At 72.5% G+C, this 56,877-nt stretch carries 49 protein-coding genes and 2 tRNA genes (1 of these 51 running past the window's edge); 36 read left to right on the forward strand and 15 right to left on the reverse strand.

Annotation, left to right across the window (positions count from 1 at the left end; genetic code table 11):
* The 8 genes from ACIBQZ_RS09755 to ACIBQZ_RS09790 all read left to right on the forward strand — a co-directional run.
* A protein-coding gene (locus ACIBQZ_RS09755; RefSeq protein ID WP_396088111.1) for a S8 family serine peptidase crosses the window boundary here: on the forward strand, positions 1–337 show its 3' portion. 2,141 nt of this gene lie to the left of the window's left edge; the window shows 337 of its 2,478 coding nt (coding positions 2,142–2,478); its start codon lies off the left edge, out of view; its stop codon occupies positions 335–337.
* 219 nt (positions 338–556) lie between these two features.
* A complete protein-coding gene (locus tag ACIBQZ_RS09760) occupies positions 557–1,993 on the forward strand; it encodes a gamma-aminobutyraldehyde dehydrogenase (RefSeq protein WP_396088112.1) in 1,437 nt (478 codons plus the stop codon).
* Positions 1,994–2,031: 38 nt separating this feature from the next.
* The gene (locus tag ACIBQZ_RS09765; protein ID WP_396088113.1) at positions 2,032–3,156 is read left to right on the forward strand and encodes an ABC transporter ATP-binding protein; all 1,125 of its coding nucleotides are present in this window, start codon (positions 2,032–2,034) and stop codon (positions 3,154–3,156) included.
* A 2-nt stretch (positions 3,157–3,158) separates the two neighbouring features.
* Positions 3,159–4,409, forward strand: a complete 1,251-nt coding sequence (locus ACIBQZ_RS09770; protein ID WP_396088115.1) for a spermidine/putrescine ABC transporter substrate-binding protein — start codon at positions 3,159–3,161, stop codon at positions 4,407–4,409.
* A 4-nt stretch (positions 4,410–4,413) separates the two neighbouring features.
* Positions 4,414–5,277, forward strand: coding sequence for an ABC transporter permease (locus tag ACIBQZ_RS09775; RefSeq protein WP_396088116.1), 864 nt, complete (start codon positions 4,414–4,416; stop codon positions 5,275–5,277).
* Positions 5,274–6,053 (forward strand): ABC transporter permease, encoded by a 780-nt coding sequence (locus tag ACIBQZ_RS09780; RefSeq protein ID WP_396088117.1) that lies wholly within the window; start codon positions 5,274–5,276, stop codon positions 6,051–6,053. The genes ACIBQZ_RS09775 and ACIBQZ_RS09780 overlap by 4 nt, the downstream gene beginning before the upstream one ends.
* 2 nt (positions 6,054–6,055) lie before the next feature.
* Positions 6,056–7,447 (forward strand): NAD(P)/FAD-dependent oxidoreductase, encoded by a 1,392-nt coding sequence (locus tag ACIBQZ_RS09785; RefSeq protein WP_396088118.1) that lies wholly within the window; start codon positions 6,056–6,058, stop codon positions 7,445–7,447.
* A 231-nt stretch (positions 7,448–7,678) separates the two neighbouring features.
* A complete protein-coding gene (locus tag ACIBQZ_RS09790; RefSeq protein ID WP_396088119.1) occupies positions 7,679–9,772 on the forward strand; it encodes an NACHT domain-containing protein in 2,094 nt (697 codons plus the stop codon).
* Here ACIBQZ_RS09790 and ACIBQZ_RS09795 read toward each other — a convergent pair.
* Complete coding sequence (locus ACIBQZ_RS09795) at positions 9,741–10,607, reverse strand: alpha/beta fold hydrolase (RefSeq protein WP_396088120.1); 867 nt, start codon at positions 10,605–10,607, stop codon at positions 9,741–9,743. The genes ACIBQZ_RS09790 and ACIBQZ_RS09795 overlap by 32 nt on opposite strands.
* A 72-nt stretch (positions 10,608–10,679) precedes the next feature.
* Between ACIBQZ_RS09795 and ACIBQZ_RS09800 the strand changes: the two genes are divergently transcribed.
* Positions 10,680–13,976, forward strand: a complete 3,297-nt coding sequence (locus ACIBQZ_RS09800) for a BTAD domain-containing putative transcriptional regulator (RefSeq protein ID WP_396088121.1) — start codon at positions 10,680–10,682, stop codon at positions 13,974–13,976.
* Positions 13,977–14,133: 157 nt separating this feature from the next.
* Positions 14,134–15,012 (forward strand): MHYT domain-containing protein, encoded by an 879-nt coding sequence (locus ACIBQZ_RS09805; RefSeq protein WP_396088122.1) that lies wholly within the window; start codon positions 14,134–14,136, stop codon positions 15,010–15,012.
* Positions 15,013–15,252: 240 nt separating this feature from the next.
* On the opposite strand, the gene ACIBQZ_RS09810 is transcribed toward ACIBQZ_RS09805, so the two are convergent.
* From ACIBQZ_RS09810 to ACIBQZ_RS09825, 4 genes are all read right to left on the reverse strand, one after another.
* Positions 15,253–15,328 (reverse strand) — tRNA-His (locus ACIBQZ_RS09810).
* 110 nt (positions 15,329–15,438) lie between these two features.
* The gene (orn, locus tag ACIBQZ_RS09815; RefSeq protein ID WP_396088123.1) at positions 15,439–16,029 is read right to left on the reverse strand and encodes an oligoribonuclease; all 591 of its coding nucleotides are present in this window, start codon (positions 16,027–16,029) and stop codon (positions 15,439–15,441) included.
* Between the two features lie 320 nt (positions 16,030–16,349).
* On the reverse strand, positions 16,350–20,243 hold the full coding sequence (locus ACIBQZ_RS09820) for a hypothetical protein (protein WP_396088124.1): 3,894 nt from the start codon (positions 20,241–20,243) through the stop codon (positions 16,350–16,352).
* A gap of 141 nt (positions 20,244–20,384) precedes the next feature.
* Positions 20,385–22,127, reverse strand: a complete 1,743-nt coding sequence (locus ACIBQZ_RS09825; protein WP_396088125.1) for a copper resistance CopC/CopD family protein — start codon at positions 22,125–22,127, stop codon at positions 20,385–20,387.
* Between the two features lie 158 nt (positions 22,128–22,285).
* Here ACIBQZ_RS09825 and ACIBQZ_RS09830 point away from each other — a divergent pair, with 158 nt between their 5' ends.
* The 10 genes from ACIBQZ_RS09830 (at position 22,286) to ACIBQZ_RS09875 (ending at position 29,150) form a co-directional block, all read left to right on the forward strand.
* A complete protein-coding gene (locus tag ACIBQZ_RS09830) occupies positions 22,286–22,825 on the forward strand; it encodes a sigma-70 family RNA polymerase sigma factor (protein WP_396088127.1) in 540 nt (179 codons plus the stop codon).
* A gap of 92 nt (positions 22,826–22,917) precedes the next feature.
* Positions 22,918–23,409 carry a MauE/DoxX family redox-associated membrane protein gene (locus ACIBQZ_RS09835; protein WP_396088128.1) on the forward strand — a complete coding sequence of 164 codons (492 nt, stop codon included), beginning with the start codon at positions 22,918–22,920 and terminating at the stop codon, positions 23,407–23,409.
* On the forward strand, positions 23,406–24,137 hold the full coding sequence (locus tag ACIBQZ_RS09840; protein WP_396088129.1) for a DsbA family protein: 732 nt from the start codon (positions 23,406–23,408) through the stop codon (positions 24,135–24,137). Before ACIBQZ_RS09835 ends, ACIBQZ_RS09840 begins: the two co-directional genes overlap by 4 nt.
* Positions 24,134–25,120, forward strand: coding sequence for a hypothetical protein (locus tag ACIBQZ_RS09845; RefSeq protein WP_396088130.1), 987 nt, complete (start codon positions 24,134–24,136; stop codon positions 25,118–25,120). Before ACIBQZ_RS09840 ends, ACIBQZ_RS09845 begins: the two co-directional genes overlap by 4 nt.
* Positions 25,113–25,583, forward strand: a complete 471-nt coding sequence (gene bcp / locus ACIBQZ_RS09850; protein ID WP_396088131.1) for a thioredoxin-dependent thiol peroxidase — start codon at positions 25,113–25,115, stop codon at positions 25,581–25,583. The genes ACIBQZ_RS09845 and bcp overlap by 8 nt, the downstream gene beginning before the upstream one ends.
* A gap of 152 nt (positions 25,584–25,735) precedes the next feature.
* On the forward strand, positions 25,736–27,316 hold the full coding sequence (locus tag ACIBQZ_RS09855; protein ID WP_396088132.1) for a methyl-accepting chemotaxis protein: 1,581 nt from the start codon (positions 25,736–25,738) through the stop codon (positions 27,314–27,316).
* A 142-nt stretch (positions 27,317–27,458) separates the two neighbouring features.
* Positions 27,459–27,533: transfer RNA gene (locus tag ACIBQZ_RS09860), tRNA-Leu, on the forward strand.
* Positions 27,534–27,640: 107 nt separating this feature from the next.
* Positions 27,641–28,111, forward strand: a complete 471-nt coding sequence (locus tag ACIBQZ_RS09865) for a helix-turn-helix domain-containing protein (protein ID WP_396088133.1) — start codon at positions 27,641–27,643, stop codon at positions 28,109–28,111.
* Between the two features lie 12 nt (positions 28,112–28,123).
* Positions 28,124–28,672 (forward strand): PIN domain-containing protein, encoded by a 549-nt coding sequence (locus ACIBQZ_RS09870; RefSeq protein WP_396088134.1) that lies wholly within the window; start codon positions 28,124–28,126, stop codon positions 28,670–28,672.
* A 223-nt stretch (positions 28,673–28,895) separates the two neighbouring features.
* On the forward strand, positions 28,896–29,150 hold the full coding sequence (locus ACIBQZ_RS09875; protein WP_396088135.1) for a DNA-binding protein: 255 nt from the start codon (positions 28,896–28,898) through the stop codon (positions 29,148–29,150).
* Between the two features lie 78 nt (positions 29,151–29,228).
* On the opposite strand, the gene ACIBQZ_RS09880 is transcribed toward ACIBQZ_RS09875, so the two are convergent.
* The gene (locus ACIBQZ_RS09880) at positions 29,229–29,633 is read right to left on the reverse strand and encodes a hypothetical protein (protein WP_396088136.1); all 405 of its coding nucleotides are present in this window, start codon (positions 29,631–29,633) and stop codon (positions 29,229–29,231) included.
* 176 nt (positions 29,634–29,809) lie between these two features.
* Here ACIBQZ_RS09880 and ACIBQZ_RS09885 point away from each other — a divergent pair, with 176 nt between their 5' ends.
* The 5 genes from ACIBQZ_RS09885 (at position 29,810) to ACIBQZ_RS09905 (ending at position 36,024) form a co-directional block, all read left to right on the forward strand.
* Positions 29,810–32,011 (forward strand): GH92 family glycosyl hydrolase, encoded by a 2,202-nt coding sequence (locus tag ACIBQZ_RS09885; RefSeq protein WP_396088392.1) that lies wholly within the window; start codon positions 29,810–29,812, stop codon positions 32,009–32,011.
* A gap of 8 nt (positions 32,012–32,019) precedes the next feature.
* Positions 32,020–33,294: a glycosyltransferase gene (locus tag ACIBQZ_RS09890; protein WP_396088137.1), complete on the forward strand. Its 1,275-nt coding sequence runs from the start codon at positions 32,020–32,022 to the stop codon at positions 33,292–33,294.
* A 171-nt stretch (positions 33,295–33,465) separates the two neighbouring features.
* A complete protein-coding gene (locus ACIBQZ_RS09895; RefSeq protein ID WP_396088138.1) occupies positions 33,466–34,392 on the forward strand; it encodes a hypothetical protein in 927 nt (308 codons plus the stop codon).
* Positions 34,393–34,542: 150 nt separating this feature from the next.
* Entirely contained in the window at positions 34,543–34,794 is a 252-nt protein-coding gene (locus ACIBQZ_RS09900; RefSeq protein ID WP_396088139.1) for a hypothetical protein, read from the forward strand.
* A 1,038-nt stretch (positions 34,795–35,832) separates the two neighbouring features.
* Complete coding sequence (locus ACIBQZ_RS09905; protein WP_396088140.1) at positions 35,833–36,024, forward strand: hypothetical protein; 192 nt, start codon at positions 35,833–35,835, stop codon at positions 36,022–36,024.
* Between the two features lie 276 nt (positions 36,025–36,300).
* Here the strand turns inward: ACIBQZ_RS09905 and ACIBQZ_RS09910 are convergent, their stop codons facing one another.
* The gene (locus ACIBQZ_RS09910; protein WP_396088141.1) at positions 36,301–37,635 is read right to left on the reverse strand and encodes a jacalin-like lectin; all 1,335 of its coding nucleotides are present in this window, start codon (positions 37,633–37,635) and stop codon (positions 36,301–36,303) included.
* Between the two features lie 125 nt (positions 37,636–37,760).
* Between ACIBQZ_RS09910 and ACIBQZ_RS09915 the strand changes: the two genes are divergently transcribed.
* Positions 37,761–38,336, forward strand: a complete 576-nt coding sequence (locus ACIBQZ_RS09915; RefSeq protein ID WP_396088142.1) for a GNAT family N-acetyltransferase — start codon at positions 37,761–37,763, stop codon at positions 38,334–38,336.
* On the opposite strand, the gene ACIBQZ_RS09920 is transcribed toward ACIBQZ_RS09915, so the two are convergent.
* The 3 genes from ACIBQZ_RS09920 to ACIBQZ_RS09930 are packed head-to-tail and all read right to left on the reverse strand — an operon-like array spanning position 38,276 to position 41,006.
* Entirely contained in the window at positions 38,276–39,202 is a 927-nt protein-coding gene (locus ACIBQZ_RS09920) for an expansin EXLX1 family cellulose-binding protein (protein ID WP_396088144.1), read from the reverse strand. The genes ACIBQZ_RS09915 and ACIBQZ_RS09920 overlap by 61 nt on opposite strands.
* A 43-nt stretch (positions 39,203–39,245) precedes the next feature.
* A complete protein-coding gene (locus ACIBQZ_RS09925) occupies positions 39,246–40,049 on the reverse strand; it encodes an MOSC domain-containing protein (protein ID WP_396088145.1) in 804 nt (267 codons plus the stop codon).
* A gap of 27 nt (positions 40,050–40,076) precedes the next feature.
* The gene (locus ACIBQZ_RS09930; RefSeq protein ID WP_396088146.1) at positions 40,077–41,006 is read right to left on the reverse strand and encodes a DMT family transporter; all 930 of its coding nucleotides are present in this window, start codon (positions 41,004–41,006) and stop codon (positions 40,077–40,079) included.
* Here ACIBQZ_RS09930 and ACIBQZ_RS09935 point away from each other — a divergent pair.
* The 9 genes from ACIBQZ_RS09935 (at position 41,005) to ACIBQZ_RS09975 (ending at position 51,333) form a co-directional block, all read left to right on the forward strand.
* Entirely contained in the window at positions 41,005–42,414 is a 1,410-nt protein-coding gene (locus ACIBQZ_RS09935; RefSeq protein ID WP_396088147.1) for a PLP-dependent aminotransferase family protein, read from the forward strand. The two genes, ACIBQZ_RS09930 and ACIBQZ_RS09935, sit on opposite strands and share 2 nt — an antisense overlap.
* 125 nt (positions 42,415–42,539) lie before the next feature.
* Entirely contained in the window at positions 42,540–43,388 is an 849-nt protein-coding gene (locus tag ACIBQZ_RS09940) for a MurR/RpiR family transcriptional regulator (RefSeq protein ID WP_396088148.1), read from the forward strand.
* An 11-nt stretch (positions 43,389–43,399) separates the two neighbouring features.
* Positions 43,400–45,034 carry a urocanate hydratase gene (hutU, locus tag ACIBQZ_RS09945; protein WP_396088149.1) on the forward strand — a complete coding sequence of 545 codons (1,635 nt, stop codon included), beginning with the start codon at positions 43,400–43,402 and terminating at the stop codon, positions 45,032–45,034.
* Positions 45,031–46,209 (forward strand): allantoate amidohydrolase, encoded by a 1,179-nt coding sequence (locus tag ACIBQZ_RS09950; protein ID WP_396088150.1) that lies wholly within the window; start codon positions 45,031–45,033, stop codon positions 46,207–46,209. The genes hutU and ACIBQZ_RS09950 overlap by 4 nt, the downstream gene beginning before the upstream one ends.
* On the forward strand, positions 46,206–47,480 hold the full coding sequence (locus ACIBQZ_RS09955; protein ID WP_396088151.1) for a formimidoylglutamate deiminase: 1,275 nt from the start codon (positions 46,206–46,208) through the stop codon (positions 47,478–47,480). The genes ACIBQZ_RS09950 and ACIBQZ_RS09955 overlap by 4 nt, the downstream gene beginning before the upstream one ends.
* Positions 47,477–48,625 carry an imidazolonepropionase gene (gene hutI / locus ACIBQZ_RS09960; protein ID WP_396088152.1) on the forward strand — a complete coding sequence of 383 codons (1,149 nt, stop codon included), beginning with the start codon at positions 47,477–47,479 and terminating at the stop codon, positions 48,623–48,625. Before ACIBQZ_RS09955 ends, hutI begins: the two co-directional genes overlap by 4 nt.
* Positions 48,622–50,157 carry a histidine ammonia-lyase gene (gene hutH / locus ACIBQZ_RS09965; RefSeq protein ID WP_396088153.1) on the forward strand — a complete coding sequence of 512 codons (1,536 nt, stop codon included), beginning with the start codon at positions 48,622–48,624 and terminating at the stop codon, positions 50,155–50,157. Before hutI ends, hutH begins: the two co-directional genes overlap by 4 nt.
* Before the next feature lie 10 nt (positions 50,158–50,167).
* Positions 50,168–50,830 (forward strand): FAD-dependent oxidoreductase, encoded by a 663-nt coding sequence (locus tag ACIBQZ_RS09970; RefSeq protein WP_396088154.1) that lies wholly within the window; start codon positions 50,168–50,170, stop codon positions 50,828–50,830.
* Complete coding sequence (locus ACIBQZ_RS09975) at positions 50,761–51,333, forward strand: hypothetical protein (protein WP_396088155.1); 573 nt, start codon at positions 50,761–50,763, stop codon at positions 51,331–51,333. The genes ACIBQZ_RS09970 and ACIBQZ_RS09975 overlap by 70 nt, the downstream gene beginning before the upstream one ends.
* Here the strand turns inward: ACIBQZ_RS09975 and ACIBQZ_RS09980 are convergent, their stop codons facing one another.
* Genes ACIBQZ_RS09980 through ACIBQZ_RS10000 form a run of 5 tightly spaced genes read right to left on the reverse strand, consistent with a single transcriptional unit; the run spans position 51,334 to position 56,049 of the window.
* Positions 51,334–52,593, reverse strand: coding sequence for a hypothetical protein (locus tag ACIBQZ_RS09980; protein WP_396088156.1), 1,260 nt, complete (start codon positions 52,591–52,593; stop codon positions 51,334–51,336). It lies immediately after the preceding gene.
* 29 nt (positions 52,594–52,622) lie between these two features.
* Positions 52,623–53,237, reverse strand: a complete 615-nt coding sequence (gene rdgB / locus ACIBQZ_RS09985) for an RdgB/HAM1 family non-canonical purine NTP pyrophosphatase (protein WP_396088158.1) — start codon at positions 53,235–53,237, stop codon at positions 52,623–52,625.
* The gene (rph, locus tag ACIBQZ_RS09990) at positions 53,234–53,962 is read right to left on the reverse strand and encodes a ribonuclease PH (RefSeq protein WP_396088160.1); all 729 of its coding nucleotides are present in this window, start codon (positions 53,960–53,962) and stop codon (positions 53,234–53,236) included. The genes rdgB and rph overlap by 4 nt, the downstream gene beginning before the upstream one ends.
* A gap of 24 nt (positions 53,963–53,986) precedes the next feature.
* Complete coding sequence (locus ACIBQZ_RS09995) at positions 53,987–55,243, reverse strand: glycosyltransferase (protein WP_396088161.1); 1,257 nt, start codon at positions 55,241–55,243, stop codon at positions 53,987–53,989.
* Positions 55,244–55,302: 59 nt separating this feature from the next.
* On the reverse strand, positions 55,303–56,049 hold the full coding sequence (locus ACIBQZ_RS10000) for an MBL fold metallo-hydrolase (RefSeq protein ID WP_396088162.1): 747 nt from the start codon (positions 56,047–56,049) through the stop codon (positions 55,303–55,305).
* A 360-nt stretch (positions 56,050–56,409) separates the two neighbouring features.
* On the opposite strand from ACIBQZ_RS10000, the gene ACIBQZ_RS10005 reads away from it, so the two are divergent.
* Positions 56,410–56,775, forward strand: a complete 366-nt coding sequence (locus ACIBQZ_RS10005) for a hypothetical protein (RefSeq protein WP_396088163.1) — start codon at positions 56,410–56,412, stop codon at positions 56,773–56,775.
* Positions 56,776–56,877 lie beyond the last annotated feature (102 nt).

A 56,877-nucleotide genomic window follows, 5' to 3' on the forward strand; every position in this document is an offset into this window, starting at 1 on the left:
CGAGGGCACCGGGGTGACGTTCCGGCCGCCGGCCGGCGGGATCGTGCGGGCGGTCTTCCACGTCACCGCGCCGACCACCTGGGGGCAGCAGGTGCTGGTCGTCGGCGACGCGCCGGCGCTCGGCGGCTGGGACCCGGCACGCGGGCTGGCGCTGGACGCCGCGGGTTATCCGGTGTGGTCGGGCACGACCGGCCTGCCGCCGAACACCGCGGTCGCCTACAAGTACGTACTGCGCAATTCGGACGGTTCGGTGACCTGGGAAGGTGGCGCGAACCGGACCACCGTCACCCCGCCCACCGGGCGCTACGAAACCCACGACACCTTCGGCGAGCACTGAGCCGCGGCCGATCGACACAACTGGATCACCCTGCGGAAACCCGGCGATCACGCGGCGTCTGCGGCGGATTGCGTAGTTGGGCACGGGGGCCCGCTCCTGATTCCGTTTCGGTCCTGCAAAATCCTTCGGATTCCCTTGTCTTTAGGTCTTCGGCTATGTCAAGGTCCACCTCTTCGTGTGGGGGCTGTCACAAGCCCCGAGGCGGGAGGTCCGAATTCCATGAGCACCGACCTACCGGTCCTCCGCAACTTCGTCGGCGGGTCCGCCGCCGACCCCGTCGACGGCGCGACGTCGGCGGTGATCGACCCGTGCACCGGGGAGGCGTACGCCTACGCCCCGGTCTCCTCGGCCACGGACGTCGCCGCCGCGTTCTCCGCCGCCGAGGCGGGCTTCGAGGTGTGGCGGGACAGCACGCCGGCCGACCGGCAGCGTGCCCTGCTGCGCATCGCCGACGCCGTCGAGGCCCGGGCGGACGAGATCATCGCCGCGGAATGCCGCAACACCGGCAAACCGGTCGAGGCCACCCGCGCCGAGGAGATGGCTCCGCTCCTGGACGAGCTGCGCTTCTTCGCCGGGGCCGCCCGGGTGCTGGAGGGCAAGTCCGCCGGTGAGTACCTGCGGGACCACACCTCCTGGGTCCGGCGCGAGCCGATCGGCGTGTGCGCCCAGGTGACCCCGTGGAACTATCCGATGGTCATGGCGGTGTGGAAGTTCGCACCCGCCATCGCGGCCGGCAACGCCGTGGTGCTCAAGCCCTCGGACACCACGCCGGTCAGCACCCTGCTGCTCGCCGAGATCGCCGCCGAGTTCCTGCCGCCCGGCGTGCTCAACGTGGTCTGCGGTGACCGGGACACCGGCCGGGCCCTGGTCGTCCACCCCACCCCGCAGCTCGTCTCGATCACCGGCTCCACCCGGGCCGGGATGGAGGTCGCCGCCGCGGCCGCCGCGGACCTCAAGAAGGTCCACCTCGAGCTGGGCGGCAAGGCGCCGGTGATCGTGTTCGACGACGTCGACCTCGAGGCGACCGCCGCCGCCGTCGCCGTCGCCGGCTACTTCAACGCCGGCCAGGACTGCACCGCCGCGACCCGGGTGCTCGTGCACGCCCGGGTGGCGGCGGACTTCACCGACGCGCTGGCCGCCGCGGCCAAGAACACCCGGGTCGGCGGCCCGGCCGATCCGGACGCGTACTTCGGACCGGTCAACAACGTCGCCCAGCTGGACCGGGTGCGCGGCTTCCTGGACCGGACGCCCGAGCACGCCCGGGTGGTGACCGGCGGCCGGCGGATCGGCGACCGCGGCTACTTCCTCGAGCCCACGGTGGTCGCCGGCCTGCGCCAGCCCGACGAGATGATCCAGGACGAGATCTTCGGCCCGGTGATCACCGTGCAGGAGTTCGACGACGAGGACGGCGCGGTGCGCCGGGCCAACGACGTACGGTTCGGCCTGAGCGCGAGCGTCTGGACCCGCGACCACGGCCGGGCGATGCGGGTGTCCCGCCGGCTGAACTTCGGCGCGGTGTGGATCAACACCCATCTGCCCTTCGTGTCGGAGATGCCGCACGGCGGTTTCGGCCACTCGGGCTACGGCAAGGACCTCTCGATGTACGGGTTCGAGGAGTACACCCGGATCAAACACGTGATGAGTCATCTGGGCTGACCCGGCCCGCCCGTCCCCCCGCGCGCGAAGAGGAAAGCATGACCACTGGTGCAGACGACGACCCCGGCCAACCGGCCATCAAGCTGGTCGGGGTCCACAAGGACTACCTGTCGCACGGGGACACCGTGCAGGCCGTACGCCGGCTGGACCTGACCATCGCGCAGGGCGAGTTCTTCTCGCTGCTGGGCCCGTCGGGCTGCGGCAAGACCACGACGATGCGGATGATCGCCGGCTTCGAGGAACCCACCGGCGGCACGGTGTACCTCGACGGCAAGGACGTCACCCGGGTCTCGCCGAACAAGCGCGACGTCAACATGGTCTTCCAGTCGTACGCGCTGTTCCCGCACCTGACCGCGTACCAGAACGTGGCCTTCGGGCTGGAGCGCAAGAAGGTCGCCAAGGACGAGATCCGCCGCCGGGCCGGCGAGATCATGGAGATCGTCTCGCTGACCGGCATGGAGAAGCGGGCGCCGCGGGAGATGTCCGGCGGCCAGCAGCAGCGGGTGGCGCTGGCCCGGGCGCTGGTCAACCGGCCCCGGGCGCTGCTGCTCGACGAGCCGCTGGGCGCGCTGGACCTCAAGCTGCGCCAGCAGATGCAGGTGGAGCTCAAGCGCATCCAGCGCGAGGTGGGCATCACCTTCGTCTACGTGACGCACGACCAGGGTGAGGCGCTGACCATGTCGGACCGGATCGCCGTCATGGAGGCCGGCCGGATCGACCAGCTCGGCTCGCCGCGGGAGATCTACGAGCGCCCGGCCACCCGCTTCGTGGCCGGCTTCATCGGCACCTCGAACCTGGTCGACGGCACGGTCGAGAGCGTGTCCGGCGACGTGGCCGTGCTCAGCTTCGGCGCAGGCGAGCGGGTGCTCGTGCCGGTGAGCGGGGCCATGGCGGTCGGCGACGAGCTGGAGGTCTCGGTCCGGCCGGAGAAGATCGACCTCTCCCAGCAGCCGCCGGACGGCGCCGGGACCAGCGTGCTCACCGGGCTGGTGACCGAGGTCGTCTACCACGGCACCTCGACCAACTACACGGTCAAGACCTCGGCCGGCCCCGACTTCGTGGTCTTCGACCAGAACGCCTACTCCGCCGAGGACCTGGCCGGTCCCGGCGACCGCGTGTACCTCAGCTGGAGCCCGCAGCACTCATACCCGATCGGAGTCTGATCGTGCCTTCGAACCTCCCCGACCCCTCCTTGATCCGCGGCATGACCCAGCGCCGGCTCGGCCGGCGCGACGCCCTGCGGGTGTCCGGCCTGTCGGCGTTCGCCATGGCGCTGGCCGCCTGCGGCGTCAAGGGCACCGGCACGACCACCCCCTCCGCCCCCGCGCCGGACGCGGTGGCCAAGTACTGGGCCGGCAAGACCAGCAACGGCAAGGTCGACTTCGCCAACTGGCCGCTCTACATGGACCCCGAGCAGCCCGAGCTGAAGAAGTTCACCAAGGCCACCGGGGTCACGGTGAAGTACCAGGAGGTCATCCAGGAGATGGGCCCCTGGTTCGCCAAGGTGCAGCCGCAGCTCGCGGCCGGCCAGTCGATCGGCTTCGACCTCATGGTGATCACCAACGGCATCCAGTTCAAGCAGTTCGTGGACTCCGGCTTCCTGGCCCCGCTGGACCACAGCAAGCTGCCCAACTACCTGGCCAACGCCGACCCGTCGTACGCCAACTCCGCCTATGACAAGGGCAACGTCTACTCCGTGCCGTGGACCTCCGGGATCACCGGGATCGCGTACGACCCGAAGAAGATCACCCGGCCGATCACCAAGCTGGCCGACCTCTGGGACCCGGCGTTCAAGGGCAAGGTCGGCATGTACTCCGACACCCAGGAGCTGGCCAACTTCGGCCTGATGGCGCTCGGCATCGACCCGGCGAAGTCCACCCCGGAGGACTGGAAGAAGGCGGCCGAGAAGCTCAAGGAGCAGAAGAGCGCCGGCCAGGTGCGCAACTACTACGACCAGAGCTACGTGGACGCGCTGGGCAAGGGCGAGGTGTGGATCACCCAGGCCTGGTCCGGCGACATCTTCCAGAAGAACGTCTCCGACGGCACGGACTTCAAGTTCGTGATCCCGGAGGAGGGCGGCACGATCTGGACGGACAACTTCGCCATCCCGATCACCGCGCAGAACCCGCTCGACGCGATCAAGCTGATCGACTTCTTCTACGAGGTGGAGAACGCCGCGACGCTGGCCGAGTACATCAACTACGTCTGCCCGGTGCCGGCCGCGCAGGCCAAGATCAAGGAGCACGCGGCCAAGCTGACCGGCGACGACAAGGCCGCCATGGAGGCGGTGGCCGGCAGCCCGCTGGTCTTCCCCGCGCAGAGCGACTACGCCAAGCTGCACTACTACGTCGACTTCAAGACGGTTGCCGAGAAGCAGGAGTTCCAGGGCATCTTCGAACCGATCGTGCTGGCCTGAGCCCGTGTCGCGCTCTCGGCGTGTGCTCGCGCCCTACCTGTTGATCCTGCCGGGCGGCCTGTGGCTGCTGCTGTTCTTCGTGATCCCGATGGTGACGATGCTGTCGCTCTCGCTCCAGGAGGGCGACGTGGTGTCCGGGTACGTCTTCACCGGGCACTGGCAGACCTACGTGGACGCGATCGGCAACTACCGGACCCAGCTGGTCCGCTCGCTGATCTACGGGGCGATCACCACGGTCGTGCTGATCGTGCTGGCGTTCCCGGTCGCGTACTGGATCGCCTTCTACGGTGGGCGGCGCAAGCCGGCCTTCCTGTTCCTGCTGTTGCTGCCGTTCTTCGTCTCGTTCGTGCTGCGCACGATCTCGTGGCGCTACATCCTCACCGACGAGGGGCTGCTGCTCGGCCCGCTCAAGGACATCGGCCTGCTCCCGGACGGTTTCAACATCCTGGGTACGCCGGTCGCGGTGATCCTCGGCCTGGTCTACAACTTCCTGCCGTTCATGGTGCTGCCGATCTACGTGGCGCTGGAACGCATCGACCCGCGGGTGGTCGAGGCCGCCCGCGACCTGTACGCCGACCCGCCCACCGCGTTCCGCAAGGTGATCCTGCCGCTGGCGCTGCCCGGGGTGTTCGCCGGCGTGCTGATGACGTTCGTGCCGGCCAGCTCCGACTACGTCAACTCGGCGGTGCTCGGCAGCTCGTCCACCACGATGATCGGCCAGGTCATCCAGTCGCAGTACCTGACCAGCTCGAACTACCCGACTGCCTCGGCGCTGTCCTTCACGCTGATGGCGGTGCTGCTGGTCGGGGTCTTCGTCTACGCCCGGGCGCTCGGCACCGAGGACGTCATGAAGGTGGCCGCGCGATGAGATCCGGGCGGGCCCTGCGCCTCTACACCTGGGCCGTCATCGCGTGGCTGACCCTGCCGGTGCTGGTCATGATCCTGTTCGGCTTCAACGACACCCCGGGCCGCTACAACCAGACCTGGGAGGGCTTCACCCTCAAGTGGTACGGCCGGGTCTTCGCGCTCGACGAGCTGACCAAGGCGCTGATCGTCTCGCTGCTGGTCGCGGTGGTGACCGCGGTCGCCGCGGGCGCCCTGGGCACCGGCATCGGCTACGCGCTGGGCCGCTACCGGTTCCGCGGCTCGGGCACGGTCAACCTGATCATGTTCGCCGTCATCTCCTCACCCGAGCTGGTGATGGGCGCCTCGCTGCTGACCCTGTTCGTGTCGCTGGGCGTGGGGCTCGGCGCGGTGACCATCACGATCGCGCACATCATGTTCTCGATCTCGTTCGTCGCGGTGGTCGTGCGGGCCCGGGTGCTCACCCTGGACCGCTCGGTCGAGGAGGCGGCGGCCGACCTGGGCGCCAACGCGTGGACCACGTTCTGGCGGATCACCTTCCCGATCATCCTGCCCGCGGTGATGTCCGGGATGCTGCTGGCGTTCGCGCTGAGCATCGACGACTTCGTGGTCACCAACTTCACCGCGGGCACCACCACCACGTTCCCGCTGTGGATCTGGGGCGCCACCCGGGTCGGGCTGCCGCCGCAGGTCAACGTGATGGGCACGCTGATCTTCCTGGGCGGGGTGCTGATCGCGGTGGCGAGCAGCATCCGGGCCCGGCCGCGGAAGAGCTCCTGAGCATGGCGGCGCGCGCCCTCGCCGACGCGGTGCCCGAGCCGTACTGGCTCGGGCAGGCGGGTGCGCCGCCGGCCGCGGACCCGCTGGACGGCGTCGACGCGGCGGACCTGGCCGTGGTCGGCGCCGGCTACAGCGGGCTGTGGACGGCGCTGCTGGCCAAGGAACGCGACCCGGGCCGCGACGTGGTGGTCATCGAGGCGGGCACGGCGGGCTGGGCAGCCTCCGGGCGCAACGGCGGGTTCTGCTCGGCCAGCCTGACCCACGGCTTCGACAACGGGCTGAGCCGCTTCCCCGACGAGATGGACACCCTGGAACGGCTCGGCCGGGCCAACCTGGACGACATCGAGCGGGCCGTGCAGCGGTACGGGATGGCGTGCGACTTCGCCCGTACCGGTGAGCTCAACGTGGCAACCGCCGACTGGCAGCTGCGGGAGCTGACCGCGTACCACCGCGAGGCGACCGACCGCGGCCTGGACGTCCGGCTGCTGGACCGCGACCAGGTCCGCGCCGAGGTCAACTCGCCCACCTACCTGGGCGGGGTCTGGGACCGCACCGGCTGCGCGATCATCGACCCGGCCCGGCTGGTCTGGGGCCTGCGCCGGGCCTGCCGGGAGCTGGGCGTCCGGATCTACGAGAACTCCCCGGTCGAGCGGATCACCACGGCCGGCGCCGGGTTACGCCTGCACACCTGGCGCGGGCGGCTGGACGCGGCAAAGGTCGCGCTGGCCACCGGGGCACACGGCAATCTGCTGCGGCGGCTGCACCACTACGTCGTCCCGATCTACGACTACGCGCTGATGACCGAGCCGCTGACCGCCGCGCAGCTGGCGTCGATCGGCTGGCGGCAACGGCAGGGGATCGGCGACGCGGCCAACCAGTTCCACTACTACCGGCTCACCGCGGACAACCGCATCCTGTGGGGCGGCTACGACGCGATCTACTACCGGGGCGGGCGGATCAGCCCGGAACGCGACCAGCGCGAGGCCACCTTCGAGGTGCTGGCCGAGCACTTCGCGCAGACCTTCCCGCAGCTCGAGGACGTGCGTTTCACGCACAAGTGGGGCGGTGTGATCGACACGTGCAGCCGGTTCAGCGGATTTTTCGGTACGGCGCACAGCGGCCGGCTGGCCTACGCGGTGGGCTACACCGGGCTGGGCGTGGGCGCCACCCGGTTCGGCGCGAACGTGATGCTGGACCTGCTCGGCGGCGAACAGACCGAGCTGACCCGGCTCAAGATGGTGCGCCGCAAGCCGATGCCGTTCCCGCCGGAGCCGGTGCGCGCCGGGGTGATCAACCTGACCCGCTGGTCGATCGCCCGGGCGGACGCGCACGAGGGCCGCCGCAACGTCTGGCTGCGCACCCTGGACAAGGTCGGCCTGGGCTTCGACTCCTGAGTGCCCGCACCCCGGTGCCGGGACTTCCCCCGGCTGGAGGCCCCGCAGGAGTCGGCAGCGATCACCCACCCGGCCGCCGACAACACGACCGCCGTGTGTGCCGCGTTCCGCAGGCCTGGGTGGCCCTGGAGAGCCGCTGCGGCAAGGCGATCATCCCGGCCCCGTGATCCACAGTGATGATTGGCCGTACGGACAGTACGACCGCGAGGGCCGGACGGCCATCATGTCCGGGTGCCGAAGTGGTGGAAAAGTCCCCGGGTGTGGTTCTTCGTCCTGTTGATCTTCGGGGTCGGCGCCGCCGCGACACTGTGCTGGTTCCTCGCCGTCGAGGGCCGCGACAACGCGGACAAGTGGGCCAGCATCATCTTCGGGGCGACCGCCGCCACGGCGGTGCTGGCCGGCGGCCTGCGCTGGTTGTGGCAGCAGGAGCCGGGCCAGGCCGCCGGGACGGTCACCCCGGAACGGCTGACGGCCGCACGGGAGAGCCTGGCCCGCGCGCAGGTCGAGCAGTGGACCGCCGAAGAGGTCGCGCGGCAGATCCAGGATCCGTGGCCGTTGCGGGTGCGCTGGCAGGTGAGCCGGCGGGCGCGGCTGGTCATGGTCAGCTGGGCATCGGTGCGCGGGGTGCCGGACGCCGGTGAGATCCCGCTGGAGGGCACCTACGACCGGGTGGCCGAGGTCTTCGACCATCCCGACTCCCCGCGCCGGCTGGTGGTGCTCGGCGAGCCCGGCGCCGGCAAGTCCATGCTGGTGCTGCGGCTGACCCTGGAGCTGCTGCAGCGCCGCGGCGAGCAGGATCCCGTGCCGGTGCTGCTGCCGGTGGCGGGCTGGGACCCGGCGCAGCCGCTGGACGAGTGGATCGCCACGCGGCTGGCCACGGACCACCGTTTCGTGGCCGGCAAGGTCGAGACCTCCGGCGGCGGACGCCGGACGCTGGCCCGCGAGCTGGTGGCCCGCGGCATGATCCTGCCGGTCCTGGACGGCCTGGACGAGATCGGCCCGGCCCGGCACAGCCCGGCCCTGGTGGCGATCGCCTCGGCGGCCGGCACCGGCGGAAGTTTCGTGCTGACCAGCCGGACCCGGGCGTACGAGCGGGCGGTGCACGACTCCTCGCCGCTGGCCCGGACCCCCGTGGTCGAGCTGCAACCGCTGACCGCCGACGACGCGGCGCGCTACCTGGTCGACGGCACGGACCAGCCGCGGCCGCGGTGGGACCCGGTGCTCGCCCAGCTGGCGGCGAACGCGGACACCCCGCTGGTGCAGACCCTGTCCACGCCGTTGATGATCTGGCTCGCCCGGGTCGTGTACCAGCACCGCGGCAGCGATCCGGGTGAGCTGCTCACCGCCGCATGGGCGCAGAGCCGGGACGGCATCGAGAAGCACCTGCTGCACCGGCTCGTCCCGGCCGCGTACGCGGCAGCGATCGGCGGCCATCCCGGCCGCACGCCGGCGGAGGCGCGCAAGGCCCAGCGCTGGCTGACCACCTTGGCCCGGCATCTGAAGGCCGACCGGACATACGACCTCGCCTGGTGGCGGCTCAACGAGATCGCCCCCGGCCCGGCCGCCCAGGCGGTGACCGTGGTGTGGACCGGCACCGCCACGCTCGTCGCCGTGACGATGGCGATGTTCGGGGTCTTCGTGGCACAGTACGCGGCAGAAATCGCCCCGCAACCGGCGTGGCTGTGGAGCGGGCTGGGCGCCGGGCTGGCGGTCGGCATCGCCTCCGGCCTGGTCCGGCGGTTATTCCAAGGGCAGAGCTACCCGAGGCGGGTCCGGTTCACCCTGTCTCCCGGCGCCTGGCTGGCGATCGGCGGCTCGGTCGGCCTGATCCCCGCCCTCCTGGGTGAGCCGCTGGCCGGGGTGGTCGGCACGCTGACCGCAGGGATCTCTGCGCCGCTGGTGGCGGGTGGAACCCAGTCGCACGGCGAGGACCATCGTGCCCTCAGCCCCCGCGCTCTGTTGCTGGAGGACCGGAACGCGGCTCTCGTCGCCGGGGCCACCTGCGTGCCCTACGCCGCGCTGTTGACCATAGCCGCCGGGTTCCCGGCCGGCCTGGAGATCGTGGACCTCATCTTCCTCCTCATCCTCTGCGTCCTGATCGGCGGCGGGGCGATCGCCCTGAGTGCGTGGGGGCAGTTCTGTGTCGCCCGCGTGGTGCTGGCGGTTTGCCGGAGGACGCCGCTGCGGTTGATGCGGTTCCTCGGCGAGGCGCACGACCGCGGCGTCCTGCGGCAGGCCGGCGGCATCTACCAGTTCCGCCACAACCTGCTGCAGGACCACCTCGCCGCGGCCCCTACCGGGTCAGCAGGTCCCGCAGCGCCTTGACCACCTCGGCCGGCGCCTCCTCGGCCATGAAGTGCCCGCAGGAGACCGTCCGGTGCTCCAGGTCCGGCGCCCAGGACCGCCAGATGGCCGCCGCGTCGAAGCCCAGCGCCGCGCCCCAGTCCTGCTGCAGCACCGTCACCGGCATCCGGAGCCGGTTGCCCGCCGCCCGGTCGGCCCGGTCGTGCTCCACGTCGATGCCGGCCGACGCCCGGTAGTCCGCGACGATCGACGGGACGGCCTCCCGGGACGCCCGCAGGTATTCCGCGCGGACCTCGGCCGGGATCGCCTCCGGGCGCTGCGTCCAGCCGTCCAGGAAGTGGCCGAAGAACGCGTCCGGTGCGGCCCCGATCAGCTCCTCGGGCAGGCCGGCGGGCTGAGCCATCAGGTACAGGTGGAAGCCCACGGCCGCGGTCACGCCGTGCATGACGTCCCACATGTCCAGCGTCGGCAGCACGTCCAGCGAGGCCAGGTGGGTGACCGCCGCCGGGTGGTCGAGGCCGGCGCGGATCGCGACCAGCGCGCCCCGGTCGTGGCCGGCCAGGGCGAACCGGTCGTGGCCCAGCTCGCGGGCCAGCGCCACGATGTCCGCGGCCATGGTCCGCTTGGCGTACCCGTGGCCGGGCTTGTCGCTCGCGCCGTAACCGCGCAGGTCCGGGCAGATGACGGTGTGGTCGGCGGCCAGGTCCGCGGCGACGTGCCGCCACATCAGGTGGGTCTGCGGGAAGCCGTGCAGCAGCACGATCGGAGGGCCCGAGCCGCCGACCGCGACGTTGAGCGCCACGTCCTCGGCGACGGTGACGCGCCGGTAGTCGAATCCGGTGATGGAGAGGTTCATGGCCGGCACGCTGCCCGGCCGGGATCAGCAGCCGATCACCAACGGATCAGTGCGCTGCTTAGATTGGGGGTCATGGTGGCCTTCGGCGTGCTGGGACCCGTGCGGGCGGACACCGCGCGGGGTCCCGTACCGCTGAAGGGTCCCCGGCACCGGGCCGTGCTGGCCCGGCTGCTGATCGCCCGCGGCCGGGTGGTGCCGGTCGGCCTGCTGGCCGACGACCTGTGGGAGCGGCCGCCGCGGGGTGCGGTCGCGGCGCTGCGCACCTTCGTGTCGGACCTGCGCCGGGCGCTGGAACCCGGCCGGCTGCCGCGGCAACCGGCCCGGCTGCTGGTCACCGCCCCACCCGGGTACGCGTTGCAGGCGGCGCCGGACGCGGTGGACGCGTGGCGCTTCGAGGCGGCAGTGGTCGCGGCGGGCGAGCTGCTCGGCGCGGGGCAGGCGGCGTCGGCGTTGGCCGGGCTGGACGCGGCGCTCGGGCTCTGGCGCGGCCCGGCCTATGCGGAATACGCCTCGGAGGCGTGGGCCCGGGCCGAGATCGACCGGCTGGACGAGCTGCGCCTGCTGGCGATCGAACGCCGGGCCGAGGCGCTGCTCGCGCTGGGCCGGGCGGCGGACGCGGTCTCCGATCTGCAGGCACATGCCACGGGGCAGCCGTTGCGGGAGGACGCGTGGCAGTTGCTGGCGACGGCGTTGTATCGGGCCGGGCGGCAGGGGGAGGCGTTGGGGGCGCTGCGGCAGGTGCGGGCGACTCTGGTGGCTGAGCTGGGGATGGATCCTGGGCCGCGGCTGCGGCGGCTGGAGAGCGACATCCTCGCCCAGGCAGCCCATCTGAGCCCGCCCGACCCGCGCGACGGGCCGAGAGCAGCCGCCGGCCCAGGATCGGCCGCCGGGCAAGCATCGGCCACCGGGCAAGCATCGGCCGCCGGGCCGGCATCGGCCGCCGGGCCGGCATCGGCCGCCGGGCCAGGCTCCGGGCCGGGAGCGGGCCCAGGAGCGCGGCCAGGGGTTGTTGTTGCCGGGCCAGGTTCGGCCGCAGGGGCGGGCTCCGCGCCGGGAGCCGCCGCCGGGCCGGGGGCGGGGGCTGTTCTTGTCGGGCGGGATGAGGAGCTTGCGCTGCTGGTGCAGGCGGCCGAGGGGGTCGCCGCGCGGGGCCGGGCCATGCTCGCGCTCATCTCCGGGGAGGCCGGCGCCGGCAAGACCGCTCTGGCCGATGCCCTGACGCACCGGCTGACCGCGCTCGGCTGGACCGCCATCTGGGGACAGGGTCCGGCCTACGAGGGCGCGCCGGTCACCTGGCCGGACGGGGAGGCAGAGCCGGGTGGACGTGAGGTTGAGGCGGGTGGCGATCCTGCCGTGGCTCGGTTCCGGCGGCGGCGGGCGGCGGTGGCACGACTGACCGGTTCCGCCGCCCGCGGGCCCCTGCTGCTGGTCGCCGACGATCTGCATCGGGTTGATGAGGGGACGCTCGAGCTGCTGGCCGTGCTGGCGGTCGAGCCGGTGCCGGTGCTGGTGGTCGGCACCTTTCGGGCCGATGAGATCACGGCCGGGTTGACGGCGGCGCTGGCCCGGTTTGCGCGTGTTGAGCCGGTGCGGGTTTATCTCGGTGGGTTGGGTGTGGCGGCGACGGGGGCTCTGGCCCGTACCGTGGCTGGTTTTGATCTTGATTTGGCGACCGCGGGGCTGATCCATCGGCGCAGCGGGGGGAATCCGTTTTTTGTGCGGGAGCTCGCGCGGCTGCTCGCCACCGAGGGCGGCGCGGCGCTGGAGCGGGTGCCGGCCGGGGTGCGGGATGTGATCCGGCACCGGATCGCCCGGCTGGCGGAGCCCGATCAGGTCGTGCTGCGGCAGGCGGCCGTGCTGGGTCGCGATCTCGACCCGGACGTGCTGGCGGCGCTGACCGGCGACGAGGCGGCGATGCTGGACGCCCTGGACGCGGCCCTGCGCGCCGGGCTGCTCACCGAGGACAGGCCGGGCGGGCGGGCGCGGTTCGCCCACGTGCTCGTCCGGGATACCGTTTACGGCGAACTGTCCGCGCTGCGCCGGGCCCACTGGCATGCCGCCGCCGGCGCGGCGCTGGAGCGGCTGCGCCCGGCGGACGTCACCGCCCTGGCCCACCACTTCGCGCGGGCCGCGAGCCCGGCCACCGCGGGCCGCGCCGCCCGCTACTCGGCGGCGGCCGCCGAGCAGGCCGAACGCGGCTCGCGCCCGCACGAGGCGGCGCGGCTGTGGCGGCAGGCCCTGGACGCGTACGACCGCGGGCCGGACGCCGGAGTCCGCGGCCGGCTGACCGCCGTCATGGGCCTGGGCCGGGCGCTGGCGGTGACCGGGCACCTGGACGAGGCGCGCCGGCACCGGGCCGAGGCGGTCGCCGCGGTCCGCGGGCTCGACGATCCGGAGCTGGCCGCGAGCGTTCTGGCCGCCTTCGCCGTGCCCGCGGTCTGGACCCGCAACGACGACGAGCAGCTGTCCGGGCAGATCGTCGCCATGGCCGAGCGGACCCTTGACGGGCTCCGCCCGCTCCGGCCCGAGCAGCGCAGCCGGCTGCTGAGCACGATCGCGCTCGAGCTGCGCGGCACGACCACGGACCGCGGCGACCGGGCCGCCCGCGAGGCCGAGGTGATCGCCCGGCGGGTCGGCGATCCCGGGTTGCTGGCGTTCGCGCTCAACGCGCGGTTCATGCACACGTTCGGCCGGACCGGGCTGGCGCCGGAGCGGGCCCGGATCGGCGCCGAATTGGTCGCGGTAGCCGCCCGGGCGGAGCTGGTCACGTTTGAGGTCCTCGGCCATCTGATCCTGATGCAGGCACACAGTGCGCTCGGCGAGCCCGCCACCGCCGACGAACACGCGCAGGCCGCCGACCGGCTCGCCGCGCGCTACGACCTGCCGCTGGTGGGCGTGCTCACCCGCTGGTACGCCGCGTTGCGCCTGGCCCTGGCCGGCCGGGTGGACGAGGCCGAGGCCGCGTACCGGGCTGCGCAGGCCACGCTTGCCGGCAGCGGCATGCCCGGGCTGGCGGACGGGCTGTTCGCGCTGGCCCGGCTGACCCTGGACGCCGACGGGTGGCAGGACGGGGACTTCGGCCCGTACGAGCCTTGGGTCCGGCCCTTGATCCGGCTCGCCGCAGGCGACCGCGCGGGTGCCGCCGACGCGCTGCGGTCCCGGCCCGAGTCCCCGCACGATCTGCTGTGGGAGGCCCGGCTGTGCCTCGCCGCCCGGGCCGCCCACGCCCTGGACGATCACGCCACGCTGGCCCGGATCCGGGCGGACCTGCGCCCGGCCGCCGCCGAGATCGCCGGCGCGGGCAGTGGCATGATCACGCTCGGTCCGGTCTTTGATCACCTGGAGCGACCGGCCCCTCGTCCATCTTGATCGGCCGATCCGATCGATGGTCGCCGCCCGGCTCCGAACAGCCAGGAATACCCCCTACCAACGTCGAAATCCGGCGTCCGCGACCCGCATCACGATGCCGATCCGGGGAAAGGCAGGCAGGATGCATCGGTAGCGCGATCAAGGGGAGTGACCAGGCATGGCGGAGATCCACCACTTTGAGCACGGTTGGCTCACGCCGACGTTCAGCTACGCGCTGTCCGTGCTCGGCTCACTGCTGGGCCTGGTGTGCGCCGTCCGGCTGCGCTCGGCGCCGAGCGCCGGCTGGCGGACCTGGTGGCTCGCCCTCGCGGCGGTCGCCATCGGCGGCACCGGCATCTGGACCATGCACTTCGTGGCGATGCTCGGCTTCAGCGTGGTCGGTCTGCCGATCCGGTACGACGTGCCGGTCACCGCGCTCAGCGCGTTCCTGGCCATCGGCGCGGTCGCCATCGGCCTGTCCATCGCGGCCGTCGGCACCAGGGTGAACGGCGTCCGGATCGTCATCGGCGGCATCTTCGCCGGCCTGGGCGTGGCCGCGATGCACTTCACCGGCATGTGGGCGATGGACCTCGACGGCACGATCAACTACGAGACCAACCGGGTGGCGGCCGCGGTCATCATCGCGGTGGTCGCGGCGACGGTGGCCCTGTGGCTGGCGATGACCGTGCAGCGGCCGCTGGCGATCCTGGTATCCGCCCTGGTCATGGGCATCGCGGTGAACGGCATGCACTTCATGGGCATGTCGGCGATGTCCGTGCGGGAAGGGACGGCCGGCGGCTCACTGTCCGGCGCGACCGCGAGCACGCTGCTGATCCCGATCGGCCTCACGGTCATCTTCGGCATCCTCGGCCTGGTGTACGCGCTGATGGCGGCGCCGACCGAGGAGGACCGGGCGGCGGCGGCGTACCTGGCGGCGCGCCTGGAACGCAACGACGATGACGACCTGTACGAGCCGGCGCCGCAGCAGGGACCGAACGGGCGGCGGATGCCGACGGGCGGGGCTTCCTGGACGTTCCGGGACCGGGCGGGTCAGTAGTCGGGCTCCTTCCGCCCACGTCCCCATCCCCTCGCCCCCGGCCCTCGGCGTCCAGGCGTCAGTGCCGGGTAGCCGAGGCCCGCTCCCCCATCGGCCTCGGCGAGCCCACTGAGTCGCCCGGCGGCGCGCACCGTCCAACTCTCGGCTCCAGGTTGCGTCACGGCCCTGGCGTCGATCGGACGCGGAAAGCAAGAAGGTCCGACCGCCACGGCGATCGGACCTTCTTGACGTGCAACCTCTTGGGGTGACCGACGGGACTTGAACCCGCGACCCCCGGGACCACAACCCGGTGCTCTACCAGCTGAGCTACGACCACCATGCCACCCCGCCGCGGTCAAACCCCCGCGGCGCGTGCCGGACAAGCATAGCGGCAACACCCACCCGGCCGTCGACCGGGTTACCGTTCGGCGTGGTCCGGCGGCCGGGCTACAGCTCCGCGGCGATCGCGCGGGCCTGGTCGACGTCCGGGCCGGGCAGCGGCACGAACACCGTCCGGCGGTAATACTCCAGCTCACGGATGCTCTCGCGGATGTCGGCCAGGGCCCGGTGAGACAGGCCCTTCTGCGGCTGGCCGAAGTACACCCGCGGGTACCAGCGGCGGGCCAGCTCCTTGATCGACGAGACGTCGATCATCCGGTAGTGCAGGAAGTCGTCCAGCGCCGGCATGTCCCGGGCCAGGAAACCCCGGTCGGTGGCGATGGAATTGCCACAGAGCGGCGCGGAGCGGGGATTAGGGACAAATTGCTTGATGTACGCGAGGACGGCCTGCTCGGCCTCCGCCATGGTGACGGTGGAACGGCGTACCTCGTCGGTGAGGCCGGACTTGGCGTGCATCTCGCGCACGACCTCCGGCATCGCGTCCAGCGCCGCGTCGTCGGCATGGATGACCAGGTCGATACCCTCGCCGAGCACGTTGAGATCGGGCCCGGTCACCAGCGCGGCCACCTCGATCAGGGCATCTTTGCCGAGGTCGAGACCCGTCATCTCACAGTCGATCCACACCAGAAGATCCGTCACGAGCTCAGCCTACGCGTCGGGTACGGGGCGTGTCGCCGCGTCCGCCGCACCGCCCGTCCGGGACGCAACACCCGGGTGGGGCAGATTCACCCTGGATTGTCCGCTTTAGGGGCAGGACTACCCAGGGCTGCCGTTCAGCGGCTAAAGTGTGCTTAACGGACGAAGCCCCCCTTCGGTTACTCCGTTTCCCCCGGTAAAGGGGCCCTCCGCGTCGGCAGCGCGGAGGGCCCCTTTTCAAACGTCTGCGGTTGTCGATGCGCATCCGGTCCGCTGGGCGGCCGCAACCCTCGTCGATCGCGGCCGCCCTGGCTTACGCCGGGTCAGTCCTTCGCGCGCGTGCCACCCTTGCGCGGCGGCCGGGTGAGCTTGATCGGCGGCTCCTGGGTCTCCGGATCGGGAGCCGGCAACCCGGAAGCCGTGGTGTTCTTCCGCCGCCGCCGGGCCGCCGAATCACCCCCGAGCAACTCCGCCACCTCCGCCTTGTACGCCGCCAGCCGCGAGAGCGAACCCTCGGGCTTACGCTTGCCCGCCTTGTCGTCCTCACCGGCCTTGACCGCCGCCTCTACGGCCTTGCCCGTCGCGTCCGCGGCCCTGCCCGTCGCGTCCGCCGCCCGGCCCGTCGCGTCCGCGGCCCGGCCCGTCGCGTCCGCCGCCCGGCCCGTCGCGTCCGCCGCCTCGACCGTCGCCTCGGCGGCCTTGCCCGTCGCCTCGGCGGCAGGTGCCGGGTCCGTCTGCGGCCGGTTGCGCTGGCCGGTGATGTGCGGATCGGCCTTCGCCTGGGCCTGCTCCGGCTGGGTGCCGGGCTTGACCGCGAGGCGGCTCGCCGGCGTGGCGCCCTGGTGCTCGGCTGTCGCGCTTGCCACGCCGGGCATGGCCGAGGACCGAACGGCCGGAACCGAGGTGGACGGGACCGGATCCCGATCGGGATCCGCGGGCCGCGACGGCCCGGGAACCGACGGCCGCGGCGTGGTCGGGCTGGTGGGCGGGACCGGCACCGGCCTGGTCGGGCTCGGCGCGGTGCTTGATGCGGTGTTCGGGGCCGTGCTCCGGGCCGCACTCAGGGCGGTCTTCTGGGCCGCGGGCTGGGCTGTCGACCGAGTTGCGGACTGCGCAGTGGGCTGGGCCGCGGACCGGACCGTGCTCTGAGCCGCGGGCTGCGCCGTGCCCTGAGCTGCAGCCTGGCCCGTGCCCTGGGCCGCGGGCTGCGCCGTGCCCTGAGCTGCAGCCTGCCCTGTGCCCTGGGCCGCGGGCTGCGCCGTGCCCTGAGCCGTGCTCTTTGCGGTGGGCTGCGCGGTGGCGGACGGGGTATTCGCGGGTTCGGCCGGAGCCTCGGCGGGTGCGGTGTGGTGCGGCTGCGGAGTCGTGGCCGGTGCTGCCGCCCGGGTGGGACCGGTCGGCTGCGCCGGCGCGGACGGCGCGCCACCCGACGGAGCCTGGCGGGAGGCCACGGGCTGGGTCTTGGCCGCCGAACCGGGAGATCCCGCCGCCGGGGTCGGGGTCACGGGCTGAGCCGGGCGAATCGCCGGCGTACCGGCACGAAGCGTCGTTTCCGCCGATCGCCCGGACTCGGGCTGCGAGGTCTTCGCGGCTGCGGCCGGGGCCGCCGGCTTCGTCGCCGCCTCAGGCCGAGATGGCCGCACCGGCGCGGACGCGGGCTGCGCCGCCTTCGGTGTCGCGCTCTCGGACTGGGCAGCCTTCGCCGCCGTGGGTCCGGCCGTCGCCACGGGCTTGGCCGAAGCAACCGGGGTGGGGTCTGTCGACGTGCTTTCCTTCGCCGAGTCCGCACCCTTCGCGGCCGGCGCCGTGGTCGCACCGGAGCCGGGGTTGGCCGACGGCTGGCCCGGCTGGGTCGTCGCCGGCTTGTCGTCCGGGCGGCGGGAGTCGGCGGGCGCCGGGTCGGGGGTCTTCGGCTGGTTCTTGGTCAGGCCGACCCGGGCCGAGTCCGCGCGGGTCAGGGCGGTGGCTGCCCATCCGGGCGCCGTGGAGCCGCCGAAGAGGGCGTTCCGCGGCGTGGCAGCCGAAGGCCGCACGGCCTTCGCCGAAGCAGCCGAGGCGGGACCGCTGCCCGCCGCGTCGGAACCGCGCGACGCCTCGGCGCCATCGGTCCCGGTCTTCGACGTGCCGGCTTCCGCCGCCGGTCCGGTTGCAGTGGTGGACACAGCCCGAGCCGCCGCAGCACCTGCCGCGGTGGCACGCATGGCGGCGGCACCGGCAGCGGCGGCCTGGGCTGTCGCGCTACCAGCTGTGGGAGCCTGCGCGGCCTTGGTTCCGGCAGGTGTCCCCGTCGCCGCGGAGTCGGTCTGCTTCGAAGAGGCCGTCGCGTTCCCCGCGGCCTCGCCCGTCGTTCCCTGCTTCGCGGCCGATCCGGCCACCGTCGCGGCGGCATCACTCACCACCGGCCGCGATTCCGCCGACGCATCGGCAGCGTCCCGCTTCGCGACTCCCGCCTCGGCCTCGCCCTTTGCGGACTCGATCCCAGCCGAGCCCGCTGCGGCTTCACACTTCGCGGGTGGCATCCCGGCCGGGCCCGCTACGGCTTCACACTTCGCGGGTGGCATCCCGGCCGGGCCCGCTGCTGACGCCGCGGCATCGCGCGTCCCAGGCTTTGTCCCGGCCGGTCCCGTAGCCGGCGTTTCCCGCTCGGCGGAGGCGGTCCCGGCGATCACCGAACCCGGGATCACGGAGCCAGCAGCCACCGATGTGTCCGGCGCATTCGGGGCTTGCTGCTTCGCCGCGTTCATCACCGTCGGCGCGGTCGGGGTGTTCGGGGATTCCGAGGTCGCCGTCGGCTTGCGGGAGGCGTTGATCGCCGCCGTCGCGCGGGCCTCGGTTTCCCGGGCTCGTGCCGCCGCGGTCTCGGCCACCCAGGCACCTACCGCGGACGCCTCGAAGATCGGCAGGTCGGTGGGCTGCGGCGCCGTGCGGCGCCGGCCCTGGCGATCGGCGCCCCGGCCGAACAGCGGGTCGTTCAGCGGCGACGGGTCGGCCACCGAGCCCGGTACGGGGCGGTTCACGATGAGGTTCAGAGGCTCGCCGGGCGCCGGCTTGGCGTCCTCGGCGGGCGCGGCGACAGCCTGCCCATCAGCCCGGGACGAATCCGCGCCCGACGACCCGGCGGCAGCCGGTGCGGAGGCCGACGAGCCGACAACCGCGGACGAGACCGAGCCGGCAGCCGCCGACCCACCGTCCCCGACCGCAGCCGACCCCGACTCACCCGAGCCAGCAGTGCCGACCGACGATGTCGCGGCGGACGGCGCGCCCACCTGGGCCGGTGCCGGAGACGGAGCCGGGGACGTCATCGTCGTGGCAGCGCCGGACACCGGCGCGGCCGGCATCGGGATCGCCGACCCGCGCCCGGACGAAGAGGAAGACGAGGACGACGACGAGGACGACGGCGGCCAGGTCAGTGCCGGCGGCCGGGACCGCTGCTGCGAGTCCGCGAGGGTCCGGGGCCGGTGTGTGCCCGCGTGCCGGCCGCCGCCCGTGCGGCTCAGGGGCAGCGGGGCGCCGATCGCCTGCATCAGGTCCGGGACCTGGCTCGGTTCCACCACGTAGACGACCTCGCGGCGGCGGGACGGCCAGCCCAGCACGATCATGCCGATCATCACCAGCAGGCTGCCCAGGATCAGCAGGGCCCAGGTTGCCTGGTTCAGCCAGCCGGGCAGGATGCTCGCCGTGCTCTCCAGGCGGACGCCCGGCTGCGCCGCCGGGTTCATCACCACCAGGCTGTACTTGCGGTCGCGCAGGTCGGCCGGTTGCCAGTCCAGGGTGCCGACGCCCGACTTCAGCCAGATGGGCTGGCGGCCCGGCAGCTGTTCCGGGGCGATGGTGCCCGGGCGCAGCTGGCCGGTCACCGGCAGGGCGCCCGTGCCGAGGTCGATCGAGGTGACCGCGACGCGCGGGACGTCGGCCAGGTAGCGGTCCACTTCCGCGGCCGGCGCGATGCCCAGGAACGCCGGGGCGCCGCCGGACTCCGCGGTCAGCCGCATCCGGGTGTCGTCCAGGCGGACGAACGGGGCGTCCTTGCGGAGCAGCCCGTCGAAGTCGTCGACCACCAGGGCGTACCCCGACGTGGCCACCCGCTGCATGTCGGCGGTGAAGGCGCCACCCGGGTCCCGGTGCTGCATGGCGGCCCAGAATGCGGCCCCCACCAGCAACGTCGGTAGTCCGGCTGTCAGCAACAGCATGCCGAGGATCGTGCGGAACACCCGCATCTCGATCTCCCCCTTCTCGGTGGTACTGCGCAGACCATACAGACCGAAATAACACGAAATTGGATAAACAGTTACTTAGGCCCCGAGACGTATGACAATGGCCCGGCCTGCGGGGCAGGCCGGGCCATCGGAAAGCGGGTGTCAGGAGATCTTGGCGGTCATCGTCAGGGTCGACTGGTCGATGTCGCTCGTGCGTACGGTGAACTTCAGCGTCCAGTCCCCCGCCGCCGGCAACGCGATGTCGCCGATCGCGTGGAAGTCGGTGATCCGCAGCAGCGGCACCTCGATCGGCTCGATCCCCTTGGCCGGCAGCGCCGCGGTGGCCGTCCACTCGACCACCGGCAGCGGCTTGTTGTCCGGCGTGTACGCGTACAGGTGCAGCGAGTTGTTGCCCACCGCCGCCGGGAACACGTCCACCTGGAGCGACACGGACTTGTCGGTGATCGTCTGGGAGATCGTGGTCGACGTGGTGGCGCTCTCGGCCGCGCTCGCCGTCCGGGGCGGCGGGATCTGCACCAGCGCCGCGGTCACGCCCAGCACCACCGCGGTGACCGCCAGCTCGGCCAGCACCACCCGGCGCAGCAGCCCGGGCCCGCTCTCCGCGCTGCGGTTGCGCACCAGCCGGCGCGAGAACGCGGCCACCCCGATCACCACCGCCGCCAGCCCGATCTTGGCCAGCACCAGCAGCCCGTACGTGTTGTCGACCAGCCCTCGGAACGAGGCGACCTCGATCAGCGCCTGCACCGAGCCGGCGATGATCAGCGCGGCCACCGCGGTCGCCGCCCAGCGGGACCAGATCGGCAGGATCGCGCCCAGCTCCCGCTCGTCGGCCCGGCGCAGCAGGAAGCCGGCCAGCATGACCAGCCCGCCCAGCCAGACCGCCATCGCGGCCAGGTGGATCGCGTCGACGACCACCGAGACCCCGGCGACCGGGGAGGCCGTCGGGTGCCCGGTCAGCGGCCAGGTGGCGAGCGCCGCCACGCCCAGCACGCCGAGCAGCGCCAGGTCCGCCTTGGACTCGCCGCCGTCGCCGCGCAGCAGCGGCCGGAGCAGGAACGCGGCCGCCACGATCACGCCGAGCCGGACCAGCATGACCGCGCCGAACGTGCTGCCCAGCACGTCGCGCAGGTCGTCCACGGAAATCCCGAACAACCCCGACCCCGTCGTGTACGGCGCCTGCAGCCACAGCGCCAGCACCGTGCTGCCGAGCACCAGGCCGACGCCGGTCCAGACCAGCCGGGACGGCCCGCGCCGGGAGAGCCGGTGCGGCCAGAGCAGGGCGAGCACCAGCACCGGGCCGACGAGGAGCACCAGGCCCGCATACCCGAGGTATTTGCCGACCGGGATCAGGCCGCGGACCAGCGGGTCGACCGACGTCGCAGCGGCGTCCTCGGTGGGCGGGGTGGACGCGGCGCCGACCGAGAAGGTGAGGCTGCCCGCGACCGGGTGGCTGTCCGCCGAGACCACGCGGAAGCTGACCAGGTAGGTGCCGCGGCTGTTGCCGGCGCGCAGCGGGATGACGACCGAGTTGCCGGTGACCTGCGGCTCGCCCTGGTCGGCCCGGCTGCTGTCCGGGGCCAGCACCTGGATCTTGCCCGCGAGGAGCTGGACCGACTCGCTGAAGGTGAGCGTGACCTTGTTGGGCGCGTCCGGGACGATCGTGCCGTTCGCCGGGTCGCTGGCGACCAGCGCGGCGTGCGCGCTGGCCGGCGCGGCGGGCCCGAGCAGCACGCAGAACAACCCGACCAGCAGGCCGGCCGAGGCGGCGAGCACCCGCCGGGCCGCCGGCGCGGTGCGGACGGCGAGGGGTCGGCCACGGTCCTCCGCGGGCCGCGTCGAGGGCCGCCGGGGTCGGTCGGATGCGCCGGGTCGATCAACGGTCATGGAGGCAATGCTCCCCGATGGCTCGGCGGGCCCCGCACCAAGGTCGCGACCGGCGCCGGCGGAGGGGCGGAAACGTGCGGACAGGAGGTTGTCGTCGGCATGGCGACCATAGTTCCCGGGACCTCTGACATTATCTGTTCCGCGTACCATCTCCGGTTGTGACAGCGGCCGACCCTCTCACCGCGCTCGCCCTCGCCGCCCGCGGCGGTGACGCCGCGGCGCAGGCCGCGCTCGTTCGCGGCACCCAGGCCGAGGTGTGGCGGTTCGCCGCCGCGCTGGTCGATCCCGGCGCCGCCGACGACCTCACCCAGGAGACCTACCTGCGGGCCTTCAAGGCGCTGCCCGGTTTCCAGGGCCGCGCCCAGGTGCGCACCTGGCTGCTCGGCATCGCCCGGCGCACCTGCGCCGACCACCTGCGGGCCGTGGTGCGCCGGCGCCGGCTCGACGCCCGGCTGGCCGCGCACGCCTGGACCGACGTGCCGCGGCAGGCCGATCCCGCGCACCGGCTCGGCGCCGCCGACCTGCTGGGCCGCCTCGGTGAGGAGCGCCGCACGGCGTTCGTGCTCACCCAGGTGCTCGGCATGTCCTATGCGGAGGCCGCGGAGATCGAGGAGGTGCCGGTGGGCACCATCCGGTCCCGGGTCGCCCGGGCGCGTGAAGAACTGGTCACCGCGGTCGCCGCGGCCCAGGCAAGCTGATCATTTCAGGACCTTTGGCCCGTCCCCCAGCAAACCCCCAGGCGGTATGACGGAACCTGTCGGCGTAAAGCGTCGACTAAGGGGGCGTGAGCATGGAGACGGGGCAGTCTGCCCGCACGACGACCGGGTGGCTGTGGATCTCCACGGCGGCGCGCCTGGGGCTGGCCGCGGTGTGGCTGGTCGCCGGCGGGCTCAAGGTCGGTGACCTGGCCGAATCGGGCCGCGCGGTGAACGCGTACCAGATCTTCCCGTACGAGGTGGCGAAGGTCATCGGGGCGGCCCAGCCGTTCCTGGAGATCGTGCTCGGCCTGCTGCTGCTGGCCGGGCTCGCGGTGCGGCTCAGCGCCGGCATCTCGGCCGGCCTGCTGGTGATCTTCATCGCCGGCATCGTCTCGGCCTGGGTCCGCGGCCTGCAGATCGACTGCGGCTGTTTCAGCACCGGCGGCCAGCTGAGCGCCGGGCAGAGCCCCCAGTACGGGTGGGACGTCGCCCGCGACGTCGGCTTCCTCCTGCTCGCTGGTTTCCTGCTGTGGCGGCCACGGACCCGCTACGCGATCGACAACGTGCTGATGGGGGAAGAGTGAGCGGCAAGAACAACCGGGACCGGGCGAAGGCCAAGCGCGTCGTCCAGGAGCAACTGGCGAAGGAGCGGCGTCGCCGGGTCACCCTCTGGACCAGCCTCGGAGTGGTCGCCCTGCTGGTCATCGTCGGCCTGTTCGGCTGGGGCATGGCCGCCGGCCAGGAGAGCGACAAGACCGCCAACCTGACCACGCCGAGCGTCGCGGTCGACGAGGGCACGGCGTTCGCGATCGGCACCGGACCGGTGAAGATCGACATATACGAGGACTTCATGTGCCCGGTCTGCGGCGAGTTCGAGACCGCGGTGGGCACCACCGTCGACCAGCTCGTCACCGCGAACAAGGTGACCGTGCAGTACCACCCGATCGCGATCCTGGACCGCGCCTCGTCGACCGAGTACTCGACCCGGTCCGCCGCCGCCGTGGCCGCTGCCGCGCAGGCGGGCAAGTTCACCGAGTACCACAAGGTGCTCTTCGCCAACCAGCCGCCGGAGGGCGGCGCGGGCCTCGACGACGCCAAGCTGATCGAGCTGGGCAGGTCCGTCGGGCTCACCGACGCCGCGTTCGCCGACGCGGTGAAGGACGGCACGTACCGGGCCTGGGCCACCAAGGTCACCGACACGGCCGCCTCGCGCGGGGTCAACAGCACCCCGACCGTGCTGGTCGGCGGCAAGGCGCTGGAGAACAGGACGGCCGCGGGCCTGACCGCGGCGGTGGAGGCGGCCGGCGCGTGAGGCGTACTGCCCTGGTCGTCGCCGTGCTGGCCGGCGCGCTGCTCGTGCCGGCCGGCCCGGCCTCCGCCCACGGCGGCGAGGCGCCGGACGCGACCGCGTACCGGAGCGAGGTGACCGCGCTCAGCCCGGCCGAGCCCGGGTTGAGCGTCCGGACCGTCGAGGCCGGCGCGCGGCTGGAGCTGGTCAACCGGACCGGCCGCACCGTCGAGGTGCTCGGCTACCAGGGCGAGCCCTACCTCGAGGTGCGGCCGGACGGCACCTACGAGAACGTGAACTCGCCGGCCACGTACACGAATCGGACCCTCGACGGTGACACCCCGGTCCCGGCCGGCGCCTCCCCCACCGCGGCCCCGCAATGGCGCCGCGTCTCCACCGGCACCACCGTGCGCTGGCACGACCAGCGCACCCGCTGGCTCGACGCCGGCCTGCCGGCGCAGGCGCGGGCCGATCCCGCACGCAGCCACCGGGTGCGCGACTGGGTCGTCCCGCTGCGCGACGGGGTCCGCCCGATCGAGGTCCGCGGCACCCTCACCTGGGAACCACCACCCCCTGCCTGGCTCTGGTGGCTCGGCGCGCTCGCGCTGGCCGCCGGGCTGACGGCGGCGGCCCGGCGCGGGGTCCGGCTGATCGGGCCCGTCGCGCTGGCCGCGGGCACGATCACCCTGGGGTACGCGGTGACGAGGCTGGCCCTCGGCGTGCCCGGACAGCTCCCGGCGCTGGTGGCGGCGGGGCTGGCGATGGCCGCGGGCGTCTTCGCTCCGGGTGGGCGTACGCCGTTCCTGACGGCCCTGGCCGGCGCGCTGCTGGTGGTCTTCGGCGGCCTCGCCGACGTGGGCGTCTTCGGCCAGGCGATCGTGCTGTTCCCCGGCCCGGCCTGGCTCGCCCGGCTCGCCGTGCTGGTGGCGATCGGCGCCGGCCTGGCGATGACGGTGACGGGCGTGCTGCGGCTGCGGGCCGTCCCGATATCTTCGGAGCATGACTGAGCGCCTCACCGCTGGTGACCCGGCCCCCGAGTTCACCCTGCCCACCGACAACGGCGACACCCTGACGCTGAAGGACCTCCGCGGCCGCAAGGTGATCCTGTACGTCTACCCGGCCGCCATGACCCCCGGCTGCACCAAGCAGGCCTGCGACTTCCGCGACTCGCTCGGCTCGCTGCAGGCGGCCGGCTACGAGGTGGTCGGCATCTCCCCGGACACCCCGGCCAAGCTGGCCAAGTTCCGCGAGCGCGACGCGATCACCTTCCCGCTGGTCAGCGACCGGGACAAGAGCGTGCTGACCGGGTACGGCGCGTTCGGCGAGAAGCAGATGTACGGCAAGACCGTGACCGGGGTGATCCGCTCCACCTTCGTGATCGACGAAAACGGGGCGATCGAGCACGCCTTCTACAACGTCAAGGCCACCGGGCACGTCGCCAAGCTGCGACGGGATCTCGGCATCGACTGACTTTTAGGGCAAAATTCGCGGATGCTGAGGGGCGGTGCCGATTAGAGCGGCACCTGTTGACCACCCCTTCCCGGAGACTGCCGATGCCGCCAGAGGTCATGCCCCGTCGTCGCCGTACCCGCCCCGCCGGCGAGCAGGGCCAGGGCGGAGGCATGCTGCGGAACCTGCGGGTGTCGCAGAAGCTGTTCGCCTCGTTCGGGGTGCTCAGCATGCTGGTGATCGCGGTCGGCCTGACCGGGCTGGCCCAGCTGCGCAGCTCCAACGACCGGCTCGAGGCGATGTACCAGCAGAACGTGCAGGCCATCGCCCGGCTCGGCGAGGTGCGCGCGGACGTCCAGCAGGCCACCTCGCTGTCCGCCAAGCTGATCCTGCGCTCGCCGCTGGCCGACGTCAGCAACGTGCAGATGGCGATCAAGCGGCTCGACAGCGACATCGACACGACCTGGGCGGCGTACATCGCGGACCCGGCCGCCGGCACCGACGCCGACCGCGGCACGTTCACGGCCTCCCTGGCCGAGTACCGCAAGGTCCGCGACCAGCAGTTGGTGCCGGCCGCCATGGCCAACAGCATGAGCACCTACCTGGGCGCGCAGAACAACTACATCGACCCGCTCACCAGCAAGATCACGGTGGCCCTGAACAACCTGGCGCTCATCGAGGACAAGGCCGCCCAGCAGGAGATGGCCGACGCCCGCAGCACCGCCACCATGGCCCGGATCCTGATCCTGTCGCTGATCGCCGGCGCGGTGGCCTTCGCCGTGATCATCGCGGTCGTGGTGAGCCGGGCCATCGCCCGCCCGCTGGGCCAGACGGTCAAGGTCCTCGAGGCGCTCGCCGAGGGCCGGCTGGACCAGCGCCTCGAGGTCCGGGGCCGCGACGAGGTCGGCCGGATGGGCGAGGCGCTCAACACCGCCCTCGACCGGCTCACCTCGGCGATGCGCGACATCGGCACCAACGTCACCACGCTGGCCACGTCGTCGGAGGACCTCACCGGCGTGGCCGGCCGGATGAACGCGTCCGCGGCCCGCTCGGCCAGCCGGGCGCACGCCGTCTCCACCGCCTCCGAGGAGATCAGCGCCAACATCGCCACGGTCTCCGCCGGCGCCGACGAGATCGGCAGCTCGATCACCGAGATCGCCCGCAGCACCTCCAGCGCGGCCGACGTGGCCGGCCAGGCGGTCCGGATCTCCGGCGAGGCCGGCGCGATCCTCCGCAAGCTGGGCGAGTCCTCCGCCGAGATCGTCTCGGTCATCAAAATCATCACGGGCATCGCCGAGCAGACCAACCTGCTGGCCCTGAACGCGACCATCGAGGCGGCCCGCGCCGGCGAGATGGGCAAGGGCTTCGCGGTGGTGGCCGGCGAGGTCAAGGAGCTGGCCCAGGAAACGGCCCGGGCCACCGAGGACATCCGCACCCGGGTCGGCGCCATCCAGACCGACTCGGCCGCGGCGGTCGCCGCGATCGCCGAGATCGGCGCGGTCATCGACCAGATCAACGCGACCCAGACGGCAATCGCAGCCGCGGTCGAGGAACAGACCGCGACCACCAACGAGATGGGCCGCAACGTGGGCGAGGTAGCCGCGGGCTCCACCGAGATCTCCTCGAACGTGGCCGAGGTGGCGGAAGCGGCAGCGGAAACAACAAGCGCGGCGGCGAACACGGCCGCGGCAGCCGACGACCTGGCCAGGGTCGCCCAAGAGCTCCAGCAGAGCCTGGCGATGTTCCGCTACTGATCCCCGAAGGGGGACCGCCATCCCACGGCGGCTGTCATGCGGCTTGATCCGCGAGGCGGCCGCCGTGCCGCGCGCCGGGTGGGGCCACTGATCGTTCTGCGGGACCGTCGGTAACAATGGTTACGGGCGTGGGAACGCCCGAGGGGCCGTAGCCCAATTGGCAGCAGGCACATGGTTTAGGTCCATGACAGTGCGGGTTCGAGTCCCGCCGGCCCCACAAGTGCGTCGCCGCGCGAACCGAACGAGGTCGCGTGGGCTTCGCCTGGTGGCCTGCGGCGGCGGCATCTGCCTTTCGTTTTTTTCGAATATGGGTATGCTGGGGTCATGGCCAGCACACTTCGTGAACGGACCGTCCTGCCTCCCGATGATCCGTCGGACATGGTCCGGCTTGCTCGCGGTTTGGCCCGGGTCACGGCTCCGGCTCAGGCGAGGCTTGTCGGCCCTGACGGCTCGCAGATTGATATCCCTGTCGAGTTGTACGGCGTGCTGCGTGACGTGGTGGTGGCCCTGTCTGAAGGGTTGGCCATCACTATTGCCCCGCACAATACGATGTTGACCACCCAGGAAGCCGCTGACCTGCTCAATGTTTCCCGGCCGACCCTGGTGCGGCTGCTGACCGACGGTGAGATCGCACACACCATGCGCGGCCGGCACCGGCGGGTACTGCTGCGTGACGTCCTCGACTATCGGGAGCGGACCCGCCAGGAGCGTCGGCAGGTACTGGACCAGATGACCGCCGACGCCGAGGAAGACGGGCTGTACGAGGCCACAGCCACGCCGAGCGGGACCAGGTGAGGGCTGGCGTCCGTGGCCTTCCCCGCCTTCCTCGACACCTGCGTCCTCTACCCGGCTTACCTCTGCGACACCCTGCTGCGACTCGCCGAGGCCGAGGCGTACCGTCCGTTGTGGTCCGCTGATGTCCTGGCTGAGCTTCGCCGTAATCTGATCGAGCGGGGTCTCGGTCCCGACCGGGTCGATCGGCGGATCGCGCAGATGAGCCGATCGTTCCCGGATGCTGCCGTGACCGGCTACGAATCGCTCGTCGGCGGAATGACCAACGACCCGAAGGACCGGCACGTACTTGCCGCCGCGATCCGGGCGAATGCAGAGGTCGTGGTCACCTTCAATCTTGCCGACTTTCCTGACCCGGCACTCAAGCCGTTCGACATCAGCGCGATCCATCCGGACGACTTCCTGCTGGACCAACTCGATCTCTATCCCGGTGTGACGGTGGAGGTCCTGCGCCAGCAGGCGGCTTCCTACCGGCGTGAGCCAACTACCGTGCCCGGCGTTCTTGTGCTGCTTGAGCGTGGTGGCGTGCCGCGGTTCGCGGCCGAGGTCCGCCGGCATTTGTGATGCCGTGTCACCGATGCGGCCGGGCGTCATGCCGGGCCTCGCTGACCGCGAAGGCCAGCATCAGCCGCCCGTGACCTGGTCAAATGCTCCGGCAGTGGATCACCGGCGACAGTGATGTGCGGTTCGCGCAGCGACGCGTCCGGCCCACCACGATCTTGCGTGCGAGCCGGCGTCGAGGTGCCCGCATGGCGATCATACTTGTCGTGTGCCTATAGTCATGGGCATGGCCGAGCATCTGATGGGAGCCGGTGAGGTCCGCGACCGGCTGGGACGGCCCAGCCGTCAGCGCGTCTACCAGATCACCACTGGTCCAAGCTTCCCGAAACCCTACGACGAACTGCAGATGGGCAAAGTCTGGCGTATCGAAGACGTCGAGGCCTGGATCGCACGTACGCAGGACGAGCGGGAGAACGGCCGAATGCGTCGGGGTGCGCGGCGCATCAACGAGCCGCGCGAGACTGTTGTCGAGGGTGGGTAGGTCGCGACCTCTGGTCGATCGCCATTTGCCGTCTCCGGGCCAGCGGCAGCGTGAGTATCCCGTCGCCGGCACCTGGGGTCAGCGCGGCCGCCGGCACAACGTATGGCCGTCGGGGCAGAGGTAGTAGTCCACGCCCGGCTCCAGACGCATCCGCGATGCGATGCGGTAGGTGACGGCCGGGCCGCCCGGCGCCAGCACGATGACGTACGGGGCATTGTGGTCCCAGCCACCGTCGTAGCCGGCGAAGACGTCGGTTGCCCCGGCGGCGTAGCCGGATTCGAAGATCGCCTTGTCGGTCGCCGACAGGTTCAACGTGGCCTGCTCGGCGCGGCCCTCACGTACGCCGTCGACATGCCCGGCGTCGTACCCTCGATCGGCCGCCGGCCTCGGCCCGGCGCCCGTCACCCGGCCCGCCCAGAACACGCCCGCACCGACCAGAATCAGAAACACCACTGCCAGCCCGGTCGATATCCGAATTCGCATGCTTCCAGCATGGCCATCGACGGTCAGGTCTGAAGGGTATGGATCCGGAGCCCGACTTCGTATTCCGGCTGCCTCGGCTGGGGCCCTGCCCGGACGGGTGAGTTAATCGCGGCGTAACCAGCCGCGGGGGCCGCGCTGGGTAGGTTGTCGAGATCATCGAGCACATAGATCCCTTCATCGGCACCGCGGCGACCGAGCTGTCTCCGGCGCGCGGTATCGCGGCGACCTGGTGGTGGCCGAAGCCGCAGGTCGGCAACACTCATCCGGGTGCCACGTCGCCGTTGGGCATGGTCTCGGCGTGCGCCTACTCCGGCGCCTACCCGACCGGGTACGGGCGGTATGCCAAGAGCACCGAGGGCGTACCCGAGGAGATGTTCGATCGCCTGCAGGCGTCCGGCTTCACGCATTTTCAGCAGTCCGGCACCGGCGCGATCCGCAAGTACTACAACTACGTGCGCGTCACGCCGATGGTGCAGCCGCTCGACGAGCTCGGGCGGGCGTGGCCGCTGCACGACGAGGTCGCTACGGCTGGGTACTACGCCGCGACCCTTGATACCGGCGTGCGCAGCGAGATCACGGTGGGTGAGAAGGTCGCCGTGCACCGCTACACGTTCCCGGAGCAGCGCAGCGCCCGGGTCGTCATCGACCTCTCCATCGGTGGGCTGGCGATCGACCTCGGCCGCACGGTGCCGCTGCGCGCCCAGGTCGAGAGCCTCGGATCCGGCCGGGCGCAGGGCACGGTTGTCATGGAGGGTGTGCCGCTCTCGGTCTATCTCGAGGTCGACAGCCCGGGCTGGCGGCAGATGCTGTGGTACGACCGGCGGTTGGTCGACGGCGGCACCCGGCTCGACTTCGACAGCATCCGGCAGACCACCCTGCGCCCGTTCGGCATGCTCTTCATGGGGCCGTCCACCGCCGGGCAGCGCGTCGAGGTGCGGCTCGGCTTCTCGCTGCGCGGCTGCGACCAGGCTCGGGAGAACCTCGAAAGAGAGTGCGGGCAGACCCGTCCCGCGTTCGACGTGGTGCACGCCGATACCCGGGAGCGGTGGCGCCTGAGCCTCGGCAAGGTGCAGGTCGACGGTGGCACCCCGGCCCGCCGCACGGTGCTGTCGACCGCGCTCTACCACTCCCTGATCAAGCCGTGCGTCGCGGACGACGAGAGCCCGTTCTGGCCCGCGCCCGGCCCGTACGCGTTCGACATCTGCACGATGTGGGACATCTACAAGACGCAGCTGCCGCTGCTTGCGGTGATCGCCCCGGAACGGCATGCGGCCGTGCTGGAGTCGCTCGTCCGGGTCTGCGAGGAGGAGGGCAACTTCCCGATCGGCTACCGCATGGCGCGCGGCGCGGACCGGTTCTTCCGGCAGGCGAGCGCGCTCGCGCACACCGCGCTCGCCGACGCGTACGCCCTGCGCCCGCAGAGCCTCGACTGGAGCTGGGCCCTGGTGCACATGGTCGACGACCTGCGCCGGATGTACGGGGAGGACTTCTTCGAGCACGGTGTCGTGCACCCGATCACGCACACCCTCGACCTGGCGTACGCCCATCACTGCACCGCGCAGGTCGCGCGCGCCCTCAACGACCATCACCTCGCCGACGACCTGGCCGAACTCAGCCGCGGCTGGATCAACGCGTTTGACCCGGACACCGGCCTGCTGCACGACTCGTCGTTCTACGAGGGCGGCAAGTGGAACTACTCGTTCCGGCTCGTGCACGACATGGCCGCGCGGATCGCCCTGGCCGGCGGAGACAAGGCCTTCATCGACATGCTCGACCAGTTCTTCGGGTACGGCGCCGCGCCCGTCACCCAGCCCGGCGTACGGCCGTCCCAGGCCGAGATGCGGCGGGGTTTCGCCCTGAACAGGTTCGAGGGCCTCAACAACGAGCCGGACATGGAAGCGCCCTGGGCCTACCACTATGCGGGCCGCCCGGACCGCGCCGCTGAGGTGGTGCAGGCCGCGCTGACCTGGCAGTTCGGCACCGGCCGCGGCGGCCTGCCGGGCAACGACGACTCCGGCGGCCTCAGCTCGTGGTACGTGTGGGCGTCGCTCGGCCTGTTCCCGGTCGCCGGGCAGAACCTCTTCCTGATCAACGCTCCGGCCTTCGAGCGTGGCGCGTTGACGGTGGGTGACCGGGAGTTCGTGGTGGAGACAAGCGGGCACCGCGAGACCCCGATAGGCGCCGACGGCATCGAGCACGACCAGCCGACACAATATGTTCAATCGGCGTCCCTTAACGGGAAGCCTCTGCACGCCGGACACTTGAGCGCCGCCGACGTACACCGGGGCGGACGGTTGCACCTGACGCTGGGTCCCGAACCGTCGGCCTGGGCACACAGCGTACGACCCCCCTCTGTGTCAGATCTGCACGCACCCTAGGGATCCCCATGAGACATCGCCCTCGTCGCCTGGTCATCGCGGTCCGGGCTGACCCGGTCATCTGTGGTCATTCCGGTGAGGCCCGCAACCTGGCCGAGGTCGCACTCACCCGCGGCTTCACCGACGTCCGGCTGCTCACCTGGCCGATTTCCGCCCTGGAGGCGGCCGGCCTCCCGCTGAAGCGGCTGGACGGGCTCCTGCCGTACAGCCCGGGCATTACCGTCGAGCGCCCCGAACCGGTCGGTGACTACCGGGTCCCGGACGGGCGCTACGTGGCGGGCCTGACCGGGCGCCTGGTCGAGCTCCTCGCCGAGCCGATCCCGACGGTATGCCTGTCGATGTACCTCGTGCCGCACACCGCCGTGATCCTCGACGCCGTCGGCGCCGTCCGTGCCGCCGGCTTCGCCCCTGACGTGCACACGATCGCCAAGGCAGTCGGCTCCGACGTCACCAACGTCATCAAGTCGTGCCTGCGCGACGGCAGCTTCGGCGCCGCCATCGCCCTGTTCACGACGTTCCTGGCGAACGACGAGGTCACCGCCGTCTCGGAGTACACCCGTGATGAGATCATCGCCTCGGCCGAGGAGGTCGACGCGAAGCACGGCACGCACTTCGCCGAGCAGTGCCGCCGCCGGGTCACCGTCAGCTATCCGCCCATCGACACCAGCGCCTACCTCGACATCGAGGAGTCCGCGGTCGACGCCGCCCTCGCCGCGCGCGGGCTGGCCCGCGACGGCTACATCCTGTTCCTGTCCCGCGTCACCCGGGCCAAGGGAATCTACGACCTGATCATGGCGTACGGCCAGATGCGCTGCCGTTCCGACGTCAAGCTCGTCGTCGCCGGCACCGGCCCCGCCTTGCAGCACGTGCGGGCCATGGCCGCCGAGGACGAGCAGGTCATCTTTCTCAGCGACGTCGACGACACCGAGAAGGGCCTGCTCATGCGCGGCTGCGCGGCCTACGTCCTGCCGACCAAGCCAGAGCCCGAGTTCGTGGAGACATTCGGCATCGCCCTGACCGAAAAGATGCTCGCCGGTGGCGGCCCGATCATCACCACGCTCACCGGCGGCACCGGCGAGGCGGTCGGTGACACCGCCATCATCGTCGAGCCCGGCGACGTGGTAGCCCTCGCCGCCGCCGTCGACACCGCGGTCCTGGAGATGCCGGCCGAGGAGCGGGCGGACCGGGAAAGGCGGGCGCGCGCACACGCGCTGACCTTCGACCGAGCCCGGGTCTTCGACGACCTCTTTCGCCCCGTCCTCTCGAACACGGAACCCGCCTGAATCCGGGCCAGGTTGAGCACGGTCAGATCGTCGGCCAGTTGCCCGAGTGCGCCCGCGGCGCGACCGTCGGCGACGGCACTCCTGGGCGAGCGACAACATGTCTCTTGACTAGTAGTCATGCCGTACGCGAAGCTGTCCTTCGTGCCGATGGTGGCGCGGAAGGAGTAACAAATGACCGACAGCGTGCCGTCTGATGTCGCACAACCGCGGCCGGCGGCAACCCGGGACTTCGACGGTTTGTACAAGGCGCTGCTGGAGGCCCATCCCCGCGACGCGCTACACCTGTTGTGCGGGGCACGACTCGACGGCCGGGCGGTGGTCCTCGACGGGCCGACCGAGCAGCCCCGGCAACGCAGCCGCCAGCGCGACAAGGTGTTCCTGGTCCGGCACGGCAACGGCGTGCCCGCCGACATCTACCACGTCGAGGTCCAGGTCCAGCGCACCGAGGACTTCCAGGAGCGAATGGTGGCCTACTGGGCGGCCCTGGCGCTCAAATACCGCCGCACGGATCACCGCATCCACCAGGTCGTGGTCTGGCCACTGGGCGGCGGCTATCCGGGCCGTTTCCGCCGCGACCAGGCCCGGCTCGACTACCGGTCGGTCAACGTTCCCAACGACCTGGACTCCGGCATGCTCCTGGCCGGCCCGCTGGCGCCGCTCGCGTTATGGTCCCAGAAACCACCGCCCGACCTCGCGGAACGGGTCGCCGACCGGATCGCTGCAACCGGCGCGGTCGAGGAACAGCTGGTCCAGATCGAGCTGGGTATGCTCGTGGGAGGTTCCTTGGCGGCCCAGGTTCTCGAAGCACTGCGAAGGAGAGGCATGAGCGACGTCCTTGAGCAAACGGAGTCGGGCCGCGAGATCGCCCGCCGAAACTTGGAGCAGGGCCTGGAGCAGGGCCTGGAGCGGGGCTTGGAGCAGGGCTTGGAGCAGGGCTTGGAGCGGGGCCGCGTTGACGGGATGCGAGCGCTCCTCCGGGCGAAGTACGGTGACGTCGCCGACCTGGACGACCTCGCCCGGCGACTGGCTGACAGCGACCACGACGGGAACATCAGGCGCATCGTTGCCGGCGCGACTCTGGCGGAGCTGCGTTCCTGAGCAGTGCCGGCTGTGCCGGTCCCCCGCCAGGTCGCCGATCGGATCGCTGCAACCGGCGCGCTCGAGGAACAGCTGGTCCAGATCGAGCTGGGCATGCTCGTGGGAGGTTCCTTGGCAGCCCAGGTTCTCGACGCACTGCGAAGGAGAGGCATGAACGACGTTCTCGAGCAAACGGAGTCGGGCCGCGAGATCGCCCGCCGAAACCGCGAGCAAGGCCTCGAGCAGGGCCTGGAGCAGGGCCTGGAGCAGGGCCGCGTTGACGGGATGCGGGCGCTCCTGCGAGCGAGATTCGGCGACTTCACCGACCTGGACGACCTCGCCCGGCGACTGGCCGATCGTGACCACGACGGGAACATCAGACGCATCGTCGCTGGTGCGACCTTGGCGGAGCTGCGTTCCTGAGCAGTGCCGGCTGTGCCGGTCCCCCGCCAGGTCGCCGATCTCGCGGGCGTGACCCCGCCGGGTCAGCCGGATCGAAACGGCGACCAGGAAGCGGCGAGGTCGCCACCCACCCGTGACGAACCGCAGGATGGCGTTTTCTATCCTGCGCGGATGTCTTCGCTCGGCTCGATACCCCTGGTCGCCGAGGCAGTCGTGGACTGTTATGACGAGCATGAGCAGCTGGGTGGCCTCTTCGTCATGATCCAGGAAGATCTGACCGTACCGTTCGACACCTGTGGCCCTCGGTGTGCCGGTGGTGGTCCGAAAACGTTGATCTGCGTTCGTCGGGGCTCGTGGCGATCTGTCACCGTGGCCGGTTGCGGCAGGCGATCGGGATGCTGGACCTGCCGTTGCGGTACTTCGACGCGCACCTGTACCTGGCGAACTGGGGCACACGGCGGATCATGCTGCGACTGCCCCGAGCATCGCTGGCCCCGGAGACTGCGGCGAGGTTCTGTGTCGGTGATGCGGCCGGTTCCTGGGCGACCCGTACCCACGTGATCCTCGATCTTCATAGCGAGGACGAGGAGGGGCGGCTCGCGGCGATCGTCCCGGCCCGGACGGAGCTGGCCGGCGGTGATCGGCGGCTGCTGTACTTGGCCTGGCTGCTGTGTGTGCAGGCCGATTTCCTTCGCCTCGACCACGGCCTCTTGCCCGTCGCGGCAGCGGCGAGCCGGCCGCTGACCGAGAAGGAGCCTTCCGCCGCCGTCATGCACCGCTGGGTCAAGGACCGGCCGGAGGCGGACAAGGACGAGGCGCTGGTGCGGATTCTGCGCGGCGAAGCCGGGTCGCTGCGATCGGAATTGCGGCGACGATTCCACGGCGTGGCGCAGGAAGAGCCCGCCGGGGAGGCGCGGACTGCCCGGGGACCCGCCCGCCTCCGCCGAGAATCGCTGGGCTGTACGGCACCAGCAGATCCGGGAGCAGGAGGCGGCTGCTGCGGCCCGCGAGCAGCGTCCGGACACGCTGGCACGGAACCCGGTCCGAGCCTGGAACCAGGTGGACGAGCTGATCGCGGCGAAGCGACCGAAGGACTATGGCACGGCCGTCACCCTGCTGCTGGATCTTCGGGCGCCGGCGGCACGGGAGGGCGAGATCTTCGAGTTCACGGAGCAGATGGCTTCGCTACGGGCACGGCATGCCCGCAAGCCGAGTTTGATCGATCGGCTCGACCGGGCGCGCCTGGACTGATCTGACTGGGCGGCTTGCGAGAGCGGGCGTATGAAGATTGCCCGGTGGTCCTCGGACCGCTTCCGGGCCCGGCCGGACGCTTACGCGAGGCGTTGCGAGAACGACCGCCTCGGGGTCGGCGGCGGGTATCCCACGGTTGCGGGTGGTATCAACACCTCGCCGCTCCCGGCGGCCACGCTGGCAACGTTCAAGCACGCGGCCTCGCTGGCCAACCCGGAGTCCTACGAGTTGCCGCGGCTCGGCAAGTCGACCTGGCGAAAACGGCACCGCGGGCCGCTACGGGACGCGGGTGTAGATGGCGCCGAGCTTGTCGATCCCCTCGCCGGACCTGCCGTGGAAGCCGCTGATCTGCCAGCCGGTCGGCGCGGTGTAGGTGACGGAGCTCGACGTCGAGGTGCCGCCGGCCAGCGTACGGCCGAGGTTGGTCACGAAGCGGGCGTGGAAGACGCGGGTGCGGCCGCCGACCTGGCCCGTCTGCAGCGCCACCGCGGTGATGTGCTCGCCCGCGCCCAGTTCCAGCGTGCTCAGCGTGCCGCCCTGGCCGCCGTGGTCGTACGACACGCCGTTGGCCGTCGTGATCCCGAGACCGTCCACTCGGGAGCCTGCGCGCAGGCGTAGCCGGGTGACCCGCTGGCCCGCCGGCACCGCGTCCACGTCGGTGAACGCCGTGCCGTGCGGCCCGCCGAAGGTGTCGCTCAGCGACAGAGCCGGGTTGAGCGTCCAGCGAAAGTCGGCGGCGATCGGGTAGTGGTCGGACAGCATCGCGCCGGTCGCGGTGCGGAACGCGGCGTTCTCATTGCGGTACGAGGTGAGGGTCAGCGTCACGTACCGGTTGCCGCGGTAGAGGATCTTGTCGACGACCTCGCAGGCGTCGGTGACGGCCGTGTCGTCGCAGACCAGTGCCGGGCTGCCGGCGACCGGCGGCACCCCGCCGCGTTGCTCCTGGACCCAGGCGTCGGTCAGGCCGTTCGCGGCGAGCAGCTCTCGGATGTTGTCGCCGGCGCGGGTGAAGCGGGTGTTGGTGTCGCCCGCCACGACGACCGCGTTGCCGACCGAGTTGGCCGCGATGAAGGTCGAGATCTCGGTGATGTTGGCGCGCCGGGCGGCGAGGTCGGCGTCGGTGCTGCCGGCGTTGGGGTGCAGGTTGTAGAAGTCGATGTACACGCCCTCGGCGAGCCGTTTCCGCGACCAGGTGAAGCCCTTGGGCGTGAGGCAGTCGGTGCCGTTGCAGGCGTTCCAGTCGTCGCGCGCGAGGTCGGAGTAGGGGTAGGTGGACAGCGTGTTCAGGCCGTCGCCGAACGCGGCGCCGCCGCTGGTGGGCGTACGGAACGGGTGGGTGTTGTTGGCGTACAGGGAGGCGTGGTGGTTGAAGTCCTCCTGCACGTGCACGACGTCGTACGGTCTGATCCGCTGGGCGATGATCGGCGTGTTCGCCTGGGGACTGCCGCTGGAGAGCCCCTCCGGCAGGCCGGCGATGTTGTAGCTGAGCACCGAGAACGTTCCCGTGGCGGCCGGCACGGCCAGCGCCGGCGTGGCGGGAACGGCGACCGTGACCAGCACGGCCACGAGGCCGGCGGCGGCCGGCGAGCGGAAGAAACGGATGGGTCCCATCCGGTGACGATATCAAGGTTGATGAATATTTCTCAGGATCGGCGAGGGGCCGTGCGGCTGGGTTGTAGGTCACTTCGGGGCTTGCGCGGGCGATTCCGTGCCTCCCCGTTCGGCACGATGGCGGTATGCCGATGTCGCTCCTGCTCGATCCGCCGGTCACCGACGCGCTCCGTACGCAGATCGTCGAGCTCTGGGTCGACGTCACCAACGCCGGCGGTGCGGTCGGCTTCGTCGCCCCGGTGACCGCCGATGACGTCCGGCCCGTCGCCGATGCCGCCCTCGCCGGGGTAACCGCCGGGCTGGACCGCCTGCTCATCGGCGTCGACGAGGGGCGCCTCGTCGCGCTGCTGTTCATCGTTGACAACCGGTTCGCGCTCAAGGCGCATTGGCGCGTTCTCAAGCGGGTCATGGTCGTGCCCGGCAGCCAGGGCCGGGGTTACGGCGCCGCGCTCATGCGGGAGGCCGCCGCGGTGGCCGTCCGGCTCGGGCTGGTTGCCGTGCAGGTCACCGTGCGGGACGGGCACGGGCTGGACCGGTTCTACCGGGGGCTCGGCTTTCGCGAGGTCGGCCGCATCCCCGGCGCGCTGCGGATCGCGCCCGGTGACGATCGGGACGAGTTGCTGATGTGGCTGGATCTGCCTCAGCCGCAGGAGGCCGCCTTGACCGCCGGTTCGGCCGCGGCCAGCGCCACGTCGGTCTGATCGGGGGCCGCCTCCGTCGGGTCGAGCAGCGGGGGCGCGACCGAGGTGGCCGAGGCGCTCGGTGACGAGGACGGCTTCGAGGGCTTGGGGGTGGCCTTCTTCGCCGGCTTGGGCGCCGCGTTCGCGTCCGCCTGCGCCGCGGTGCCGGTGGCGAAGCGGACGGAGGTGGTCTGCTTCTGCTGCGGCCTCAGCTTGATGTTCTTGGCCGTGATGGTCTTGCCGTAGATGTCGGTCATCCTGACCTGGAACGGGCCGTTGCCCATCCGGCCGTCGATGATCCAGACGTTGTAGTCCTTGAGCCCGGCCGAGCGCAAGCCGCCGCCGGGGCCCTTGGCCTGCACCGACTTGATCGGGTTGGAGTGGTTGTCGATGGTGATCGCCCAGTAGTACTGCGAGGTGCCCTCGACGAAGGTGATGCTCAGCGGGCCCGGCGCGGGGGCGTTCGGCACCGCGCGGTAGGTGATCGGGATGATGCCGTCGATCTCCTTGCCGATCTTCTTGAACGCCGTCCGGCTCAGGTCGAGGTGGCCGACCGCGCACTCGGGGCAGGAGTCGAAGACCTTCACGCGGACCTTGCCCTTGGGGCCGGTGACGTCGAGGTAGCTGCCGCACGCCGCCGCGCCCGAGTACTCGCTCTTGCCCAGCGCCACGTACAGGTCGTCGGCCGGTGGCTTGGTCGAGCAGTTGCCCTGGGTGCCGGCCAGGTCGTAGAACGTCGCCTTGCCCTTGTGCTCGGCGCTGCTCGGTGGCGCCGCGCAGGCGGAGCCGCCGTTCTGCAGCAGCAGTGCTACGCCGAGGACACCGGCGAGCAGCACGGCGCCGCCCGTGGCGAGCCAGCGGGGGGCGAGAAGGCGATGTGCGGTCACGCTGACGCATCCTTCGCGGCTGCGGCACCCGCAGGCAACTCTCCTAAGACAGAGCTAAGGAAGACTCCCCCACCCGAATGACCTGCGTCTCACCCGGGGCGATGTCGGGGATCAGATTGATGCCGAAGAGCAGCCCGTCGGCATAACGGCGGTGCCGGCCGAGCGCGCGCAGGGGTTGCCGGCCGGCCTCGCCGGTCTCCTGATCGATCGTGGTCACCACGCAGCGGCTGCACGCCTTGGCCGCGCGGAAGGTCACCTCGCCCAGGCGCAGCCGGCCGCCGAGCCAGCCATCCTCGGCCCAGGGCGCGGCGCCGGTGATGACCACGTTGGGCCGGAAGCGGGTCAGCGGCACGGGTTCGTCGCCGGCCTCGAGCAGCCAGTCGTTGACCGCGGCGTGCGAGGCGGCGTTGACGAGCAACAGCGGGTAACCGTCGGCGAAGCTGACCCGGTCGCCGGGCAGCGCGTGCGTCTCGATCGGCCGTACCGTGGTGTCGGCGAGCCAGGCGAGCCGGGCCGGGCGGCCGAGGAAGTCCGAGACGAAGGCCGTCGCGGCCGTCGCGAGCCGGCCGGTCAGCGGCGGCTTGGAGCTGAAGACCCGCAGCGTCTCCTTCGGGCCGTCGGCGGGTTCGGCGACGTCGAAGCCGTTGAGCAGCAGCCCGCCGGGACGCGGCACCGCGTGCAGCGCGGTGAGCACCGGGGCCTGGCGCTGGGTGATGCCGACCCCGTCGGGATCGACGATCATCCAGCGGCGGTCGCCGGCGAGACCCCACGGTTGCACGCACGCCGCGTCGTGGTCCAGGCGGTGACCACCTTTGACCGGGTACGTGTGCAGCGCGCTGATCCGCATCCGCCCAGCGTAGGCACGTCCCGCGGATCACGCCGCGGAGCGCCCGGCCGGACGGCCACCGAGGCGTACGCGGACCGCGCCGCCGGCGCAGAGGATCACCACGAGGCCACCGCCGATCGTGGTGGCGGTGAGCTGCTCGCCCAGCAGCAGCCCCGCCCAGCCGATGCCCAGCACCGGCTGGACCAGCTGCACCTGGCTGACCTGCGCCATCGGCCCGACCGCCAGCCCGTGGTACCAGGCGAAGAAACCCAGGAACATGCTGACCACGGCCAGGTAGGCGAACGCCGCCCACTGCGCCGGCGTCGCCTGCGGGCTGTCCCGGGCGGCGGAGAGCAGGGTGAGGGCCAGCATCGGCGGGGCGCACAGCACCAGCGCCCAGGACACCGTCTGCCAGGCGCCCAGTTCGCGGGCGAGCAGGCCGCCCTCGGCGTACCCGATGGCCGCAGCCAGCACCGCGCCGAGCAGCAGCAGGTCGGCCCAGTGCAGCCGGAGCGGGCCGGCGCCGCGCGCCGCGGCGAATCCCACCGCCGCGAGCGCGCCGAGCCCCGCGGCGATCCAGAACGCGCGCGGCGGGCGTTCGTGTCCGCGCAGGACCGCCAGCACCGCGGTGGCGGCCGGCAGCACCGCGATGATCATGATGCTGTGCCCGGCCGGCGTGGTTGTGAGCGCGTACGAGGTCAGCAGGGGGAAGCCGGCCACCACGCCGGCGCCGACCACGCCCAGGCGCAACCACTGCCGGCCGTGCGGCAGGCGCTGCCGGGTGGCGAGCAGCGCCACCGTGGCCAGCCCGGCCGCGACCACCGCCCGGCCGCAGCCGATGAACAGCGGGGAGAGCCCGCCCACCGCCACCCGGGTGAACGGGACCGTGAACGAGAAGGCCGCCACGCCGAGCAGCCCCCACGCCAGACCCGATAGCGGTGTGCCGGAAACCGTAGTAGCGCTACTCTGTCGTTTCATGAATGACAGTAGCAGTTCGCGCATCGTCGACGATCTGCGCGTCTGGATCGGCACCGCCGCCCCGGGCGCCCGGCTGCCCGCCACCCGGGCCCTGGTCGCCCGCTACCAGGCGAGCCCGGTGACGGTGCAGCTCGCGCTGCGCACGCTGATCGGCCAGGGGCTGATCGAGAGCCGCCCGGGCGCCGGCACCTTCGTCCGCGCGGTCCGCACCGCCCGGCCGGCCGACTACGGCTGGCAGACCGCGGCCCTGCGCGCGCCCCGGAACCGGATCACCCCGGTGTCCACCGCGCTGCGCGACGCCCCGCCGGACGTCATCGCCCTGCACTCCGGCTACCCCGACCGTGAGCTGCTCCCCGAACGCCTGGTCCGGGCGGCGCTGACCCGGGCGGCGCGGTCGGCCGCCGCGGTCTCCCGGCCGCCCGTCGCGGGGCTGCCGGAGCTCCAGTCGTGGTTCGCCCGGGAACTGGCCGAGGTGACCCCGGCCGGCAGCACCGCACCGCTGCCCAGCGACGTCATCGTGCTGCCGGGCAGCCAGAGCGGGCTCAGCTCGATCTTCCGCGCCCTGGCCGGCCCCGGGCAGCCCGTCCTGCTGGAGTCCCCGACCTACTGGGGCGCCATCCTCGCCGCCGAGCAGGCCGGCGTCCGGGTCGTACCGGTGCCGAGCGGCCCGGCCGGGCCGGACCCGGACGAGCTGGCCCGCGCCTTCGCGGAGACCTCCGCCCGGCTGTTCTACGCCCAGCCGAACTACGCCAACCCGACCGGCGCGCAGTGGCCGGCGGACCGGCACGACCCGGTGCTGGACGTGGTCCGCGCGCACGGCGCGTTCCTGATCGAGGACGACTGGGCGCACGACTTCGGCATCACCGGCTCGCCCACCCCGGTGGCGGCCCGCGACGACGCCGGCCACGTGGTCCACCTGCGCTCGCTGACCAAGAGCGTGTCCCCGGCGATTCGGGTGGCGGCGGTGATCGCCCGCGGCCCGGCCCGCGACCGCATCCTGGCCGACCGCGGCGCCGAGTCGATGTACGTCAGCGGGCTGCTGCAGGCCGCCGCGCTCGACATCGTCACGCAACCCGCCTGGCAGACCCACCTCCGGGGCCTGCGCCACCACCTCGGCGCCCGCCGCGACCTGCTGGTCACCGCCGTCCGGGAGCACGTCGCCGAGGCGAGCCTCGACCACGTGCCGGCCGGCGGGCTGAACCTGTGGCTGCGGCTGCCCGACGGCACCGACCTGGACCGCCTGGCCCGCGACTGCGAGAGCGCGGGGCTGCTCGTCGCGACCGGCGACGAGTGGTTCCCGGCGGAGCCGACGGGACCGTTCGTCCGGCTGAACTACGCGGGACCGAACCCGGCCGCCTTTCCCGAGGCGGCCCGGATCCTCGGCCGGGTGCTGCGCGGCGGTCGGTGAGAGATCGCCGCGCCGAGCAGCGCCGGCTTCTCCGCGGCGTCCGTGCCCGGATCCGGGCGGCGACGAAACTGCCGATCCCGAACGGGGACTAGCGCAGTGAAAGTTTTTATGCATAGTCTTCGGGGGTGAATGACGGAGCTGCCAGGACGGCCGAGCGGGTGCTTGATCTCTTCCAGGGCGCCCGGCTCACCCCCACCCAGCGGCGGATCGCCCAATGCCTGGTCCAGCATGCACCGTCGGCCGCCTATCTCTCCGCCGCCGAGGTGGCCGAGCTGGCCGGGGTGAGCCAGCCGTCGGTGACCCGCTTCGCGATGGCCCTGGGCTACGCCGGCTATCCCGCCCTGCGCCGCGAGCTGCGCGCCCTGGTCGGCGTCGGCGCCGCCCCCGCGGACAGCGGCGACAACCCGATGCAGCGGGCCCTGCGGGCCGAGACCCAGCACCTGGAACGCATGGCCGACCAGTTGGGCAGCCTGGACGCGGTGCGGCAGGGCGCCGGGCTGCTCGCCGCCAGCCGGCCGCTGCCGGTGCTGGGCCTGCGCGCCGCCGGGCCGCTGGCCGCGTACTTCGGGTACTTCGCCGCCAAGGTGCATCCGGACGTGCGGGTGCTCGACGACGGCGGCACGCTGCTGCTGGATCGCCTCGATCAGGCCCGCGCCGCCGGGGCGACCGCCATGCTGGCGATCGTGCTTCCCCGCTACCCCAGGGAGACCCTGGAGGTGATCCGCGAGGCCGGCCGCGCCGGGCTGGCCGTCGTCGCGCTCACCGACTCCGCGGTCAGCCCGGTCGCCGCCCACGCCGACGTGGTGCTGCCCGCGCCGGTCGGCACCCAGCTCGTGTTCGACCTGCACACCGGCCCGATGGCGATGGCCATGGTGCTGTTGCAGGCGATGTGCGACGCCGCGCCGGAACGGGCCCAGCGCCGCCTGGAGGAGTTCGAGGCGACCGCCTCCCGCCGCCACCTGTTCGAAGCGTGAAGGAGCCTTTGATGTCAGTCCGAGCGCCACGTGGCACCACCCGTACCGCCAAGGGGTGGCCGCAGGAGGCCGCCAAGCGGATGCTGCTGAACAACCTCGACCCCGACGTGGCCGAGCGCCCCGACGACCTGGTCGTTTACGGCGGCACCGGACGCGCGGCGCGGGACTGGCCGTCGTTCCACGCCATCGTCCGGGAGCTGGACGTGCTGGCCGACGACGAGACGCTGCTGGTGCAGTCCGGCAAGCCGGTCGGGGTGTTCCGCACCCACGAGTGGGCGCCGCGGGTGCTGCTGGCCAACTCCAACCTGGTCGGCGACTGGGCGACCTGGCCGGAGTTCCGCCGGCTGGAGAAGCTGGGCCTGACCATGTACGGCCAGATGACCGCCGGCTCGTGGATCTACATCGGCACCCAGGGCATCCTGCAGGGCACGTACGAGACGTTCGCGGCCGTGGCGGCCAAGCGGTTCGGCGGCGACCTGGCCGGCACGCTGACGCTGACGGCCGGCTGCGGCGGCATGGGCGGCGCGCAGCCGCTCGCGGTGACCATGAACGGCGGTGTCTGCCTGATCGTGGACGTCGACGAGACGCGGCTGCGCCGCCGGGTCAAGGACCGCTACCTGGACACGGTGGCGACGGACCTGGACGCCGCGGTCGCCCAGGCCGAGGCCGCCCGGCGGGACCGGACCGCGATCAGCATCGGGGTCGTCGGCAACGCCGCCGAGGTCCTCCCCGAGCTGCTGCGCCGGGGCGTGGCGATCGACATCGTCACCGACCAGACCAGCGCGCACGACCCGCTGAGCTACGTGCCCGTCGGGGTCGCGCCGGCCGACGTCGCCGACTACGCCGCCGCCAAGCCGGAGGAGTTCACCGACCGGGCGCGCGAGAGCATGGCCCGGCACGTCGAGGCGATGGTCGGCTTCCTCGACGCCGGCGCCGAGGTGTTCGACTACGGCAACTCCATCCGCGGCGAGGCGCAGCTCGGCGGGTACGAGCGGGCGTTCGCGTTTCCGGGGTTCGTGCCCGCGTACATCCGGCCGTTGTTCGCCGAGGGCAAGGGGCCGTTCCGCTGGGCGGCGCTCTCCGGCGACCCGGCCGACATCGCCGCCACCGACCGGGCCGTGCTGGAGCTGTTCCCGGACAACGAGCCGCTGGCCCGGTGGATCCGGCTGGCCGGCGAGCGGGTCGCGTTCCAGGGGCTGCCGGCCCGGATCTGCTGGCTCGGCTACGGCGAACGGGACAAGGCCGGGGTGCGGTTCAACGACATGGTGGCGCGCGGCGAGGTGTCCGCTCCCCTGGTCATCGGCCGGGACCACCTCGACGCGGGGTCGGTGGCGTCGCCGTACCGGGAGACCGAGTCCATGTTGGACGGCTCGGACGCGATCGCCGACTGGCCGCTGCTGAACGCGATGATCAACACGGCGAGCGGGGCCAGCTGGGTCTCCATCCACCACGGCGGCGGGGTCGGCATCGGCCGCTCGATCCACGCCGGGCAGGTCTGCGTCGCCGACGGCACCGCGCTGGCCGGGCAGAAGATCGAGCGGGTGCTCACCAACGACCCGGGCATGGGCGTGATCCGGCACGTCGACGCCGGCTACCCCTCCGCCGCCGCGGCCTCGGTGCACATCCCGATGCGGGCAGAGGCATGAGCGCGGCCTTCGCGCGGCTCTGGGCCGAGATCGCGCCGATCGGCCGCGAGCCCGGCGGCGGTTATCTCCGGTACGCCCTGAGCCCACCCGAGCTGGTCCTGCGCGACTGGTTCCGCAACCAGGCCGACCGCCGCGACATGGTGGTCACCGACGACGGCAACGGCAACCTGTTCGCCTGGTGGGGCCGGCAGTGGGGCCCCGGCACGGTGCTGACCGGCTCGCACTTCGACTCGGTCCCGCACGGCGGCGGCTACGACGGCCCGCTCGGCATCGTCAGCGCGTTCCTCGCCGTCGACCGGCTCCGGGCGAACGGCGTGACCCCGGCCCGGCCGATCGCGGTGGCCGCGTTCGTCGAGGAGGAGGGCGGCCGCTTCGGCCTGCCGTGTCTCGGCTCCCGGCTGCTGACCGGCGCGATCCACCCGGACGCCGCCGCCGCGCTGTGCGACGCCGACGGGGTGACGTTCGGCGAGGCGCTCGGCGCGCGGCCGGCCGGGGCCCTGCCCGCGCTGGCCGGCCGGGTCGGCGCCGTCGTGGAGCTGCACATCGAGCAGGGCCGGGCGCTGGCGGTGCCGGTCGGGGTGGCGAGCGCGATCTGGCCGCACGGGCGCTGGCGGCTGGACTTCACCGGCGAGGGCGACCACGCCGGCACCACCCGGATGGCCGACCGGCACGACCCGATGCTGACGTTCGCGGCCACCGTGCTGGCGGCCAACTCCGAGGCGCGGCTGGCCGGGGCGCTGGCCACGATCGCCCGGGTGTCGGTGCAGCCCAACGCCACCAACGCGATCCCGTCGCTGGTCCGGGCCTGGCTGGACGCCCGGGCGGCGGACACCGCCACCATGGAACGGCTGGTCGACGCCATCGTCAAGCGCGCGGTGGACCGGGCCGCCGACGACGGCACGCAGGTCACCGTCGAGCCGGAGTCGGCCTCCCCCGAGGTCGCCTTCGACACCACGCTGGCGACGCGGCTGTCCACGTTGCTCGGTGACGCGCCGATCCTGCCCACCGGTGCGGGACACGACGCCGGGGTGCTGTCCGCGCACGTACCGACCGCGATGCTGTTCGTCCGCAACCCGACCGGCATCTCGCACTCGCCGGCCGAGCACGCCACCGACGAGGACTGCACCGCCGGCGTCGCGGCGCTCGCCACGGTGCTCGGGGAGCTGGCGGCGTGACCTACTTCGCGGAGTACGCCTGGGTCGACGGGGCCGTCGCGCGCGACGTCCGCCTGGAGATCACCGACGGGCGTTTCACCGCGGTGACCCCCGGGGCGGCGACCGGCGGCGCGCGGCTGCCCGGGCTGGTGCTGCCCGGGCTGGCCAACGCCCACTCGCACGCGTTCCACCGGGCGCTGCGCGGGCGCACCCACGGCGACCGCGGCAGCTTCTGGACCTGGCGCGAGCAGATGTACGCGGTGGCCGGCCGGCTCGACCCGGACAGCTACTTCACCCTGGCCCGCGCCGTCTACGGCGAGATGGCCCTGGCCGGCATCACCTGCGTCGGCGAGTTCCACTACCTGCACCACGGCCCGGACGGCACGCCCTACGCCGACCCGAACGCCATGGGTCAGGCGCTGATCGAGGCGGCCCGGGAGGCAGGCATCCGGATCACCCTGCTGGACGCGGTCTACCTGACGTCCAGTGTGGACGGCAACCCGCTGGAGGGGGTGCAGCGGCGGTTCGGCGACGGCGACTACGACGGCTGGGCTGAACGCGTCGACGCGCTGCGCGCGAGCCCCGGCGCGAAGATCGGCGCGGCCCTGCACTCGGTCCGGGCCGTGCCCGCGCACGTCCTCGGCCGGGTAGCCGGGCGGGCGCCGCTGCACCTCCACCTCTCGGAGCAGCGTGCCGAGAACGAGCAGTGCCGGGCCGCGCACGGCTGCTCCCCCACCGAGCTGCTCGACAAGATGGGCGTCTGGCAGCCGGAGACAACCGCAGTCCACGCGACCCACCTCTCCCCCACCGACCGCGACATCCTCGGTGGACAGCACGTCTGCCTCTGCCCGACCACCGAGCGTGACCTGGCCGACGGCATCGGCCCGGCCCGCGCCCTCGCCGACGCAGGTGCCCGCCTCAGCCTGGGCAGCGACAGCCACGCGGTCATCGACCTCTTCGAGGAGGCCCGCGGCGTCGAGCTGGACGAACGGCTCGCCACGGAGAAGCGCGGCCACTTCACCGCCGGGGAACTGCTGACCGCCGCGACCGCCACCGGCCACGCCTCGCTGGGCTGGGACGACGCCGGGTCGATCGCGGTCGGCAACCGCGCCGACCTGGTCGCCGTCTCGCTGGGCAGCGTGCGGACCGCGGGCGTCGATCCGGCGGGCGCGGTCTTCGCCGCCACGGCCGCCGACGTCACCCACGTGGTCGCGGACGGCCGGCTGATCGTCGACGACGGCCGGCACACCGCGTTCGACGTCCCCGCGGCGCTGCGGGAGGCGCTCCGATGACCCTGCTGATCACGAACATCGGCGAGCTGACGACCAACGACCCGGAGCTCGGGGTGCTGACCGGCGCGGCCGTCGTGGTCGACGGCGACCGGGTCGCCTGGGTCGGGCCCCTGGGCGCCGCGCCCGCGGCCGACGAGCGGCTCGACGCCGGCGGCGCCGCGGTCATCCCGGGCTTCGTGGACAGCCACGCCCACCTGGTCTTCGCCGGCGACCGGGCCGGCGAGTTCGCGGCCCGGATGAACGGCGAGCCCTACACCGGCGGCGGCATCCGCACGACCGTCGCGGCGACCCGCGCCGCCGACGACGCCACGCTGCTGGCCGCGGCCCGCCGGCTGGTCACCGAGGCCCGGCGGCAGGGCACCACGACCATCGAGATCAAGAGCGGCTACGGCCTGACCGTCGCCGAGGAGGTCCGCAGCCTGCGCATCGCCGGGCAGCTCACCAGCGAGACGACGTTCCTCGGCGCGCATGTCGTCCCGGCCGAGTACGCCGGCGACCCGGACGGCTACGTGCGGCTGGTCAGCGGGCCGATGCTCGCGGCCGCCGCGCCGCACGCGAAATGGGTCGACGTGTTCTGCGACCGGGGTGCGTTCGACGGTGACCAGACCCGCGCGATCCTGACCGCGGGGGCGGCGGCCGGGCTGGGGCTGCGGGTGCACGCCAACCAGCTCGGCCCCGGGCCGGGGGTGCGGCTGGCGGTGGAGCTGGGTGCCGCCAGCGCCGACCACTGCACCCACCTCACCGACGCCGACGTGGCCGCGCTGGCCGGCTCGGACACCGTGGCGACGCTGCTGCCCGGGGCCGAGTTCTCCACCCGGTCGCCGTACCCGGACGCGCGGCGGCTGCTCGACGCCGGGGTGACCGTGGCGCTGGCAACGGACTGCAACCCCGGGTCGTCGTACACGTCCTCCATGCCTTTCTGCCTGGCCCTGGCGGTGCGCGAGATGCGGATGACGCCCGCCGAGGCCCTCTGGGCCGCGACCGCGGGCGGCGCCCGGGCGCTGCGCCGCGACGACGTCGGCGTGCTGCGCCCCGGCGCGCGGGCCGACCTGGCCGTCCTCGACGCGCCCTCCTATCTGCACCTGGCCTACCGGCCGGGTGTCCCCCTGATCACCACAGTGCTGCACAGCGGAGTGCCCCAATGACCGTTTCTGTCGAACCCACCGGCATCACCCCCGCCGACGTGCTCGCCGTCGCCCGGCACGACGCCCGCGTCGAGATCTCCGAGGCCGCGTACGCGGCGATGGCCCGCAGCCGGGCCATCGTCGACACCATCGAGGCCTCCGGCCGCCCGGTGTACGGCGTCTCGACCGGCTTCGGCGCGCTGGCCAACACGTCCATCGCCCCGGAGCGCCGGGCCGAGCTGCAGCACGCGCTGATCCGCTCGCACGCGGCCGGCGTCGGCGCGCCGATGCCGCGCGAGGTGGTGCGCGCGATGATGCTGCTGCGGGTCCGCTCGCTGGCGCTCGGCCTGTCCGGGGTACGGCCGGTGCTCGCCCAGGGCCTCGTCGACCTGCTCAACAACGACATCACGCCGTGGGTGCCCGAGCACGGCTCGCTCGGCGCCTCCGGTGACCTCGCCCCGCTGGCGCACTGCGCGCTGGTGCTGCTCGGCGAGGGCTGGGTGCTCGGCAAGGACGGCTCCCGGATGGCGGCGGCGGACGCGCTGCACGGCTCCGGGCTGCAGCCGCTGGCACTGGCCGCCAAGGAGGGCCTGGCGCTGATCAACGGCACCGACGGCATGCTGGGCATGCTGCTGCTGGCGGTCGAGGACGCCCGGCACCTGTTCGCGATGGCGGACGTGACGGCGGCGCTGGCGATCGAGGCGATGCTCGGCTCGGAACGGCCGTTCCTGCCGGAGCTGCACGCGATCCGCCCGCACCCGGGCCAGTCCGACTCCGCGGCGAACATCCACCGGCTGCTCCAGGACTCGGCGATCATGGACTCGCACCGGGACGACCTGGCGCACGCCGTGCAGGACGCGTACTCGATGCGGTGCGCGCCGCAGGTCGCCGGCGCCGCCCGGGACACGCTGGAGTTCGTGCGCACCACCGCCGGGCGCGAGCTGCGGTCCGTGGTGGACAACCCGGTGGTGCTCGCCGACGGCCGGGTCGAGTCCACCGGCAACTTCCACGGCGCGCCGCTCGGCTTCGCCGCCGACTTCCTGGCCATCGCCGCCGCCGAGGTCGGCGCGATCGCCGAGCGCCGGGTGGACCGGCTGCTGGACGTGACCCGCAACCGCACGCTGCCGCCGTTCCTGGCGCCGGACGCCGGGGTGAACTCGGGCCTGATGATCGCCCAGTACACCGCCGCCGGGATCGTCGCGGAGAACCGGCGGCTGGCCGCCCCCGCCTCGGTGGACTCGCTGCCCACCAGCGGCATGCAGGAGGACCACGTGTCGATGGGCTGGGCCGCGACCAAGAAGCTGCGGACGGTGCTGGACAACCTGACCAGCCTGCTCGCCGTCGAGCTGCTGGCCGGGGTGCGCGGCATCCAGCTGCGCGCGCCGCTGACCCCGTCGCCGGCCGGCCGCGCGGCGGTGGCGGCGCTGGTGGGCTTCGCCGGCGAGCCGGGCCCGGACGTCTTCCTGGCCCCGGTCATCGAGCAGTGCCGCGCGGTTGTCGCCGGCCGGGCGCTGCGCGCCGAGATCGAGGAGGCGATCGGCCCGCTGCTCTAGGCTTTCCACTATGGACGGCAGAGCGGTCATCATCGGTGCCGGGATCGGCGGGCTCACCGCGGCGCGCGTGCTGAGCCGCCGGTACGCGCAGGTCACGGTCCTCGATCGGGACAGCCTGGCGGGCGGCGGCGCACCCCGGCGCGGGGTGCCGCAGGGCGGGCACGGCCACATCCTGCTGCTGTCCGGGCTGCGCGAACTGGCCGAGCTGTTCCCCGGCCTGGCCGACGAGCTGGTCACGCGGGGAGCCAGCCGCTTCGACGTCGGCACCGGGCTGTGCAACTACCGGTTCGGCCGGCGCCGGATCTCCACCCCGGTCGGCCGGGACCTGACCTCGATGAGCCGGCCGCTGCTGGAGGCGGTGCTCCGGGACCGGGTCGCGGCCGAGCCGGCCGTGACGATCCGCGACGGGGTGGCGGTGACCGCGCTGACCGGCACGGCGGACGCGGTGACCGGCGTGGTGCTGGACACCGGCGAGACCCTGGCCGCAGACGTGGTCGTGGACTGCTCCGGGCGCGGCAGCCGGTCCGACCGGTGGCTGGCCGGGCTGGGCCTGCCGGCGCCGCGGCAGCTCGAGGTCAAGGTGGGCGTCGGCTACTCGACCCGGTGCCCGGTGACGCGGCGAGCTTCGAGGCGTACGCCCGCAGTCTGCCCGACCCGATCGTGGCGGACCTGATCGCCCGGGCCGAGCCGCTCGGCGAGCCGGTGCCGTACCGCTTCCCGTCCAGCCGCCGGCGGCTCTTCGAGAAGCTGGCGCGGCACCCGGCCGGCCTGCTCACCGTGGGCGACGCGGTGTGCAGCTTCAACCCGATCTACGGCCAGGGCATGACGGTCGCGGCGCTGGCGGCGGTGGCCCTCGGCGAGACGCTGCAGCGGCACGGCTCGGCGACGGCGGCTGCCGCCCGGGACTACTACCGGGCCGCGGCGGGGCTGATCGCGGTGCCGTGGCGGTTTGCGGTCGGCAACGACTTCGCGTACCCGGAGACGGCCGGGCCGCGACCGCGCGGCGCCGCCTTCAGCAACTGGTACGGCAGGCGGGTGACGATCGCCTCGCAGGTGTCAGCGGAGTTGAGCCGGACCTACCTGGACGTCCAGCAGCTGCTGGCCCCGCCGAGCGCCCTGCTGCGCCCGGCGGTGATCGCCCGGGCGCTACGCCACGGCGGCCGCCGGACCGGCTGACTAACGGGGGATTGCTGTGCGGACCACCAGGACCCGGCCGGTGTTCTCGTCGTCGGTGAAGGCCCGGGCCAGGTACAGCCAGTCGCCCTGGACCGCGGCCGCGTCGGCGTGCCCGGCCGCGGTGGCCAGCGACCCGTCCGGGCGGATCTGCAGCACCTCGGTGGTGTCGGTGCGGGACTCGCGCTGCTCGCGGGACCGCTTCAGCAGGTCACGTTGACGGCCGGTGGCGTCGCCGGTCCAGTCGAAGTCGTCCGGCAGCTCGTCGCGGCCGGAGCGCACGCTGGTCACGTACACGTTGCCGCGGTCGTCGGTCACCAGGCTCGCGTTGCTCTCGCGCTTGCCGGCGCGGGCGCCCTTGAGCCAGACCGACGCGCGGGCGGCCGGGCCGCGGCCGGCGAACGGCTCCTCGGGGTCGCCGACCAGGTCGTCGTCCACGGCGCCGCCGGCCAGGTTGCCGATCAGCTCGTGCGCGGAGCCGTCGGCCCGGACCGCGACGACGCTGCGCCGGCCCGGTCCGGCGTAGACAGTGCCGTCGGCGCCGAGCGCGATCAGGTTGTTCAGCCCGCCCTCGAGCGCGATCCGCGGGCCCGGGATGCCGTCCGGGAAGCCGCCCTCCCGGGTGCGCGCGGAGCGCCACTCGCGCGCGGTGAGCCCGGCCAGGTCCCGCCCGAGCACGGTCTTGAGCTTGCCGCCGTCGACGGTGCGGACCAGCTGGTGGGTCGTCGGCCGGATCCGCTCCTCGGCGAAGTAGATCCGGCTGTCCGGGCCGACCGCGACGCCGTGCAGATATTGCAGGTAGGCGCCGGCCGCCGCGGCGCCGTCGGCCGAGGGCTCGCGGTCGCCCCGGTAGGTGTCCCGGTCGATGCCGAGCCGCCGGGTGGCCCTGCCCTGCGGCGAGATGTGCCACACGCCGCCCTCGCCGTTCCACAGCGCGACGTAGACCGCCCCGACCGGGTCGACCGTCATCTGGCTGATGTAGTCGGCGTTGAGCTCCGGGACCACGACGTGGGACAGCGTGCCGGCCTGCACTGTCCACATCGTCGCGACCGCGTCGTTCTCGGTCAGCACGCGCAGCGTCCCGGCCCGGTCCACCGTCATGTCGACGAGCCGGCCGTCGATGAACGCGTCCGCGGCCGGCCCGCCGTCGGTCTCGCCGCCACCGGCCACCAGCTCGACCGACTGCGCCGACGTGCCGCCCGGCACGCATCCCGCAGCCGCCAGCAGCAGCACGACAGCTACACCCAACCCCCGTTTGGTCACGGCGGCATAGTAGTTGCCGGCTACGACAGCTAGCGGGGCAGCTCCTTGGCGATGACCTTGGCCAGCTCGCGGAACGCCTTGCCGCGGTGACTGATCGTGTCCTTCTCCGCCGGGTTCAGCTCCGCGTTGGTGCGGCTCTGCCCCTCGCCGAGGAAGATCGGATCGTAGCCGAACCCGCCGGTGCCGCGCCGGGAACGCAGGATCTGGCCGCGCTGCTTGCCCTCGACCAGGTGCTCGCGGCCGTTCGGCAGCACCAGCACGGCCGCGCAGACGAACGCGCCGCCGCGGTGCTCGTCCGGCACGTCGCCGATCTGGGCCAGCACCAGCTCCAGGTTCGCGTCGTCGCCGCCGTGGCCGCCGGCCCAGCGGGCGCTGAACACCCCGGGCATGCCGTTGAGCGCGTCCACGGCCAGCCCCGAGTCGTCCGCCACGGTCGGCAAGCCGGTGCGGTAGGCGCCCTCACGGGCCTTGATCAGGGCGTTCTCGCCGAAGGTCAGGCCGGTCTCGGGAACGTCCGGATAGTCCGGGAACGCGCCCAGCCCGACCAGCTCGACGCCGCCGGCGCCGAGCGAGTTGTCCAGGATGCGCTGCAGCTCGACGAGCTTCTTCTGATTGGCCGTGGCCAGCAGCAGCCGGGCACTCATGAAGCGAGCGCCTTCTGCTGGGCGGCGGCCAGCTCCGCGCAGCCGAGCACGCCGAGGTCGAGCAGCGCGTCGAGCTGGTCGCGGCGGAACACGTTGGCCTCGCCCGTGCCCTGCACCTCCACGAAGTCGCCGTCGCCGGTGCAGACCACGTTCATGTCCACCTCCGCGGCCACGTCCTCGAGGTACATCAGGTCGAGGCGGGGCTCGCCGTCGATGATGCCGACGCTGACCGCCTGGATCGAGCGGTGCATCACCTTCTCGACCTTGCCGGCCAGCGACTTGCGGTCGGCCAGCCAGTTCACCGCGTCGTGCAGCGCGACGTACGCGCCGGTGATGGCCGCCGTGCGGGTGCCGCCGTCGGCCTGCAGCACGTCGCAGTCCAGCACGATCGAGTTCTCGCCGAGGGCCTTGAGGTCGATGCAGGCGCGCAGGCTGCGCCCGATCAGCCGGGAGATCTCCTGGGTGCGGCCGCCGACCTTGCCCTTGACGCTCTCCCGGTCGCCCCGGGTGTTGGTGGCGCGCGGGAGCATTGCGTACTCGGCCGTCACCCAGCCCAGGCCGGAGCCCTTGCGCCAGCGCGGCACGCCCTCGGTCACGCTGGCGGTGCAGAGCACCCGGGTATCGCCGAATTCGACGAGCACCGATCCCTCGGGATGGATGCTCCACCGGCGGGTGAGGGTTACGGGTCGGAGTTGGCCGGACTCTCGGCCGTCGGGTCGCGCCATGGGAAGAGCCTAGGCCGATCGCCGTTACAGCGCGTCGCCGGGTGCCGTCGCCCAGGCACTGGATGCCACGGCCGCGACGGCCGGCACCGCCGGTCGCAGCGCCTGGGCCGGCACGGTCTGCCGGGCCACCACCGCCGAACTGCGGCCCTCCGGCAGTGCGCCGTGCGCCCGCAGGAAGCCGTCGACGGCCTGCGGCCAGCCGAAAAGCTCGGCGCGGGCCCGGGCCGCGGCCCGGCGCTCACCCTCGGGACGCTCCATGAGCGTACGGACACCCTCGGCGAACGCCTCCGGAGTGCCCGGTACGGCCACCCCGGCGTCACCGACAACCTCGGGCAGCGCGCTGGCGGCGTTGACCACCACCGGCGTACCGCAGGCCAGCGCCTCCAGGGCGGCGAGCCCGAACGTCTCCACCGGCCCCGGCGCGACGGCCACGTCGGCGCTGGCCAGCAGCGCGGCGACGTCGTCGCGGTCGGTGATGTGCCCGGTGAAGCGCACCGGCAGCCGGGCGGCCCGGTAGGCCAGCGCCGCGCGGCGCGAACCGTCGCCGGCCAGCGCCAGCACCGCGGGGATCTTCGCGGCCCGCAGCGCGGCGATGGTGTCGACGGCCAGCTCGGGGCGCTTGTCGGCGGACAGCCGGCTGCAGTAGACGACGAGCAGCTCCTCCGGGCGCGCATAGCGGGACCGGACCGCCGCGTCGGCGCGGCTCGGGTGGAACTGGCGCAGGTTGACCCCGAGCGGGACCTCGACCAGGTTCGGCACGCCGAGGCGGCGGAACTCGGCCGCCGCGAACGCGGTCGTGCAGACGATCTGGTCAAAAACCTCGGCGGTACGCCGGTTGAGCCGGTCGGCGAGCGAGTCGCGGTGCGGCATGCCCCAGACGCCGAGCAGGCCGGCCAGGCTCTCGTGGGAGACCATCATCGAGCCGACCCCGCGCTCGCGCGCCCAGCGGCCGGTCCAGCGCAGCGTGGCCCGGTCGGAGACCTCGATCCGGTCCGGCTGGAGCCCGTCCAGCAGCCCGGTCAGCTCACGCCGGCCGGCCAGCACGCGGTAGCCGCCGGTGCGCGGCAGCCGGTGGCCCGGCAGCGTGATGACCCGGCCCTGCTCGGTCATCTCGTCGGAGCGCTCACGCCCCGGGACGATCAGGATCGGCTCGTGGCCGGCTCGCAGGTAGCCCTCGCCGAGGTTGCGCAGCGCGGTGCGCAGGCCACCGGAACGAGGTGAGACAAAGTTCGCCAGTCGGACGATGCGCAACCCGCGCTCACCCACTGATCGACCAGTCATGCAAGGCACTCCCAGGTCACTTCGAGGTCGTGGTCCGCTCGTGCCGTCCCTCGGCAAGCTCAGAGATCGTAGCGGGCGCCGGGCCGGACGACCTCCACCGGACCGGTGAACGCGGCGGTAGCGGCCTCCACAGTAGAGGCCTCGCTGCCCCAGGCGGGCACCAGATGGGTCAGCAGCAGTTTGCCGACGTCCGCCTTGGTGGCCGCCTCACCCGCCTCGCCGCCGGTCAGGTGCAGGTCGGGCGGGTTGGCGACGCCGTCGAGGTAACTCGCCTCACACAGGAACAAGTCGGCGCCCTGCGCCAGCCGCAGCAGCGCGTCGCACGGCGCGGTGTCCGAGGAATACGCCAGCACCCGGCCGTTGTGCTCGACCCGGACGCCGTACGTCTCGATCGGATGGTTGACCCGGTCGGCGGTGACCGTGAACGGGCCGATGGGGAACGTGCCCGGCTGCAGACCGTAGAACGTGTACACGTCGTCGACCGGCTCGTTCTCGGCGCTGTAGGCCGCGGAGATGCGCTCGGCGGCGCCCAGCGGGGCGTACACGGGCAGCGGCGGCAGCGGGCCACCCGGCGCGTAGCGACGCACCACGACGTACGTGCAGGCGTCCAGCATGTGGTCGCAGTGCAGGTGGGTCAGCATGATCGCGTCGACTGCCCCGATGCCCGCATACCGCTGGAGCGCCGACAACGATCCGGACCCGAAATCGATGAGCAGCCGGAAACCCTCGGCCTCGACGAGATAGGCGGAACAAGCCGACTCGGGGCCGGGGAAACTGCCGGCACAGCCGAGAACGGTCAGTCGCATGCGGGTACCTCTGGCTCACGCTCGGTCGTCCACTCGCCCAAGACCACTGCTCCTTGAAAGTCCTTTGCCCCCAGGAATCGGTCCTTGGTCGAGACGGCAGACCAGTCAATCACGCTGCTGAGAGTACGCCGGGACCAGCGCATCACGTAAACGTCTGATCGATTTGTCGCTAAATCGACAACCTATGTCACAGCCGTCGTGACCTGCATCATTATCCCATCCGTTACGCCACGTGAGTCGCATTCGTTGCACACGGTGAAGGGACGTCACCGGGCAAATCGGAGGAACACTGTGGCGACGACGGGTGTGCAAGAACCGAGGCGGACGCGCGTCCCGGTCCAGGACTCCCCGGCTCCGGACGTGGTCCCGTTCGGCTGGGAGCCGGCGCCCGCGGGCGAGGCCGGCGAGACCGACAGCGAGGTGTTCTTCCGCTTCCCGGGCGTGGACGACCCGGCACCGGGCACCCGGCGACTGCTGGCGATGTCCGTCTATGCGTCGCTGCTCGGCCTGGCCGGCGTGGGCATCGGCATCCGCGGCCTGGTCTCGCAGATCGGCGGCGGCGTCCCCGGCTGGTACGTGCCGGTGCTGGCGTTCCTCGGGATGGTGAGCGTGGCGCTGTCGGTGGGGGCGTTCCTGTCCATCCACCGGCGCGTGCTGCCCTGGGCGCTGCTGCTGGGCGCGGCCCTGCCGCTGATCGCGGACATCATGCTCGCCGTCGCCTACTGAGGCCGGCCGGATCGGAGCCGGCCCCCGGTCAGGCCGCGGCCGGTCAGGCCGCGGCCGAGGCGGACGCAGGCCCGGCGGCGGCCGGCTCAGGACCGGCCGAGG

Origin of the sequence: Actinoplanes sp. NPDC049599 (assembly GCF_044465625.1) — a bacterium.
Lineage (GTDB): Bacteria > Actinomycetota > Actinomycetes > Mycobacteriales > Micromonosporaceae > Actinoplanes.

What these genes read in the sequence shown, in the direction of transcription:
- ACIBQZ_RS09925 (WP_396088145.1), bottom strand. Translation starts at nt 40,049, where the DNA reads ATGCGGATCAGCGCGCTGCACACGTACCCGGTCAAAGGTGGTCACCGC.
- ACIBQZ_RS09930 (WP_396088146.1), bottom strand. Translation starts at nt 41,006, where the DNA reads ATGAAACGACAGAGTAGCGCTACTACGGTTTCCGGCACACCGCTATCG.
- ACIBQZ_RS10000 (WP_396088162.1), bottom strand. Translation starts at nt 56,049, where the DNA reads ATGCGACTGACCGTTCTCGGCTGTGCCGGCAGTTTCCCCGGCCCCGAG.
- ACIBQZ_RS09805 (WP_396088122.1), top strand. Translation starts at nt 14,134, where the DNA reads ATGGCGGAGATCCACCACTTTGAGCACGGTTGGCTCACGCCGACGTTC.
- ACIBQZ_RS09835 (WP_396088128.1), top strand. Translation starts at nt 22,918, where the DNA reads ATGGAGACGGGGCAGTCTGCCCGCACGACGACCGGGTGGCTGTGGATC.
- hutU (WP_396088149.1), top strand. Translation starts at nt 43,400, where the DNA reads ATGTCAGTCCGAGCGCCACGTGGCACCACCCGTACCGCCAAGGGGTGG.
- ACIBQZ_RS09800 (WP_396088121.1), top strand. Translation starts at nt 10,680, where the DNA reads ATGGTGGCCTTCGGCGTGCTGGGACCCGTGCGGGCGGACACCGCGCGG.
- rdgB (WP_396088158.1), bottom strand. Translation starts at nt 53,237, where the DNA reads ATGAGTGCCCGGCTGCTGCTGGCCACGGCCAATCAGAAGAAGCTCGTC.
- ACIBQZ_RS09780 (WP_396088117.1), top strand. Translation starts at nt 5,274, where the DNA reads ATGAGATCCGGGCGGGCCCTGCGCCTCTACACCTGGGCCGTCATCGCG.
- hutH (WP_396088153.1), top strand. Translation starts at nt 48,622, where the DNA reads ATGACCGTTTCTGTCGAACCCACCGGCATCACCCCCGCCGACGTGCTC.
- rph (WP_396088160.1), bottom strand. Translation starts at nt 53,962, where the DNA reads ATGGCGCGACCCGACGGCCGAGAGTCCGGCCAACTCCGACCCGTAACC.
- ACIBQZ_RS09865 (WP_396088133.1), top strand. Translation starts at nt 27,641, where the DNA reads ATGGCCAGCACACTTCGTGAACGGACCGTCCTGCCTCCCGATGATCCG.
- ACIBQZ_RS09785 (WP_396088118.1), top strand. Translation starts at nt 6,056, where the DNA reads ATGGCGGCGCGCGCCCTCGCCGACGCGGTGCCCGAGCCGTACTGGCTC.
- ACIBQZ_RS09875 (WP_396088135.1), top strand. Translation starts at nt 28,896, where the DNA reads ATGGCCGAGCATCTGATGGGAGCCGGTGAGGTCCGCGACCGGCTGGGA.
- ACIBQZ_RS09950 (WP_396088150.1), top strand. Translation starts at nt 45,031, where the DNA reads ATGAGCGCGGCCTTCGCGCGGCTCTGGGCCGAGATCGCGCCGATCGGC.
- ACIBQZ_RS09995 (WP_396088161.1), bottom strand. Translation starts at nt 55,243, where the DNA reads ATGACTGGTCGATCAGTGGGTGAGCGCGGGTTGCGCATCGTCCGACTG.
- ACIBQZ_RS09760 (WP_396088112.1), top strand. Translation starts at nt 557, where the DNA reads ATGAGCACCGACCTACCGGTCCTCCGCAACTTCGTCGGCGGGTCCGCC.
- hutI (WP_396088152.1), top strand. Translation starts at nt 47,477, where the DNA reads ATGACCCTGCTGATCACGAACATCGGCGAGCTGACGACCAACGACCCG.
- ACIBQZ_RS09795 (WP_396088120.1), bottom strand. Translation starts at nt 10,607, where the DNA reads ATGAACCTCTCCATCACCGGATTCGACTACCGGCGCGTCACCGTCGCC.
- ACIBQZ_RS09890 (WP_396088137.1), top strand. Translation starts at nt 32,020, where the DNA reads ATGAGACATCGCCCTCGTCGCCTGGTCATCGCGGTCCGGGCTGACCCG.
- ACIBQZ_RS09910 (WP_396088141.1), bottom strand. Translation starts at nt 37,635, where the DNA reads ATGGGACCCATCCGTTTCTTCCGCTCGCCGGCCGCCGCCGGCCTCGTG.
- bcp (WP_396088131.1), top strand. Translation starts at nt 25,113, where the DNA reads ATGACTGAGCGCCTCACCGCTGGTGACCCGGCCCCCGAGTTCACCCTG.
- ACIBQZ_RS09895 (WP_396088138.1), top strand. Translation starts at nt 33,466, where the DNA reads ATGACCGACAGCGTGCCGTCTGATGTCGCACAACCGCGGCCGGCGGCA.
- ACIBQZ_RS09900 (WP_396088139.1), top strand. Translation starts at nt 34,543, where the DNA reads ATGAACGACGTTCTCGAGCAAACGGAGTCGGGCCGCGAGATCGCCCGC.
- ACIBQZ_RS09970 (WP_396088154.1), top strand. Translation starts at nt 50,168, where the DNA reads ATGGACGGCAGAGCGGTCATCATCGGTGCCGGGATCGGCGGGCTCACC.
- ACIBQZ_RS09820 (WP_396088124.1), bottom strand. Translation starts at nt 20,243, where the DNA reads ATGCGGGTGTTCCGCACGATCCTCGGCATGCTGTTGCTGACAGCCGGA.
- ACIBQZ_RS09880 (WP_396088136.1), bottom strand. Translation starts at nt 29,633, where the DNA reads ATGCGAATTCGGATATCGACCGGGCTGGCAGTGGTGTTTCTGATTCTG.
- ACIBQZ_RS09915 (WP_396088142.1), top strand. Translation starts at nt 37,761, where the DNA reads ATGCCGATGTCGCTCCTGCTCGATCCGCCGGTCACCGACGCGCTCCGT.
- ACIBQZ_RS09825 (WP_396088125.1), bottom strand. Translation starts at nt 22,127, where the DNA reads ATGACCGTTGATCGACCCGGCGCATCCGACCGACCCCGGCGGCCCTCG.
- ACIBQZ_RS09765 (WP_396088113.1), top strand. Translation starts at nt 2,032, where the DNA reads ATGACCACTGGTGCAGACGACGACCCCGGCCAACCGGCCATCAAGCTG.
- ACIBQZ_RS09855 (WP_396088132.1), top strand. Translation starts at nt 25,736, where the DNA reads ATGCTGCGGAACCTGCGGGTGTCGCAGAAGCTGTTCGCCTCGTTCGGG.
- ACIBQZ_RS09935 (WP_396088147.1), top strand. Translation starts at nt 41,005, where the DNA reads ATGAATGACAGTAGCAGTTCGCGCATCGTCGACGATCTGCGCGTCTGG.